The 57671-nt window shown below is 59.6% G+C and carries 49 protein-coding genes, 1 tRNA gene and 2 pseudogenes (1 of these 52 running past the window's edge); 22 read left to right on the top strand and 30 right to left on the bottom strand.

Features of this window, described 5'->3' with window-relative positions; translation table 11 throughout:
• Positions 1–104 precede the first annotated feature (104 nt).
• The 8 genes and pseudogenes from RS887_RS25850 to hutC form a co-directional block, all read right to left on the bottom strand.
• A complete protein-coding gene (locus RS887_RS25850) occupies positions 105–1628 on the bottom strand; it encodes a histidine ammonia-lyase (protein WP_322617617.1) in 1524 nt (507 codons plus the stop codon).
• A gap of 142 nt (positions 1629–1770) precedes the next feature.
• Complete coding sequence (locus tag RS887_RS25855; RefSeq protein ID WP_322617618.1) at positions 1771–2601, bottom strand: glycine betaine/L-proline ABC transporter ATP-binding protein; 831 nt, start codon at positions 2599–2601, stop codon at positions 1771–1773.
• On the bottom strand, positions 2598–3449 hold the full coding sequence (locus tag RS887_RS25860) for an ABC transporter permease (RefSeq protein WP_008018927.1): 852 nt from the start codon (positions 3447–3449) through the stop codon (positions 2598–2600). The genes RS887_RS25855 and RS887_RS25860 overlap by 4 nt, the downstream gene beginning before the upstream one ends.
• 192 nt (positions 3450–3641) lie before the next feature.
• Complete coding sequence (locus RS887_RS25865) at positions 3642–4610, bottom strand: ABC transporter substrate-binding protein (RefSeq protein ID WP_322617619.1); 969 nt, start codon at positions 4608–4610, stop codon at positions 3642–3644.
• A gap of 69 nt (positions 4611–4679) precedes the next feature.
• Complete coding sequence (locus tag RS887_RS25870; RefSeq protein ID WP_322617620.1) at positions 4680–6149, bottom strand: cytosine permease; 1470 nt, start codon at positions 6147–6149, stop codon at positions 4680–4682.
• Positions 6150–6302: 153 nt separating this feature from the next.
• Complete coding sequence (gene hutU, locus RS887_RS25875) at positions 6303–7985, bottom strand: urocanate hydratase (RefSeq protein ID WP_008018930.1); 1683 nt, start codon at positions 7983–7985, stop codon at positions 6303–6305.
• A gap of 472 nt (positions 7986–8457) precedes the next feature.
• A pseudogene (locus RS887_RS25880) lies at positions 8458–9026 on the bottom strand (HutD family protein).
• Positions 9027–9036: 10 nt separating this feature from the next.
• Complete coding sequence (gene hutC / locus RS887_RS25885) at positions 9037–9747, bottom strand: histidine utilization repressor (protein WP_162135916.1); 711 nt, start codon at positions 9745–9747, stop codon at positions 9037–9039.
• A gap of 146 nt (positions 9748–9893) precedes the next feature.
• Here hutC and RS887_RS25890 point away from each other — a divergent pair, with 146 nt between their 5' ends.
• Positions 9894–11258: a formimidoylglutamate deiminase gene (locus RS887_RS25890; protein WP_322617621.1), complete on the top strand. Its 1365-nt coding sequence runs from the start codon at positions 9894–9896 to the stop codon at positions 11256–11258.
• Between the two features lie 109 nt (positions 11259–11367).
• Here RS887_RS25890 and RS887_RS25895 read toward each other — a convergent pair whose 3' ends face one another.
• On the bottom strand, positions 11368–11937 hold the full coding sequence (locus tag RS887_RS25895) for a lipocalin family protein (protein WP_322617622.1): 570 nt from the start codon (positions 11935–11937) through the stop codon (positions 11368–11370).
• Between the two features lie 30 nt (positions 11938–11967).
• The gene (locus RS887_RS25900; protein ID WP_008018937.1) at positions 11968–12222 is read right to left on the bottom strand and encodes a hypothetical protein; all 255 of its coding nucleotides are present in this window, start codon (positions 12220–12222) and stop codon (positions 11968–11970) included.
• A 293-nt stretch (positions 12223–12515) separates the two neighbouring features.
• Here RS887_RS25900 and RS887_RS30665 point away from each other — a divergent pair.
• Positions 12516–13541: pseudogene (locus RS887_RS30665) on the top strand (cache domain-containing protein); the annotation flags it as partial.
• A gap of 90 nt (positions 13542–13631) precedes the next feature.
• Positions 13632–14396: a methyl-accepting chemotaxis protein gene (locus RS887_RS30670; protein WP_416340014.1), complete on the top strand. Its 765-nt coding sequence runs from the start codon at positions 13632–13634 to the stop codon at positions 14394–14396.
• Between the two features lie 133 nt (positions 14397–14529).
• Here the strand turns inward: RS887_RS30670 and RS887_RS25910 are convergent, their stop codons facing one another.
• The 6 genes from RS887_RS25910 to RS887_RS25935 all read right to left on the bottom strand — a co-directional run bounded on the left by RS887_RS25910 (position 14530) and on the right by RS887_RS25935 (position 24913).
• On the bottom strand, positions 14530–15132 hold the full coding sequence (locus tag RS887_RS25910; protein WP_322617624.1) for a DUF924 family protein: 603 nt from the start codon (positions 15130–15132) through the stop codon (positions 14530–14532).
• Between the two features lie 3 nt (positions 15133–15135).
• The gene (locus tag RS887_RS25915) at positions 15136–16146 is read right to left on the bottom strand and encodes a class 1 fructose-bisphosphatase (protein ID WP_008018940.1); all 1011 of its coding nucleotides are present in this window, start codon (positions 16144–16146) and stop codon (positions 15136–15138) included.
• Positions 16147–16408: 262 nt separating this feature from the next.
• Complete coding sequence (locus RS887_RS25920) at positions 16409–17356, bottom strand: transposase (RefSeq protein WP_322617625.1); 948 nt, start codon at positions 17354–17356, stop codon at positions 16409–16411.
• A gap of 242 nt (positions 17357–17598) precedes the next feature.
• Complete coding sequence (locus RS887_RS25925) at positions 17599–18972, bottom strand: DUF3999 domain-containing protein (protein ID WP_322617626.1); 1374 nt, start codon at positions 18970–18972, stop codon at positions 17599–17601.
• Complete coding sequence (locus RS887_RS25930; protein WP_322617627.1) at positions 18969–22172, bottom strand: DUF2339 domain-containing protein; 3204 nt, start codon at positions 22170–22172, stop codon at positions 18969–18971. The genes RS887_RS25925 and RS887_RS25930 overlap by 4 nt, the downstream gene beginning before the upstream one ends.
• 290 nt (positions 22173–22462) lie before the next feature.
• Complete coding sequence (locus RS887_RS25935; protein ID WP_322617628.1) at positions 22463–24913, bottom strand: glycogen/starch/alpha-glucan phosphorylase; 2451 nt, start codon at positions 24911–24913, stop codon at positions 22463–22465.
• A gap of 257 nt (positions 24914–25170) precedes the next feature.
• On the opposite strand from RS887_RS25935, the gene RS887_RS25940 reads away from it, so the two are divergent.
• Entirely contained in the window at positions 25171–25608 is a 438-nt protein-coding gene (locus RS887_RS25940; protein WP_008018944.1) for a YkgJ family cysteine cluster protein, read from the top strand.
• Between the two features lie 229 nt (positions 25609–25837).
• On the opposite strand, the gene typA is transcribed toward RS887_RS25940, so the two are convergent.
• Together typA and thiI are read right to left on the bottom strand one after the other, a co-directional pair.
• A complete protein-coding gene (gene typA, locus RS887_RS25945) occupies positions 25838–27658 on the bottom strand; it encodes a translational GTPase TypA (protein WP_322617629.1) in 1821 nt (606 codons plus the stop codon).
• A gap of 139 nt (positions 27659–27797) precedes the next feature.
• Complete coding sequence (gene thiI, locus RS887_RS25950) at positions 27798–29252, bottom strand: tRNA uracil 4-sulfurtransferase ThiI (protein ID WP_322617630.1); 1455 nt, start codon at positions 29250–29252, stop codon at positions 27798–27800.
• Between the two features lie 328 nt (positions 29253–29580).
• Between thiI and glnA the strand changes: the two genes are divergently transcribed.
• The 5 genes from glnA to ntrC all read left to right on the top strand — a co-directional run bounded on the left by glnA (position 29581) and on the right by ntrC (position 35179).
• A complete protein-coding gene (glnA, locus tag RS887_RS25955; protein ID WP_093227583.1) occupies positions 29581–30987 on the top strand; it encodes a glutamate--ammonia ligase in 1407 nt (468 codons plus the stop codon).
• A gap of 313 nt (positions 30988–31300) precedes the next feature.
• Entirely contained in the window at positions 31301–31813 is a 513-nt protein-coding gene (locus RS887_RS25960) for a DUF4124 domain-containing protein (RefSeq protein WP_322617631.1), read from the top strand.
• Positions 31810–32430 carry a DUF4124 domain-containing protein gene (locus tag RS887_RS25965; RefSeq protein WP_322617632.1) on the top strand — a complete coding sequence of 207 codons (621 nt, stop codon included), beginning with the start codon at positions 31810–31812 and terminating at the stop codon, positions 32428–32430. The genes RS887_RS25960 and RS887_RS25965 overlap by 4 nt, the downstream gene beginning before the upstream one ends.
• Before the next feature lie 230 nt (positions 32431–32660).
• On the top strand, positions 32661–33746 hold the full coding sequence (gene glnL / locus RS887_RS25970; protein ID WP_322617633.1) for a nitrogen regulation protein NR(II): 1086 nt from the start codon (positions 32661–32663) through the stop codon (positions 33744–33746).
• A complete protein-coding gene (gene ntrC, locus RS887_RS25975) occupies positions 33743–35179 on the top strand; it encodes a nitrogen regulation protein NR(I) (protein WP_008018952.1) in 1437 nt (478 codons plus the stop codon). Before glnL ends, ntrC begins: the two co-directional genes overlap by 4 nt.
• A gap of 547 nt (positions 35180–35726) precedes the next feature.
• Here the strand turns inward: ntrC and RS887_RS25980 are convergent.
• Positions 35727–36167 (bottom strand): hypothetical protein, encoded by a 441-nt coding sequence (locus RS887_RS25980; protein WP_322617634.1) that lies wholly within the window; start codon positions 36165–36167, stop codon positions 35727–35729.
• On the opposite strand from RS887_RS25980, the gene RS887_RS25985 reads away from it, so the two are divergent.
• Entirely contained in the window at positions 36166–36621 is a 456-nt protein-coding gene (locus tag RS887_RS25985; protein ID WP_322617635.1) for a tRNA (cytidine(34)-2'-O)-methyltransferase, read from the top strand. The two genes, RS887_RS25980 and RS887_RS25985, sit on opposite strands and share 2 nt — an antisense overlap.
• Before the next feature lie 132 nt (positions 36622–36753).
• On the opposite strand, the gene secB is transcribed toward RS887_RS25985, so the two are convergent.
• Genes secB through RS887_RS26000 form a run of 3 tightly spaced genes read right to left on the bottom strand, consistent with a single transcriptional unit; the run spans position 36754 to position 37961 of the window.
• A complete protein-coding gene (secB, locus tag RS887_RS25990) occupies positions 36754–37239 on the bottom strand; it encodes a protein-export chaperone SecB (protein WP_057397192.1) in 486 nt (161 codons plus the stop codon).
• A 52-nt stretch (positions 37240–37291) separates the two neighbouring features.
• Positions 37292–37546, bottom strand: coding sequence for a glutaredoxin 3 (gene grxC / locus RS887_RS25995; protein ID WP_008018956.1), 255 nt, complete (start codon positions 37544–37546; stop codon positions 37292–37294).
• Position 37547: 1 nt separating this feature from the next.
• Positions 37548–37961: a rhodanese-like domain-containing protein gene (locus RS887_RS26000; RefSeq protein ID WP_007989216.1), complete on the bottom strand. Its 414-nt coding sequence runs from the start codon at positions 37959–37961 to the stop codon at positions 37548–37550.
• 152 nt (positions 37962–38113) lie between these two features.
• On the opposite strand from RS887_RS26000, the gene gpmI reads away from it, so the two are divergent.
• The 4 genes from gpmI to RS887_RS26025 all read left to right on the top strand — a co-directional run bounded on the left by gpmI (position 38114) and on the right by RS887_RS26025 (position 43302).
• Complete coding sequence (gene gpmI / locus RS887_RS26005; protein ID WP_322617636.1) at positions 38114–39643, top strand: 2,3-bisphosphoglycerate-independent phosphoglycerate mutase; 1530 nt, start codon at positions 38114–38116, stop codon at positions 39641–39643.
• A gap of 231 nt (positions 39644–39874) precedes the next feature.
• Entirely contained in the window at positions 39875–41170 is a 1296-nt protein-coding gene (locus RS887_RS26015; protein ID WP_322617637.1) for a murein hydrolase activator EnvC, read from the top strand.
• 34 nt (positions 41171–41204) lie between these two features.
• Positions 41205–42524, top strand: coding sequence for a S41 family peptidase (locus RS887_RS26020; RefSeq protein ID WP_008018959.1), 1320 nt, complete (start codon positions 41205–41207; stop codon positions 42522–42524).
• 1 nt (position 42525) lies between these two features.
• Positions 42526–43302, top strand: a complete 777-nt coding sequence (locus RS887_RS26025; protein ID WP_322617638.1) for a divergent polysaccharide deacetylase family protein — start codon at positions 42526–42528, stop codon at positions 43300–43302.
• Positions 43303–43446: 144 nt separating this feature from the next.
• Here the strand turns inward: RS887_RS26025 and RS887_RS26030 are convergent, their stop codons facing one another.
• From RS887_RS26030 to RS887_RS26060, 7 genes are all read right to left on the bottom strand, one after another.
• Positions 43447–44202 carry an ABC transporter substrate-binding protein gene (locus RS887_RS26030; protein WP_322617639.1) on the bottom strand — a complete coding sequence of 252 codons (756 nt, stop codon included), beginning with the start codon at positions 44200–44202 and terminating at the stop codon, positions 43447–43449.
• 235 nt (positions 44203–44437) lie between these two features.
• Positions 44438–45208, bottom strand: a complete 771-nt coding sequence (hisF, locus tag RS887_RS26035) for an imidazole glycerol phosphate synthase subunit HisF (protein ID WP_007897430.1) — start codon at positions 45206–45208, stop codon at positions 44438–44440.
• Positions 45209–45217: 9 nt separating this feature from the next.
• Positions 45218–45955 carry a 1-(5-phosphoribosyl)-5-[(5-phosphoribosylamino)methylideneamino]imidazole-4-carboxamide isomerase gene (gene hisA, locus RS887_RS26040; RefSeq protein ID WP_322617640.1) on the bottom strand — a complete coding sequence of 246 codons (738 nt, stop codon included), beginning with the start codon at positions 45953–45955 and terminating at the stop codon, positions 45218–45220.
• 42 nt (positions 45956–45997) lie between these two features.
• Positions 45998–46255: a DUF2164 domain-containing protein gene (locus tag RS887_RS26045; RefSeq protein ID WP_007989200.1), complete on the bottom strand. Its 258-nt coding sequence runs from the start codon at positions 46253–46255 to the stop codon at positions 45998–46000.
• The gene (gene hisH / locus RS887_RS26050; protein ID WP_007989198.1) at positions 46256–46894 is read right to left on the bottom strand and encodes an imidazole glycerol phosphate synthase subunit HisH; all 639 of its coding nucleotides are present in this window, start codon (positions 46892–46894) and stop codon (positions 46256–46258) included.
• The gene (hisB, locus tag RS887_RS26055) at positions 46894–47487 is read right to left on the bottom strand and encodes an imidazoleglycerol-phosphate dehydratase HisB (protein WP_003186751.1); all 594 of its coding nucleotides are present in this window, start codon (positions 47485–47487) and stop codon (positions 46894–46896) included. Before hisB ends, hisH begins: the two co-directional genes overlap by 1 nt.
• 268 nt (positions 47488–47755) lie before the next feature.
• Positions 47756–49420, bottom strand: a complete 1665-nt coding sequence (locus tag RS887_RS26060) for an OFA family MFS transporter (protein ID WP_322617641.1) — start codon at positions 49418–49420, stop codon at positions 47756–47758.
• 232 nt (positions 49421–49652) lie between these two features.
• Between RS887_RS26060 and RS887_RS26065 the strand changes: the two genes are divergently transcribed.
• The 7 genes from RS887_RS26065 to RS887_RS26095 all read left to right on the top strand — a co-directional run bounded on the left by RS887_RS26065 (position 49653) and on the right by RS887_RS26095 (position 56155).
• Positions 49653–50057: an acetyl-CoA sensor PanZ family protein gene (locus tag RS887_RS26065; RefSeq protein ID WP_322617642.1), complete on the top strand. Its 405-nt coding sequence runs from the start codon at positions 49653–49655 to the stop codon at positions 50055–50057.
• A 78-nt stretch (positions 50058–50135) separates the two neighbouring features.
• Positions 50136–52367 carry an AsmA family protein gene (locus RS887_RS26070; protein WP_322617643.1) on the top strand — a complete coding sequence of 744 codons (2232 nt, stop codon included), beginning with the start codon at positions 50136–50138 and terminating at the stop codon, positions 52365–52367.
• Positions 52364–53431, top strand: coding sequence for an A/G-specific adenine glycosylase (gene mutY, locus RS887_RS26075; protein ID WP_322617644.1), 1068 nt, complete (start codon positions 52364–52366; stop codon positions 53429–53431). Before RS887_RS26070 ends, mutY begins: the two co-directional genes overlap by 4 nt.
• Entirely contained in the window at positions 53428–53700 is a 273-nt protein-coding gene (locus RS887_RS26080) for an oxidative damage protection protein (RefSeq protein WP_007972770.1), read from the top strand. The genes mutY and RS887_RS26080 overlap by 4 nt, the downstream gene beginning before the upstream one ends.
• 103 nt (positions 53701–53803) lie before the next feature.
• Positions 53804–53879 (top strand) — tRNA-Phe (locus RS887_RS26085).
• A 318-nt stretch (positions 53880–54197) separates the two neighbouring features.
• Positions 54198–55277 carry a hypothetical protein gene (locus tag RS887_RS26090; protein WP_322617645.1) on the top strand — a complete coding sequence of 360 codons (1080 nt, stop codon included), beginning with the start codon at positions 54198–54200 and terminating at the stop codon, positions 55275–55277.
• 71 nt (positions 55278–55348) lie between these two features.
• On the top strand, positions 55349–56155 hold the full coding sequence (locus RS887_RS26095) for a TSUP family transporter (protein WP_322617646.1): 807 nt from the start codon (positions 55349–55351) through the stop codon (positions 56153–56155).
• Positions 56156–56185: 30 nt separating this feature from the next.
• Here the strand turns inward: RS887_RS26095 and RS887_RS26100 are convergent, their stop codons facing one another.
• Positions 56186–56635 (bottom strand): carboxypeptidase regulatory-like domain-containing protein, encoded by a 450-nt coding sequence (locus tag RS887_RS26100; protein WP_322617647.1) that lies wholly within the window; start codon positions 56633–56635, stop codon positions 56186–56188.
• Positions 56636–56889: 254 nt separating this feature from the next.
• On the opposite strand from RS887_RS26100, the gene RS887_RS26105 reads away from it, so the two are divergent.
• Positions 56890–57671, top strand: partial view of a PDDEXK nuclease domain-containing protein gene (locus RS887_RS26105; protein ID WP_322617648.1) — the 5' portion only. Its footprint extends 277 nt past the window's final position; the window shows 782 of its 1059 coding nt (coding positions 1–782); its start codon is at positions 56890–56892; its stop codon lies off the right edge, out of view.

Below are 57671 nucleotides of genomic sequence, written 5' to 3' on the forward strand. Positions count from 1 at the left end.
TTTGAGAGTTGTCATTAACTCACCAGACGCTCCGGAGATGTCCGTTGTCCGTCGCGTCTGCCTTTTGGGGAGCCGCGCCTTGGCACGTTGGTGTTGTGTGGAAATCAGTTCAAGTTCGGCAAAGCTTTCTGCAGCAAGGCCGGGTCTTTCAAAACGCCTGCAGCAGCAGCGATGTCCGGTGCCAGCCAGCGGTCCTGATCATAGGCAGGAACGCGCTCGCGCAGCAGCCGCCACGCCACATCGGTACCGGCGCCAAAACGTTGCTCCTTGAGGAATTCGAACGCCTGGGCCGCCAGCAGGTACTCGATGGCGAGGATCTGCGTGCAGTTTTCCAGGGCGCGGTGCAGCTTCAGCGCGGCGTTGGTGCCCAGGCTCAGGTGGTCTTCCTGCAAGCCCGAAGTCACGTAGTTATCCAGCACCGCCGGTTGCGCCAGTTGACGGTTCTCCGCGCACAGCGAAGCCGCCACGTATTGCACGATCATCATCCCCGAGTTTACTCCCGGGTTGGCCACCAGGAAGGCCGGCAGGCCGCTGACGTGCGGGTTGATCAAACGGTCCAGGCGACGCTCGGCGATGGAACCGATTTCCGCCATGGCAATCGCCAGCAGGTCCGCCGCCATTGCCACGGACTGGCCATGAGGGTTGGCCTGGGACACCACGCGGTAATTGTCCGCGGTGCCCAGCACCAGCGGGTTGTCGGTGGCACCGTTGAGTTCGGTTTCGATTTGCTTGATCGCATGTACCAACTGGTCGCGAGCGGCGCCGTGCACCTGCGGGATCGAGCGAATGCTCAGGGCATCCTGCGTGCGAATGCCTTTGCTCTGGGCGATCACTTCACTGCCGTCGAGCAAGGCCCGCAGATTGATCCCGACCTGCTGCATGCCCGGGTGCGGCTTGAGCGCAATGATCTCGGCGTCGAAGGCGTCAATCTGACCGCGTTGGGCTTCGAAGCTCATGGCGCCAATCACGTCGGCCCATTCCAGCAGACGCGTGGCATCGGCAATGGCCAGGCAACTCAGGCCGGTCATGCACGGCGTACCGTTGACCAGGCACAAACCATCCTTGGCGCCGAGGCGAACCGGTTGCAAGCCTTCTTCAGCGAGGGCCTGCTGCGCGGAAACGACCTGACCGCGATAGCTGACATTGCCAACACCCAGCAGCGCGATGCCAATGTGCGCCATGTGAGTCAGGTAGCCCACGGAACCCTGGGATGGCACTTGCGGGGTGATACCACGGTTGAGCAGTGCCAGCAGCGCTTCGACGACCTGACGGTGCAGGCCGGATTTACCATGGCTGTAGTTGACGATGGCCGCGCACATGATCGAACGGGTCTGCTCGTCGCTCAATGACGCGCCAACGCCACAGGCGTGGCTGAGCAAGGTATTGCGCGACAACTGGCTGAGCTGTTCGTCCTGCAGCGAAACGTTGCACAGTGCGCCCAGGCCGGTGTTGATGCCGTAGGCACGTTCGCCGCTGGTGACGATGCGCTGGACGATGGCCTGGGCGTTTTCGATACGCGCCCAGATCGGCGCCGACAGCTCAAGCTGCGCGCCATGACGAGCCACGGCGACCACATCCCGCCAAGTGACCTGCGCCTCGGTGATAACGATTTTTTCAGCCTGGGACATCATTAACCTCGTGCGTACAACCTGAATATTGATGCAGCTCTGCCGCCGCCTTCGCGAGCAAGCCCGCTCCCACATTGGAACGCGATCAACTGTGGGAGCGGGCTTGCTCGCGAAGAGGCCAGCTCAAACACTGCAAATCTCTTTAAACCACCGCCGCCCGACGCTGCACAAAGCGGTCGACATACTCATCCGCCGGCGAATGCAGGATCTCTCTCGGCGTGCCGACCTGGATCAGGCGGCCATCCTTGAGGATCGCGATGCGGTTGCCGATGCGCACGGCCTCGTCGAGATCGTGGGTGATGAAGACGATGGTCTTGTGCAGGGTCTTTTGCAGTTCCAGCAACTGATCCTGCATCTCCGCGCGGATCAGCGGGTCGAGGGCGCTGAACGCTTCGTCCATCAGGATGATGTCGGTGTCCGCCGCCAGGGCGCGGGCCAGGCCCACACGCTGACGCATACCACCGGAGAGCTGATGCGGGTATTTGTTTTCGTAGCCCTTGAGGCCCACGGTGTTGATCCAGTGCAACGCACGCTCAGCACACATGGCTTTGCTTTCGCCACGGATTTTCAGGCCGTAGGCGACGTTCTCCACCACAGTCTTGTGCGGCAACAGGCCAAAGCTCTGGAACACCATGCTGATCTTGCGCCGACGAAATTCGCGCAGGGCTTCCATGTCGTATTGCAGGATGTCCACGCCGTCCACCAGGAGCGCGCCACTCGTCGGGTCGATTAGGCGGTTGAAGTGGCGCACCAGGGTCGACTTGCCGGACCCCGACAGCCCCATGATCACGAAGATCTCGCCGCTGCCAATGCTCAGCGACAGGTCGTTCACGCCGACCACGCAGCCGGTTTCGGCCAGCACCTGGTCCTTGGTCTTGCCCTGGCCGACCATGGCCAGCGCATCCTTGGCGCGGTTGCCGAAAATCTTGAAGACGTTTTTGACTTCGATCTTGCTCACGGTTGCGTTGTTCATTTGCTCACCTCATGCCGTGCGCGACCGTACGCCTGTGTAATGCGGTCGATCACCACAGCCAGAATCACGATCGCCAGACCGGCTTCAAGACCACGTCCGACGTTGAGGGTCTGAATCCCCACCAGCACGTCCTCACCCAAACCACGGGCACCGATCATCGAGGCGATCACCACCATCGACAGGGCCATCATGGTGGTCTGGTTGATCCCGGCCATGATGCTCGGCAGGGCCAGCGGCAGTTGCACGCCGAACAGTTGCTGCCAGCGGTTGGCACCGAAGGCGTTGATCGCTTCCATCACTTCACCGTCGACCTGGCGAATGCCCAGATCGGTCAGGCGGATCAGCGGTGGCGCGGCGTAGATCACCGTGGCGAAAATCGCCGGGACCTTGCCCAGGCCAAACAGCATCAGCACCGGGATCAGGTACACGAAGCTCGGCATGGTCTGCATGATGTCCAGCAACGGCATCAGCACCGAACGCAGGCGATTGCTGCGTGCCGAGAGAATGCCCAGCGGAATGCCGATCAGCACCGAGATGATCGTCGCCACCATCATCAGCGCCAGGGTCTGCATCAGCTTGTCCCAGAGGCCGACCGCACCCACCAGGAACAGCAGGCCGACGATCACTGCCGTCGTCACGACCTTGCGGGTCGCGTGCCAGGCCACGCCCGCCACGATCGCCAGCATCAGCCACCAGGGCGCTGCGCGCAGCAGCCCTTCAAGATTGACGATGGCCCACAACAGGGTGTCGGAGATGTGCCGGAACACGTCGCCGTAGTTGGTAACCAGCGAATCGACCCAACTGTTGACCCAGTCGGCGATGGAAAAGGTAAAGCTTTCGGGAAACATAAGAGACTCTCAATCAAGGGCTTCGCAGCACCACAAAGCAGTGCTGTAAAGCTTGCCCTTATAAACAAGCTGTTTGAAAACGTAGCGAGCGAAGGCAAGACAAGGCGAAAGCAGGCGAGAAAGCGGAGTTGACTTTAGTCAATGAGCATTTCGAGTCTGCTTTCAACGCAGTATTGCCGAGCGCAGTAGTTTTCAAATCGCAGCGTCGATTTTCTTGGCTGCGTCTTCGCTCACCCATTGGTGCCAGACTTCAGGATGTTCCTTCAAGAAGATCTTGGCCAGTTTTGGCGACTCGATCCGCTCTTTGGTCATGCGTCCCAGGTTCTGGTTCAGCAGGTCGATTGGCACGTTGACCTTTTCCAGCACGGCCACCAGCTCCGGGGCTTCGTCGTGGAAAGTCTTGGACAGGCCGACCTTAATATCCACGGTCTTGTTCACGCCTGGCTTCTCTTCGAGTTTCACCACGTCGACCTGGCCCATCAGCGGGGTTGGCGACCAGTAGTAGAACAGGATCGGCTCGCCACGCTTGTAGCTCGACAGCACGGCGGCATCCAGCGCCGGGCCGGTGCCTGGGCGGAAGTTGGTGTAGGTGCTTTCCAGACCGTAGCTTTTCAGCATTTCGCTGTTGTCCAGCTCACAGGTCCAGCCAGCCGGGCAGTTGTAGAAACGGCCCTTGGAGGGCTCTTCGGCGTCCTTGAAAATCGCCGAGTACTTGCCCAGGTCAGCAATGTTCTTCAGGTCTGGCGCCTTGGCTTCCAGCTTGCGCTTGGCGTCGCCTTCGATCACGTAGCGCGGCACGTACCAGCCTTCGACGGCCCCCACCACTGGCGCGCCGACACCGACGACTTTGCCGGCCTTCTCAGCCTTGTTCCAGACTTCGCTGCGGCCGACCCACTCTTCGGCAAACACCTGGATGTCGTTGCTGCTCAGGGCGTTTTCCATGGTGATGGAGTTGCCCGGCAGGCTGTCGGTCTTGCAGTCGTAGCCTTTCTCCAGCACGACTTGCAGCACGTCGGTCAGGAGCATGGCGCTTTCCCAGTTCAGGCCGGCAAATTTCACCGGTTTGCCCGACTCGCACCAACCCGCCGCCTGAGTGGCGCCAGCGCTGGCCAGCAGGCCCATGGAAAGCAATGTGGTCAGCAGGGTCTTGTTCGATTTCATTGTAGTGACGCTCCTAATCATGAATTGGCTTACGGCAGTCAAGAGGCATCCAGCCCTGTCCACGTCCAATCAGGCCTGCGCCGCAGCGCGACCCACATTCAGCTTTTGTTCGGTGATCGCGCCCTGCTCGACCGGCAGGATCAAACGATCAGGCACTGTGCCGTGCCATTTTTTTGCGCATACGTAATACAGGACGGCGGGAAGCACCAGACCGATGACCCAGGAAATATCCACATCACCCAGGGCCGCCACCAGCGGACCGGTATAGAACTTGGTGGAGATGAACGGCAGCTGCACCAGCACACCGAACACATAGACGCTGATACCGAGAAGGTTCCAACGACCGTAGCGACCATTCGGATCGGCCAGAGCCGGTACGTCATAGCGCTCGCGAGTGATGCAGTAGTAGTCCACCAGGTTGATCGCGCTCCAGGGGGTAAAGAACGCTAGCAAGAACAGGATGAAAGACTTGAACGCGCCGAGGAACGAGTGCTGACCGAGCAACGCCATCAGGGTCGCGGCACCGACGATGACCAGCACGAAGACCAGACGCTGCAAGCGCGATACCTTCAGGTCACCACGGAAACCGCTGATGATGGTCGCAATGCACATGAAGCTGCCGTAGGAGTTCAGCGTGGAGATGGTGACCTTGCCGAACGCGATGCTGAAGTACAGCAGCGCAGCGGTGGCACCGGTACCACCCAGACCAACGATGTAGGCCACTTCGTGGCCGGCGTATTGCCCGTTGGCCGAAGCGGCAGCGAACACGCCGAGGACCATCGCCACCTGCGCACCAATGACCGAACCTGCGCCTGCGGCAAAAAAAGTTTTCACCGAGGAAATCTTGCTCGGCAGGTAGCGAGAATAGTCAGCCACATAAGGGCCGAAGGCGATCTGCCAGGACGCCGCGAGCGACACCGCCAGCAAGAAACTGCTCCAGCTGAAGTGGCGGATTTGCAACAGTGCGCCAACGTCAACCTGGCTCATCAGACGGCTGAACAGATAAACAAAGGCAATCACGCCAATGACACTGGCAACACGGCCGATCCAATGGATCACCCGATAACCGAGCACCGTGACCAGCACGATTACACTGGCGAAAAGGAGGATACCGACGGTGTCGCTGACGCCAAACAACTGGCCCAGCGCCTGGCCGGATAACACGGTTCCCGTTGCGGTGAAGCCCAGGTACATCAAGCAGACCAGCACGATCGGGATGGCCGCGCCGTACACGCCGAACTGTACCCGGCTGGAAATCATCTGCGGCAGGCCAAGCTTGGGGCCTTGCGCCGCATGTAGCGCCATCACGCCGCCACCCAGTAATTGACCGATCAACAGACCGATCAATGACCAGAACACATCACCGCCAAGCACCACCGCCAAGGCACCGGTAACAATCGCGGTGATTTGCAGGTTGGCACCCATCCACAGGGTGAACTGGCTAAACAGACGACCGTGTCTTTCCGCTTCCGGGATGTAGTCGATCGAGCGTTTCTCGATCAACGGTTTGTTGCCTGCACGCTCGCTGTTAACAGCCATGGTTCAACCTCTGTGGATTGTTCTAATGGTTCACTGAGAGTCTGTTGCTTCTTTGTGGGAGCGGGCTTGCCCGCGATGACGTCGGCACCTTCAACATCAATTTCAGCAGTGCCTCCGCTATCGCTGGCAAGCCAGCTCCCACAGGTTTTTGGGTTATTTGCCGGTAATCATCGGCAGGTTCAGCCCTTGTTCCTTGGCGCAGTCGATGGCGATCTGGTAACCGGCATCGGCGTGACGCATGACACCGGTGGCCGGGTCGTTGTGCAGCACGCGAGCGATACGCTCGGCCGCTTCGTCAGTACCGTCGCAGACAATCACCATGCCCGAGTGCTGGGAGAAGCCCATACCGACGCCGCCGCCGTGGTGCAGGGAAACCCAGGTCGCGCCGCTCGCGGTGTTGAGCAGTGCGTTGAGCAGTGGCCAGTCGGACACGGCGTCGGAACCGTCCTGCATCGATTCGGTTTCACGGTTCGGGCTCGATACCGAACCGGAGTCCAGGTGGTCGCGACCGATCACGATTGGCGCGGACAACTCGCCGCTGCGCACCATTTCGTTGAACGCCAGGCCCAGCTTGGCGCGCAAGCCCAGGCCAACCCAGCAGATACGTGCCGGCAGACCCTGGAAGCTGATGCGCTCGCGCGCCATGTCCAGCCAGTTGTGCAGGTGGGCGTCGTCCGGGATCAGTTCCTTGACCTTGGCGTCGGTCTTGTAGATGTCTTCAGCGTTGCCCGACAGTGCAGCCCAACGGAACGGGCCGATGCCACGGCAGAACAGCGGACGGATGTAAGCCGGTACGAAGCCCGGGAAGTCGAATGCGTTTTCCACGCCTTCTTCCTGAGCCATCTGACGGATGTTGTTGCCGTAGTCGAAGGTCGGGATGCCTTGCTTCTGGAATTCCAGCATCGCTTTAACGTGTACGGCCATCGATTGCTTGGCGGCTTTGATTACGGCAGCCGGCTCGGTCTTGGCACGAGCGCGGTACTCTTCCCAGGTCCAGCCAGCCGGCAGGTAGCCGTTGAGCGGGTCATGGGCGCTGGTCTGGTCGGTGACCATGTCCGGACGCACACCGCGACGGACCAGTTCCGGCAGGATTTCTGCCGCGTTGCCCAGCAGGGCGATAGAAATCGCTTTGCCTTCTTTGGTGTATTTGGCAATGCGGGCCAGCGCGTCGTCGAGGTCTTTGGCTTGCTCGTCGACATAACGGCTTTTCAGGCGGAAATCGATGCTCACTTGTTGGCATTCGATGTTCAGCGAGCATGCACCAGCCAGAGTTGCAGCCAGCGGCTGAGCGCCACCCATGCCGCCCAGGCCAGCGGTCAGTACCCACTTGCCGGTCAGGTTGTCGTTGTAGTGCTGGCGACCGGCTTCGACGAAGGTTTCGTAGGTGCCCTGGACGATGCCCTGGCTGCCGATGTAGATCCAGCTGCCAGCGGTCATCTGGCCGTACATGGCCAGGCCTTTGGCGTCCAGTTCGTTGAAGTGTTCCCAGCTCGCCCAGTGCGGCACCAGGTTGGAGTTGGCGATCAGCACGCGCGGGGCGTTGCTGTGGGTCTTGAACACGCCGACCGGCTTGCCGGATTGCACCAGCAGGGTCTCGTCGTCGTTCAGGTTGGTCAGGCTTTCGACGATCTTGTCGTAGCATTCCCAGTTACGTGCCGCACGACCGATACCACCGTAAACCACCAGTTCTTTAGGGTTCTCGGCAACTTCCGGATCGAGGTTGTTCATCAGCATGCGCAGCGGCGCTTCGGTCAGCCAGCTCTTGGCGGTCAGCTTGTTACCGCGGGCAGCACGGATTTCAACGTCACGAAACTTCGTAGGTTTATTGTCAGTCACGAAAAGAACTCCTCAGCAATCAATCCAAACCAACCCAGGCAGTGGGCGAGCAAGCCAATGGGCATCAGTGCACACCGGCGAATCAGTGGACGATGGTTGAGTCCTCGCGACTCATACACATACGTCTTTACTTGTACATACAAGCATATGCAATCAAGCGGCCAACTTGCCGGATGAGCATTCAAGAAAAATTCTGAAAGGGCTGCAGAGCGTCTGAATCAAGGGCTTTGGCGTAGATGAAATTTTTCGAGGGGATTTTTTGGAGGACAGCCGGGTTGTTACTTGAGCGTGGTTTTGCGCCACGCTGGGGCGTTCGGTAACAAATTGGTGCGCTGAGGGAAACGGGCTGGAGGGGATGGGAAACAATATCGCCTGTAGGAGCGAGCTTGCTCGCGATGGAGTGTCAGTCGACACCAATGCGCCTGATACACCATCGCGAGCGAGCTCGCTCCTACAAGGGGTTAGAAGAAAATCAGCGTGCAGTCAGTTCAATCACGCAGCAGGCGGCATTGCTGGTGACTTCCAGCAGGCCAGTGTTACCGACAAGTTGCAGGCAATCATGACGACCCAGCTGCGAAGCACTGCTACCGACCTTCACCTCAAGCGCATCGCTGACACTGAACACCAGCACAGCCCCGGCCTCGCTGAAAAACCGCTGCTCACCGTTCAGCCATTGCAACCGCGCGCTGTAACGCTGTGGTGCGTAAATCAGGTTGAAGTCGCGAATCGGACCGCCGAGCAACGTACAGGAAACCTTGCTTTCACCGCTGAAGGCAAACGGGTCCAGCGGTAACAGTGGGCGCGTCACCTGCCCATCAACCGACAAGGTCATGCCATCGCCCTGCAGCACGGTGATGATCCGCTCATAACCGGCGAAGGTGGAAAACCCGCCCGATTCTCCGATGTCGGCAATCGACAGGCGCCAGCCAAACCCGTCCAGGCCGGTGCCGGCATCGCGGGTGATTTCTTCAGTGCTGCCGCCGCCGTTTTCCACGGCATGCGCGGGTAATCTTTGGCACGTAAAACTTTCAATTCACTCATTTGTGGCTCTCTACTTATGGAACCGACCTTCCAGACGATGACGGGAACCGGGGTGGATCAAGCGGGCGGCGGTCACCGGCTGGCGGCCGGACCAGGTGCGGCGACGGATCAACAGGCACGGCTCGCCCTTTTCAATCTGCAACAACTTGCACTCGGATGGCTCGGCCAGGATTGCCTCGACCACGTGCTCGCCTTCGGTCAGCGGCGCGACCTGATTGAGATAGGCGTAGGGCGTTTGCAGGGTGAAGTCCTGCTTGAGGTAGTCCGGCGCCACCAGCGCATTGACGAAACGGTCTTCGATTTGCACCGGAATATCGTTTTCGAAATGCACGATCAGCGAGTGGAACACCTTCTGCCCTTCGCGCATGTCCAGGGCCAGGGCGCGCTCGGAGCCAGCGGCCTCTTCCTCAAGGGTGATGACCTTGCAGGTGTGGCGATGACCGCGAGAGGCAATTTCATCGGCGATGTTGTGCACTTCGAACAGTGCGGACTGGCTTTTCGGCTCGGCGACGAACGTACCGACGCCTTGCATGCGCACCAGCAGACCGTCGGCAGTCATCTCGCGCAGCGCGCGGTTGATGGTCATGCGACTGAAGCCCAACTGGCTGACCAGCTCGCTTTCCGACGGCACGCGGTAATGCGGCGGCCAGTTTCCACTGTCGATTTGCTGGGTGATCATCTGTTTGACGCGGGCGTACAAGGGCGCCGGACTGTCGCCCATGTTCGCGGCCAACGGAGAGACTGGAGGCGGAGTCGGCACGGTTAATCCTTGTTCGTTGAAAAGAGATTGCTAGCTTGCCGGAGTTTACCGGGCAGGCAAACGTCTGTATATGTATATACAAATAACACACGATGGGGTGCTGAACCATGTCCGCCTTCTTTGCCGAACGCGCGCTGCTGCCTAGTGGATGGGCCAACAATGTACGTCTTGAGGTCAACGCCGACGGCGTATTGACCCATATCCAGGCCGATTCCCATGCAGATGGCGCCGAGCGGTTGAGCGGCCCGCTGCTGCCGGGCATGCCGAATCTGCACTCTCACGCCTTCCAGCGGGCCATGGCCGGGCTGGCGGAAGTGGCGGGCAATCCGAACGACAGTTTCTGGACCTGGCGCGACCTGATGTATCGCCTCGTCGGAAAAATCAGCCCGGAGCAACTCGGCGTCATCGCCCGTCAGCTGTACATCGAAATGCTCAAGGCCGGTTACACCTCGGTGGCGGAATTTCACTATGTGCATCACGACAGCAATGGCCAGCCTTACGCGGATCCGGCCGAACTGGCCCTGCGTATCAGCCAGGCTGCCAGTTCCGCGGGTATCGGTTTGACCCTGCTGCCGGTGCTCTACAGCCACTCCGGTTTCGGTGGCCAGGCGCCGAACGACGGTCAGCGCCGTTTTATCAACAGCACTGAAAACTACCTGAAGCTGCAATCGCGCCTGCAACCGGTCCTGGCACAACAACCGGCGCAAGCCCTGGGTCTGTGCTTCCACTCGCTGCGCGCGGTCACGCCGCAGCAGATCAGCGAAGTGCTGGCCGCCAGCGACAAGCAATGCCCGGTGCACATCCACATCGCCGAGCAGCAGAAAGAAGTCGACGACTGCCTGACCTGGAGCGGTCGTCGTCCGCTGCAATGGCTGTACGAAAACGTCGATGTCGATCAGCGCTGGTGCCTGGTCCACGCGACCCACGCCAACCCGGAAGAAGTCACGTCGATGGCCAAGAGCCGTGCCATCGCCGGCCTGTGCCTGACCACCGAAGCCAACCTGGGGGACGGGATTTTCCCGGCGGTGGATTTCCTCGCCCAGGGCGGGCGCATGGGCATCGGTTCCGACAGCCATGTGTCATTGAGCGTGGTGGAAGAACTGCGTTGGCTGGAATACGGCCAGCGCCTGCGCGACCAGCGGCGTAACCGCTTGTATGGCGCAGATCAACCAATGGTCGGCCGCACGTTGTTCGATGCGGCGCTGGATGGCGGTGCTCAGGCGCTGGGGCAGCCGATTGGCGCACTGGAAGTCGGCAAGCGCGCCGACTGGCTGGTGCTGGACGGTAACGATCCGTATCTGGCGACAGCCAATGGCGACAGGATTCTCAACCGCTGGCTGTTTGCCGGTGGCGATCGCCAGGTACGAGATGTACTGGTCAATGGCCAGTGGGTTGTGCGTGATGGGCGGCATGCCGGGGAAGAAGAAAGCAGCCGTGCCTTCACCCAGGTACTGCGTGACCTTCTAGGCTGACACGGAACAATACTGCAGGAGCGAGCTTGCTCGCGATGGAGTGTCAGGCGACACCAATGCGCCTGATACACCATCGCGAGCAAGCTCGCTCCTACAGGGATTTGTGCAGTTAGTTCGAAGTCTCGGCCATCTGCTGTTCCGACGCCCGCCAGATCAGCCGCGTGGTGTCGTAACCCTGCTGACGCGCCTTGCTCAGCAGCTCCTCACGCACCACACCGTTCACGGTCGGCGTGCGCGACAACAGCCACAAATACTTCCGGCTTGGATCACCGACAATGGCGGTCTTGTAGTCATCGCTGACGTACAGCACCCAGTATTCGCCCTTTGCCGTACCCGGGATCAGCCTGGAGAACCAGGTATCGAACTCGATCCACAGTTTGTCGGCTTTACCCGCTACCTGTGGATAAGCCGTGCCTTTGACCTCTTCCCATTGCCACTGTGCCGTCAGGCAACGGTTCAACACGGCAACGTTGCCGTCTGGCTTGAGCGTGTAATGGGCTTCGGACTGCTCGCAGTCGCGCTGGAAGTACATCGGCATGCGGGCCAGCTCGTACCAGGTGCCCTGGTAGCGCTTGAGGTTAACGCTTTTGACAGTCTTGGGGGCCAATGGGTCCTGGCCAGGCGAGGCACAGCCGGCCAACACCAGGCCGGCAAAAAGGATGATCAATAACCGCTTCATTATTTTTCTCCCGTGGGCAAACGCCCCGGTTTACTTCAGGCCTTGGCCGGAAAACATCAACACTTTGTCACCGGCGAACTGCACGCTGATAAAGCTGTTCTTGTCGCCCCAGGTGCAACTGGACATGCCGAGCGCGCCTGAACAATCGGCGGGTTTGCCCAACAGGGTTTCCACATCGGCCTTGGCCATGCCGGACGAGAGCTTCGAGTAGTTTTCCTGATTGACCTTGCTGCAGGCAGCCAGCAACACGCAGAACGAAAGCAGGGCGATGGAACGCAACGACATGGTGAAACTCCGGGGGCGTAGGGGATTGGCATGGCTGCCAAGCTGAAGCTTAGAAGAGAAAACCCCTGTGAGGTTCCGTGCCTGGCAGGCTATTTGTCGGGCCACTCGTCTACCTTTTGCCGAAAATCAACCAATTTCCCTGTTCATCGAGCATTTCGTCGTTTTTCAGCAAATCCGCCTAATCTTTGGCGCCGCTCAGTCGACATACAGGCAACGCAAAGCCACGTCGCTGGCATTTGCCCCCCCCTTTTGTAGACCAGACCCTCTGCGGTAGCTCATCCATGACCAGAAACATGAAGTTCAGCCACAAGATTTTGCTGGCTGCCGCCCTCGTGGTGGCCGTCGCATTCGCTTGTTTCATCCTGTTCAACGACTATCGCCAGCGCGAAACCTTGCGCAACAGCACCGAAGCCTCGATGCAGGAGCTCGGCAGCCTGACCACCAGCAACATCCAGACCTGGCTGGAAAGCCGCATGCAATTGCTGCAGTCGATGGCCCAACAGATCAGCGCCGATGGCAATGCTCCCGCTGGCCTGAAACGGATCATCGACCTGCCCGCCTACACCGGCAATTTTCAGCTGAGCTACTTCGGTGGCACCGACGGCGTGATGTTCTCGGTCCCGGCGGGCAACCGCGCGGCGGACTACGACCCACGCGCCCGTGGCTGGTACAAGGCGGCCAATAGCGCCCAACAGACCATTGTCACCGAACCGTACATTGCCGCGTCTTCCGGCAAGCTGGTCATCACCGTGGCCACCCCGGTACAGCACCAGGGCCAGATGATCGGCGTCGCCGGTGCCGACATCGACCTGTCCAGTGTCAGCGCGATCATCAATTCGCTGAACTTCGGCGGCCACGGTCATGCGTTCATCGTCGGTGCCGATGGCAAGATCCTGATTCACCCGGACAGCAAGCTGGTGCTCAAGAGCCTGGCCGAGGCCTATCCGAGCGACACCCCCAAAGTCAGCCCGGGCATGAAAGAAGTCGAGATCGATGGCAAGCGCCAGTTCATCTCGTTCACCCACGTCAACGGCGTGCCATCGGCGGACTGGTATGTGGCGCTGGTGCTCGACCAGGCAACGGCGTTCTCGATGCTCAGCGAATTCCGCACCTCGGCGATCATCGCCATGGTGATTGCCGTGGTGATCATCATCGCCCTGCTGGGCATGCTGATCAGCCTGCTGATGCAGCCGCTGCTGACCATGGGCCGCGCCATGCACGATATCGCCGAAGGCGAAGGTGACCTGACCAAGCGCCTGACCATTCACGGCCACGACGAATTCGGCGCGCTGGGACTGTCGTTCAACCGCTTCGTCGAGCGCATTCATGCCTCGATCATCGAAGTGTCCTCGGCCACCGGCCAGGTCAACGAGGTGGCGTTGCGAGTGGTGGCCGCGTCGAATTCATCGATGTTCAACTCCGACCAGCAAGCCTCGCGCACCAGCAGTGTGGCAGCGGCCATCAACCAGCTTGGTGCCGCCGCCCAGGAAATCGCCCAGAACGCCGCCCTGGCCTCGCAACATTCCAGCGATGCCCGTAGCCTGGCCGAAGACGGCCAACAGGTGGTGGATAAAACCATCGCGGCGATGCAACAACTGTCGGCCAAGATCAGCGATTCGTGCGGCAACATCGAAACCCTCAACAGCAACACGGTCAACATCGGGCAGATTCTGGAAGTGATTACCAGCATCTCCCAGCAAACCAACCTGCTCGCACTGAACGCCGCGATTGAAGCGGCGCGCGCCGGTGAAGCCGGTCGTGGTTTTGCCGTGGTGGCCGATGAGGTACGCAACCTCGCTCACCGCACCCAGGACTCGGCGCAGCAAGTGCGGACGATGATCGAAGAGCTGCAAGTCGGCGCCCGGGCAGCGGTGGGCATCATGACCGACAGCCAACGTCAGAGCGAAAGCAGCGTCGGCATCGCCAACCAGGCTGGCGAACGCCTGGGCAGCGTGACCCAGCGCATCGGTGAGATCGATGGCATGAACCAGTCGGTCGCCACCGCGACCGAAGAACAGACGGCCGTGGTGGAGTCGATCAACGTCGACATCACCGAGATCAACACGCTGAACCAGGAAGGTGTGGAGAACCTGCAGTCGACCTTGCGTGCGTGTGCCGATCTTGAGCAGCAGGCGGCGCGGTTGAAGCAGTTGGTGGGTAGTTTCAGAATTTAGAGCGCTCTTGCGGGCCCCTTCGCGGGCAATCCCGCTCCCACAGGAGTCAAGGTGAAGCACAAATTGTGTGAACACCCAAAATACCTGTGGGAGCGGGCTTGCCCGCGAAGGCGGCATCAGCAACAGCGAAAAACTAGAACCGTGAACCCGGCCTCGACAGAAACGCCAATTCCTCAGCCGTAGACTCCCGCCCCAACACCCCATTGCGATGCGGAAACCGTCCAAACTGCGCAATCACTTTCTGATGCCGCTCGGCATAGTCCAGATAATCGCTGAAAAGTGCCCGATCAGACTCCGGCTGCTGCGCCACCAGTTCGAGGTAGCGCGAGACACCTTCGTTCTGCACCGCGAGGTTTTCGCTGTGCTCGAACACCAGGTAGATGAATACCCGCTGAATCGGCTGCAATTGCCGGTCGAAATCCGCGGCAATGCCTTGGGCTACCAGTTTCTGCGCCCGGAGATCGCCTGCAAAGGCTTTGGGAGTATCGCGAAAGATCATTCGCGGGATTTGATCGAGCAACAGCACCAGGGCCAGCCAACCTTCGGGACGTTGCATCCACTCGGTCAATCCGCCGGCCAGTGCCTGCTCGGTCCAGTCCCCGAAACGCTCGCGCGCTTCGAGGTCCTGGCTGTCGCGCTTGCCAAACCATAACCTGCCCTTCTGCGCCGCCACTTCGCTCGCCGATCCGGAGCTTCCGAACCACCAATCAAGCAACGGCTGCCAGGGCGCGGTCATGGTTTATTCCTTGTGGTAAGCCGTGACGCGGGCAACTTCTTCTTTCGAACCGAGGAACACCGCAACACGCTGGTGCAGGCCTTCCGGCTGAATGTCGAGGATACGCTGGTGACCGTCGGTGGATGCGCCGCCCGCTTGTTCCACCAGGAACGACATCGGGTTGGCTTCGTACATCAGGCGCAGTTTGCCCGGCTTGGATGGCTCGCGGCTGTCGCGTGGGTACATGAACAGACCGCCGCGGGTCAGGATGCGGTGCACGTCGGCGACCATCGCAGCGACCCAGCGCATGTTGTAGTTCTTTTTCAGCGGGCCTTCATCGCCTGCCAGCAATTCGCCGACGTAGCGCTGTACCGGTGCTTCCCAGTGACGCTGGTTGGACGCGTTGATGGCAAATTCCTGGGTAGATTCAGGAATGGTGATGTTTTCGTGGGTCAACACGAAGCTGCCCATTTCACGGTCCAGGGTGAAACCTTTCACGCCGTGGCCCAGAGTCAGGATCAGCATGGTCTGCGGACCGTAGATCGCGTAACCGGCAGCCACTTGCTGGGTACCTGGCTGCAGGAAGGCCTTTTCATTCAAGGGCTCGTTCTGGCTCAGGTATTCGTTCGGGCAACGCAGCACAGAGAAGATGGTGCCGACCGGGGCGTTGATATCGATGTTCGACGAACCGTCCAGCGGGTCGAATACCAGCAGGTAGGCGCCTTTCGGGTATTTGCCCGGGATCTGGTAGGCGTTGTCCATTTCTTCGGACGCCATGCCGGCCAGGTGGCCGCCCCATTCGTTGGCTTCGAGCAGGATCTCGTTGGAGATCACGTCGAGCTTCTTCTGCACTTCGCCCTGGACGTTTTCAGTACCCATGCTGCCCAGAACGCCACCCAGGGCGCCTTTGGACACGGCGTGGTTGATCTCCTTGCAGGCACGCGCCACCACTTCGATCAGGAAGCGCAGATCGGCAGGAGTGTTGTTGCTGCGGGTCTGCTCAATCAAATAGCGACTCAAGGTAACGCGGGACATGGACGGCTCCGGTGGAATGGGGGGGGCTAAAAACCCGCGCAGTTTAACGCGAGTCGGGGCGCATTTCCTCTTATCAGACGTGATCGGCCGAAGAGAGTTCATGTGCGGGGTTGAGCGTAGATGGAAATGGGCTGGATGTGAGCTTGCGAACAGAGGTCATTTCGGCATTTTTACTGACTCGGCGAACGCTTTCGCGAGCAAGCCCGCTCCCACAGGGATACGCGTTCCAACTGTGGGAGATTCTATGGTTGAGGTAAAGGCCTCAACTGACTTTTGCTTGGTATTCGCTCTGCCCCTTGAGCAGGGCGAATACGACCCGAGCAAGCTTGCGGGCCAGCATGACCAGTGCCTGAGTGGTGCTGAAGCCTCGAGCTCTTTGTTCTTCGTAAAAACCTTTCCAGGCTGCCGTACGGCTGGCCGACATGGCCGCGTTGTGCAGAAGCCGGCGGGCCTCTGGATCACCACGTTTAGTCAAACTCCGGCGGCCGTCTTTTTGCCCTGATTTCAACACCCGCAAATCCATTCCCAGAAAGGCGACGAAGGCATCCGCGTTTCGGAAGTCACCGCGCTGAAATGCCGTGATCAAGCGGGCTCCGGTCAAAAAACCAATGCCTTCAACTTTCAGGCAGCGCTTCAACTGAGCGAGTAAACCGGCTTCTTTGAGCTGATCGTTGATCGTCTTCTCGATCAGCGTCTCAAGCTGCTGCATGGACTTCACCTGTTCGGCAAAAGCGGTCTTGAGCAGCGGCTCATTGGCCCAGCTTTGCACCAGACCGACCCGTGCCTGGACCAGAGCCGCGCGGCGGCGGAAAAGGCTCAAGAGCTGGCGGTACAGCGGTGACGGCGGGGTCCACGGGTGAAGCTCTTCGTGCTCGTTCTTCAGATAGCGAGCAAGCAGCTTGGCATCCAGTGCATCGGTTTTGGCACGGATCTTCACGCCTTCGCGGTAATGTTTGAGCTCGTAGCCTCCCACCATGTAAATCATGCAGCCAGCTTCGTAGGCCAGATCCGCAAACTCCAAGTGGTAGATATTGGTGGCTTCAATGGCAATGGCCACCGTGCTCGGCAAGGCCTTCAACCACTTATTGATGGCGGTTTTGTTGTTGGGAATTGGTTCGAGCAGGTCCAGTTCGGCGTGATAGATCACCAGCTCATGCTTGGCGACATCCACGCCCACGATCGGTTTTGAGACAGGGACCGGCATTGCCATAGGATTTCCTCCGGGATATGGTTTTAAGCACTTGAAGGGCTCACCCAGGGGCGCAGGCTTGTTCCTATCGTCGGTCTAGGCCAGATGCATTCTTTATCGGCGCTTGGGTGAAAGGAGGAGGGGCGAACTCTCCCACAGTCTGTACTGCGTCAACAGTCAGAATCGAGCCTTGTCCCTCCTCCCCCCTTCAAGTCCTACCATACAAGCGAGCCTGCTCGCGATTGGGTGCGCAGCACCCACTGTCAGGATTTGGCAGTAGGCTTGCGCAGCAAGCTGAACGCCATCGCCACCAGGAACACTACGCAAAGCAACAACACCGCCCACAACCCGAACTTCTTCCAGTGGGTGTCGATCGGCGCAGTCGTGATGCCTGTCGACGGCTTCGCAGCCACCGCCCCGACATCCACCATGGCCCGGCCCAGGGTCGCGAGCTTCGCCGGACTGTAATCCGGAATCAGCGTCGACAGCGGCAAGTTCGCCGCCTTCGCCGTCGCACTCCCCACGACCAGTGTGTAAGGCCCCGGCCCACGCGCCAGAAACACCAGTTGCGTGGCGCGCACGGCAAACTTCAGCGTCGGCGCCTGATCACCCAGGCCGCCACCGCGTTCGTCCACGGTCAGTTTCAATTGCTGCACGATTTGCCCTGACAACTGCAATTCGTTTTGCACCACATCCTGACCGTTCTGGGTCAGGCGATAGAGCAAACCGCTGCCCAACGGCTGCCATGGCAGGCTGCTGTCGCGCCGACCGGCCAGGCTCACCGGCGCCAGGCTGTTGGGCTGGCTCAACTCGACCTGCACTCGCTCGACATTCAGCCCCATCGGCAACTGCCAGGTGTACTCACCCGCCTTCACGCTGCTGCCGGCCAACGCCTGGGACCAGACCAACGGCAGCGGCAGGCTGCGGGTACTGGTGCTTTGCAGTTGCGCCGAGGTCAGTGTCGGTGCCGAATGTGGTGTGATCCAGAGCAATCGCAAGTAGCGCGCCGACTGGCCCGGCAGGCCGACTTCATGCTGTTCGACCCGCTCGTCGGAAAAGCTCAGGCGCGCCACCTGCCCTTCGCCCCAGGACTGCCAATGCTGCAAATCGTCGCTGGCTTCGAGGGTGAAACGCTGGAAGCCGTCGCGCTCGCTGGTCCAGTCAAGAATCAATTGCTGCAACGGCGCCTTGATAGCGGACGCGTCGAGCAACCAGCCGCGTAACTCCTCCTCACCCGCCTCCAGCGGACTGGAGGGCTGCACTTCGATCAGGGTGCCATTGGTGTTCGATTGCACCCGCACGCTCGGCGCGGTTTCAGTGGCATCCACCGAGCTGTACAACGGAAACCATTTCACCTCGTTCAAGGTGCGGGTTTCTCTGCTCTGCGCCGACTCCCGGGCCAAGGCATAAGCCTGAACATCGCCCACGGCATTGAACACACGCACATCGCTCAGGTCAGCCTGCCGTGCATTCAGTTGTACGCTCAGGGGCAGTTCGAGACGATACCAAGGGCCTTCGCCCGCCACCGCCAAGGGCACTTGGGTGGTGAAGTCCGCCGGTTTTTCCTGAGCAACCGCCGACAACACCACACCCATTGCAACAACGCCCAGCCAACCCAGCTTCAGCTTCTGACTCAAGACGACACTCCTTCGGATTCCGGGTCCGGTTTCTCGGTATCCAGCACAGCCTCGGCGCGTTTGGGCGGCAGCGGGGCGAAATAGCCCACCACCAGCAGCAACACGCCGACACCGATAAACGACACGATTCGCGCCAGCCCGCCGCGATTACTCAATTCAACAAAGAACAGCTTGGCCACGACCACGCCGATCAAGGCAGCACCGATCAACCAGACTTCACGGCGGCGAAGCAAATGGCCGCCGATCATCAGGCTCAGGGCCATCAAGGTCCAGACGATGGACAGGCCGGCCTGTACACGCATCGACTCCAGCAACGGACCCAGCTCGAACGGCACCCCACTCCAATGGTGCGCCGTACGCATGACCAAGGCAGTGAAGAACACGAACAGCGAGGCACCTGCGACACCTTGCGTGATTTTAGTGGCGTAATCCTTGCGGGCCTCCAGTAGCGTCATGGCGCTGCGGGACCAGACATAGACGCCGAACAACGCAAACAACAGGCCCAGCTCCAGCGGGTTGATCAATGGCATGTAGGGCAGTGGCTCGGCGTTACCGTCACTGGCGACATTCGCCAGCCAGAACCAACCGAGCATCAGTAAAGCCAGCGGCGCAGCAGCGTATACACGGTATTCCCTCGAATACGTCGACACTGGCCACGGCCACGTACGAGGTGCCACCGCCAACACCAGATACAGACTTGGCAGAATCGCCCACCCCAACCAGCGCCAGGCGTTGTATTGCTCGGACAACACCAGCAAGCCGTAACGCAATTCCAGCGCCAGCACCCCCATCAACAGCCAGCAGCCGAGCACATGGGCAACGCTTGGCACCAGCGTCGGCAGCATGGGCGCCAGGCGTCGCAAGGACATGAAATGCACGACGAACACGGCGGCCCACGCCAGCCAGCCGAAGTTGGCCGCTGGGTGATAACGCGGGTGCCAGGCCGCGAGCAGTACCAGCGCCGCCGCGGGAATCAACACAGTGCAGAGTACCCCCAGTGACGGCCAATTCAGGCGCAGCGCCAATACCGTCCACAGCGCAACACTCGCGGCAGCGATGCTCAACAACAAGGTCGCCTGCATGGGCAACAGCGCAAAATGCAGCACGTCGATGACCCAGGCCAATGCCCACCAACCTGCGCCCCACACCAGCAACGCCTGGGACAACCGCGACAGACTCGGCCCTGCCAGCGCTCCACGCGCATGACCCATCTGTAAACGCCAGGCCCCGACCATCGCGGCCAGCCCCAGCATCAGCGGCGCCCAGAACCCGCCATGGGCCAGGGGGCGCAGGTCCTCACTGAACAGCGGCCCTGTCATCAGGAACAGCACACCACCCAACAATTGCACAGCGAGCGCGGTGTACACGAACGTGCGCGATGCCAGGCGCAAGCCAGCAAACAATGTCAACGCCCCGACCAAGGCCCAACTGATCACCGTACCGTGACTGAAGAAAAACAATGGTGCCAGCAAATAGAGAAACGCCAGCCCGAGGCAAGCCAGGACTGGCAGGCCTTTCAGCTCCCAAGGCCTGATCTGTTCCGGCAAGGCCTTACGCAACTGGTAGAAACTGAACAGCAACGCGACGCCCAGCAACAGCGCGCCTAACGGAACACCGCCGAGCAGGCTGCTCTCGCTGCTGTGCAACTCGCCGAGAAACGCCAGCGCCGCCGCCAATTGCAGCAACAAGGCAAAGGCACGGGCCAAGGGCCTTTGCTGGCGCAGACCGAGCCAGAAGATCCCCGCGCCTTCCACCGCCCACGCCGCCGTCGTCCAGCGTGCATCGAGCCCCAGCGGAATCGCCAGACTGGCGAAGATCACGCCCAAGGCCAGACAGGTTTCCCCCAACAACAGGGTGCGCCCGGCCATCAGCCAACGGGCGAGCCCCATGTAGATCATGCCCAGCGCCAAGGCACTGAACGCCGCCGCGAATTCCGGATGCTGCACCAGAGCGAACTGCAAGCCGAAGCCCACCAGCGGCGGGCCGAACAGCAGCGTGCCGTCAACGTAGTCACCCTTGCGCGCCGACCACTGCAGCAGCGCTTCGCGACTGCCCTCTGCCGGTGCATCGCCCGTCTCCATCAGCTTGCGCCGGGCGAACAGCAAACCAATGGCCAGGTACATCAGGAAAAATACAATCAGGAACGGCTCGGTGCTCCACAGCAACTCCGGCGAGTAGGAGCGCAGGCCCCAGGCGAAACCGATGCCGAAGGTGCCGGTGAACCCGATGACATTCAGCAGCCGCCAGGCCTTGAACCAGGCGATGACGAGGATGCCGGCGTTGAGCAGGACAAAGTAGCTGAACAGCGCGATGTGGCTGCCGGCGCCGGTGGAGGCCAGGATGGGCGCGGCGAATCCGCCCAGTGCGGCAGCGGCGGCCAGCCCCAGGGAGTCCTGGGTAATGGCGAGAATCGCCGAACAGACGGTCACCGCCACCAGCAGGCCGAACGCCGCCGAGGGATCGAGCAGCGGATGCAGGCGCATAGCGGCAAACACCGTCAGGTACAACACGGCAATCCCGGCGCCTTGCAGGATCAACGCGTAACTGCCGTTGCGGGCTCTCAACCACCAACCCAATCCGAGCAAGCCCAATGCTGTGGCCGCCACGCCGGCGTAGCGCAACTCAAGCGGCACCACCATGCCTTCGGTGGCGTAGCGCAGCAGAAAGGCCAGGCCGAGGAACAGCAGCACCACGCCGACCCGCAACACGGTATTGCCGCCGAACAACCAGGCACGGGCGCGGCTGATGGCGCGATCGATGAGACTCGGGCCACGCGGGGTGACAGGCGGTTGTGCCTGGCGAGCGGTCGCCTCGGGTTTCCAGGCGTCGACGGTAGGGCGACCAGTTTCACTGGCCGCTGCGGGGATCGGCTCGAGTTCGGGTGGCAGCTCCCAGATCAATTCCGGGGTTGCGGCAGGGGCTTCATCAAGGAGGGTTTCAGGTGATACAAGCGGTTCGCCGGTTTCCGGCGCCTTGACGCCCGATGCTTCGAGCACTGCCAGCCGTTGCTCGACCGCCTGAAGCGCAACCTGCGCCTGATCCAGCAAGCGCTGCTGCTCGACTGCCCGAATGTCCATACGAGCAATTCGAACGGCCTGGCCGATACCCAATCCGAGTAATGCACCCAGCAGCGCCTCACTGAATGACTCGTCGAGCATCCAGCCGAGCACCAGCCCGATCAGCATGAAAATCCATTGCATGGTCGATATCCCTAAGCCGCCTCGTCATGAGGCAAGTCCAAGCGGTACAGCGTCTGATCAGTCTAGTGTGAAAACACCACAACCCCTGTGGGAGCGAGCTTGCTCGCGATGAGTCCATAACATTCAGCATTGATGTTGAATGTCAGTGCGCTATCGCGAGCAAGCTCGCTCCCACAAAGGGTTGTGGCGTGCTCCAAATCAGGCTGATCCCTACCGCTCGACAGTCCGGCGCCCAGTATATCGATCCGGCCCGGCAACAACCGGGCCTTGCTCGCAGTTCTGGCTGAAAATTACTCCAGTGCCTTCCAGATTTCCGTGGCGTACTCGCGAATGGTCCGGTCCGACGAGAACCAGCCCATCCGCGCCGTGCTCAACACCGCTGAACGCCACCATTCCTTGGAGTCGTGCCAATGGGCTTCGACGCGCATCTGCGCGCTCCAGTAGGAGTCGAAATCGGCGCAGACCAGGAAGCGGTCGTAATCCACCAGCGAGTCGATCAACCCGGTGTAACGGGACGGATCATCCGGGGAGAACACCCCGCCACGTATCGCTTGCAGCACATCGTTCAGACGATGGGACGCAGCGATGTCCGGTACGGCACTGAATTCATGGTTCTGCTTGCGCGCTTCCACCTGCTGCGCGCTGAGACCGAAGATGAACATGTGCTCGGCGCCAATGCGGTCACACATTTCCACGTTGGCCCCGTCCAGGGTGCCGATGGTCAGCGCGCCGTTCAAGCCGAATTTCATGTTGCTGGTGCCTGATGCTTCGAAACCGGCGGTGGAGATCTGCTCGGACAAATCCGCTGCCGGAATGATGCTCTCCGCCAGGCTGACGTTGTAGTTGGGCAGGAACACCACTTTGAGCAAGCCGCGCACGGTCGGGTCGTTGTTCACCACACGGGCGATGTCGTTGGTCAGCTTGATGATCAGTTTGGCCTGGTGATAACTCGCGGCAGCCTTGCCGGCGAAGATTTTCACCCGTGGCACCCAGTCGATTTCCGGTTCCGCGCGGATCGCCTGGTACAACGCCACGGTGTGCATCAGATTGAGCAACTGGCGTTTGTATTCGTGGATTCGCTTGACCTGCACGTCGAACATCGCCGCCGGGTTGACCGCGACACCCAACCGCTCATGGATCAGGTACGCCAGGGCTTTCTTGCTGTGCAGGCGTTGCTCGGCAAACGCCTTGCGGAACGCGTTTTTCTCGGCGAACGGCTCAAGGGCGAGCAATCGCTCTTCCGGGTTATCCAGTACCGCAGGGCCCAGGGCATCGACCAGCATCGAAGTCAGCTCGGGGTTGGCCTGGTACAGCCAGCGGCGAAAGGTAATGCCGTTGGTCTTGTTGTTGATTCGCGCCGGGTACAGCTTGTGCAATTCGGAGAACACCGTCTTGCGCATCAGTTGGGTGTGCAAACCGGACACACCGTTGACGCTGTGGGAGCCGAGAAACGCCAGGTTGCCCATGCGCACCCGACGACCGTTGTCTTCCTCGATCAGCGACACCGCGCGCAGTACGTCAAAGTCGTGAATGCCTTTGGCCCGCAGGGAGTCGATGTGGTGGGCGTTGATCAGGTAAATGATCTGCATGTGCCGCGGCAACATGCGTTCCATCAAGCCCACCGGCCAGGTTTCCAGCGCTTCGGGCAGCAAGGTGTGGTTGGTGTAGGACAGCGTATCGACGGTGACCTGCCACGCCGCATCCCATGCCACGTCATAGACGTCGACCAGTTGCCGCATCAGTTCAGCCACGGCTATCGAGGGGTGAGTGTCGTTGAGCTGGATCGAAGCGTGATCGCCCAGGGTCAGCACCGAGGTGTGCATGTTGCGATGGCGGCGCAGCAGATCCTGCAATGAGGCGGCGACGAAGAAATACTCCTGACGCAGGCGCAGCTCCTGGCCGGCCTCGGTGCTGTCCGCCGGGTACAGCACTCGGGAGATACTTTCGGCCCGGGCCACTTCAGCCACGGCGCCCAGGTGGTCACCGGCGTTGAAACGCTCCAGATGCAGATCTTCCATGGCCCGGGCACGCCACAGGCGCAGCGTATTGACGCTCGCCCCGCGCCAGCCGACCACCGGCGTGTCATAGGCAATGGCCCGTACGGTTTCCGCCGGATGCCAGACTTGTCGGGACTTGCCGGTGTCGTCGGTGAGGGTCTCGACACCGCCACCGAAACCGATGCTGTAAGCCACTTCCGGCCGCTCGAACTCCCACGGGTTGCCGAAATCCAGCCAGTGTTCGGTCTGCTCCTGCTGCCAGCCATCGACAATCGCCTGGCGGAACAACCCGTGCTCATAGCGGATGCCGTAGCCATGACCGGCGATGCCGAGGGTGGACATGCTTTCCAGGAAACACGCCGCCAGACGCCCCAAGCCGCCGTTGCCCAGGGCCGCATCGGGCTCCAGCAAGCGGATGCGCTCAAGGTCGACGCCGAGTTCGGTCAGGGCTTCGCGGGCCACGTCGAGCAAGCCGAGGTTGCTCAGGCTGTCGAACAGCAGCCGACCGATGAGAAATTCCAGGGAAAGGTAATAAACGCGCTTCTGACCTTTGCGGTAGATCTGCCGCGTGTGGTCCATCCAGTGCTCGACCATGTGGTCCCGCGCGGCCAGGGCAATGGCTTCGAACCAGTCATGGTCGAAGGCGTGATCCGGGTCTTTACCCACTGCATAAGTGAGTTTGGTCAAGACGGCGTCGCGGAATGCGGCCACCTCTGCTTCGCGAACAAGTGGTTCTTGAGTCATCGATAGGACCTCGAGCGAGCTTGGAGTTGTCTGAGCCTAGACGGTCTGACAGGCGGTAGAGGCTCTGGTTCGGCAGTTTTTCCCTTGAATACGAGCTGGATCGACAATGCGTTGTCATGTGTCTGAATGAATGCAGGGCCCGTGCCGTTTTTTCCGGTTGTTTGCACCGCTTGCGAAAAAAACTGGCGAAAGGTTGTTCAAAAATCCACCAGTCCCGGTATGATCGCGCGCCCTGATGCACACGCTGGTAACAAACGATGATGAAGCCGAACCTGATCGCTGCCGCAGAGATCGACCGCCTCGATACCTGGGCCAAGTACTCTGCCCCGATGTGCGGCTCGTGCATGTCCAGCTGCTGCACCCTGCCCGTCGAAGTCAAGATCAAGGACCTGATCCGCATCGGCGTGGTCGATGAGTTCGAGCTGGGTGATCCGCCGAAGAACATCGCCAAACGTCTGCAAAAGGAAGGTCTGGTCGAGCGTTTCAACCAGAAGTCAGGAATCTTTACCCTCCAGCGCATGAGCAACAACGATTGCCTGTACCTGGATCGTAAGAGCCGTCTGTGCACTATTTATGAAAAGCGCCCGGATACTTGCCGCAACCACCCGAAAATCGGCCCGCGGCCGGGGTATTGCGCGTACAAGCCAAAAGAAGTGGAGCGCGAGCGCAATTCGCGGAGTATCGAGCGGTTCTGATACCTCCTGAAATTTTCGGCGGCTGATCGGCCGCCTTCGTCGGATCGCAGCCCGGACCAAGCCCGCTCCCACAGGTATTTCGGTGTTCACACAATTTGTGCCTCACCTTGAACCCTGTGGGAGCGGGCTTGCCCGCGAAGAGGCCCGAAGAAACACCACACAAACCCCAGACAAACAAAAACGCCCCCGGTCTCTCGACCGGGGGCGTTTTTTTAAGCCTGGCTAAATGTTACGCCTTGGCTTTCTTGGCAGCGCGGGTACGCTCGCTTTCGTCCAGGATCTTCTTGCGAAGACGGATGGACTTAGGAGTCACTTCACACAGCTCGTCGTCCTGGATGAATTCCAGCGCCTGTTCCAAGGTGAAGCGAACAGGTGGAACCAGGGCGATGGTTTCGTCTTTACCCGAAGCACGCATGTTGTCGAGCTTCTTGCCCTTGGTAGGGTTGACGCCCAGGTCGTTGTCACGGCTGTTCAGACCAACGATCTGACCGTTGTAGATTTCCTGACCGTGTTCAACGAACAGCTTGCCACGCGCCTGCAGGGTTTCCAGGGAGTAGGTCAGTGCCTTGCCGGTTTCAACCGAAACCAGAACGCCGTTCTGACGGCCGGACATGTCGCCGGACTTCATCACGTCGTAACGGTCGAAGATCGAGGTCAGGATGCCAGCACCGTTGGTCAGGGTCAGGAACTGGTTACGGAAACCGATCAGACCACGAGCAGGGATGTTGTATTCCAGACGTACACGGCCCTTGCCATCCGGCACCATGTTGGTCAGGTCGCCCTTACGCAGGCCCATCTCTTCCATCACCTTGCCCTGGGATTCTTCCGGCAGGTCGATGGTGACGTTTTCGTACGGTTCGTGCTTCACGCCGTCAACCAGACGGATGATCACTTCCGGACGGCCTACAGCCATTTCGAAGCCTTCGCGACGCATGGTTTCGATCAGTACCGAGAGGTGCAGCTCACCACGGCCGGAAACCTTGAACTTGTCAGCCGAGTCGCCTTCTTCAACGCGCAGTGCAACGTTGTACAGCAGCTCTTTGTCCAGACGTTCCTTGATGTTACGGGAAGTCACGAACTTGCCTTCTTTACCGCAGAATGGCGAGTCGTTTACCTGGAAGGTCATGGAAACGGTTGGCTCGTCGACGGTCAGCGGCTTCATCGCTTCGACCGTGTCCGGGTGGCACAGGGTGTCGGAAATGAACAGCGAGTCCATACCGCTGATGCAAACGATGTCGCCTGCAGCAGCATCTTCAACGTCTACACGGTGCAGACCGTGGTGACCCATCAGCTTCAGGATACGACCGTTACGCTTCTTGCCGTCGGCGCCGATAGCCACGACCGGAGTGTTCGGCTTGACGGTACCACGAGCGATACGGCCAACGCCGATAACACCCAGGAAACTGTTGTAGTCCAGAGCAGAGATTTGCATCTGGAACGGACCGTCACGGTCAACAGCCGGTGCCGGTACGTTGTCGACGATCGACTGGTACAGCGGGGTCATGTCTTCAGCCATTTCGGTGTGGTCCAGACCGGCAATACCGTTCAGGGCCGAGGCGTAGACGACTTTGAAGTCCAGCTGTTCTTCGGTGGCACCCAGGTTGTCGAACAGGTCGAAGATCTGATCCAGAACCCAGTCCGGACGCGCGCCTGGACGGTCAACCTTGTTGATGCACACGATTGGACGCAGGCCGGCTTCGAAAGCCTTCTTGGTCACGAAACGGGTTTGCGGCATAGGGCCGTCTTGAGCGTCAACCAGCAGCAGAACGGAGTCGACCATCGACATTACGCGTTCAACTTCGCCGCCGAAGTCGGCGTGGCCCGGGGTGTCCACGATGTTGATGTGGTAGCCGTTCCAGTTGATGGCGGTGTTTTTCGCCAGAATGGTAATACCGCGCTCTTTTTCCTGGTCGTTGGAGTCCATCACGCGCTCGTCGTTGAGCTCGTTGCGCTCCAGGGTGCCGGATTGACGCAGGAGTTTGTCTACCAGGGTGGTTTTACCATGGTCAACGTGGGCAATGATGGCGATGTTGCGTAGATTTTCGATCACTTGTGTATCTCGATCAGAGGATTCGGTGTGCTGACAAGTCTTGGCAGCGATTAACAGTAGCGTCCGTGAAAGCCGTTACAGCTTGACGGCGGCATCGGGGGGCCGGTGACGCAAGCCACAGGCAAACAGCCCCGGGCACTTAGCTCGGTCGATAAACGCGCACATTGGCATGCCCCTCACTGAGCAAATGGTGGGCATGCAGGCGACTCATCACGCCTTTGTCGCAATACAGCAGGTACTGGCGAGTAGGGTCCAGTTCCTTGAAACGAGCGTTCAGTGCATAAAACGGCATCGTTTGTACCTCGATACCAGCAAGGTCCAGCGGGTCGTCTTCAGCGGCATCCGGGTGACGGATATCGATGACGATCTGACCGGCCAGCGCTTCGCTGACTTCTTCAATCTGCAAGTCCTGGCCCAATTCGTCGATCACGCGATCGATCGGCACCAGCTTGGCGTTTTCGAGCGCACGCTCTAGCACCGCCATATCGAATTCTTTCTCTTCGTGCTCGACACGGTAGCGTTTGGCGGCCGTCTTCGGATTGACCGAGATGACGCCGCAGTATTCCGGCATGTGTCGGGCGAAATCGGCGGTGCCGATCTCGTTGGCCGTGTCGATGATGTCCTGCTTGTGGCTGGCGATCAGCGGGCGCAAGACCAGTTTGTCGGTCACGCAATCGATCACCGACAGGTTCGGCAGCGTCTGGCTCGACACCTGGGAGATCGCCTCACCGGTGACCAGGGCCTCGATGTGCAGTCGATCGGCAATTCGGGAGGAAGCGCGCAACATCATACGCTTCAATACTACGCCCATATGACTGTTATCGACTTTGCCGAGAATTTCGCCCAGCACTTCCTCGAAAGGCACACTGACAAATAACACGCGTTGGGAGCTGCCGTACTTCTTCCAGATGAAATGCGCGACTTCCATCACGCCCAGTTCATGGGCTCGTCCGCCCAGATTGAAGAAGCAGAAATGCGCCATCAGTCCGCGGCGCATGATCTGGTAAGCCGCAACGGTGGAATCGAAACCACCGGACATCAGCACCAGCGTCTGTTCCAGGGCGCCCAGCGGATATCCGCCGATGCCATTGTGCTGGCTGTGGATCACGAACAACCGTTGGTCGCGAACTTCAATCCGGACTTCGATTTCCGGCTTTTTCAGGTCGATCCCGGCGGCACCGCACTGGCGGCGCAACTGGCTGCCGACATATTTCTCGATATCGATCGAGCTGAAAGGGTGCTTGCCGGCGCGCTTGCAACGCACCGAGAAGATCTTGCCGGCCAGTGCATCACCGTAGTGCTGCTTGCACTTTTCCACGATGTCGTCGAAATCACCCAGCGGGTATTCATCGATCTGCAGGAAGTGCGCGATGCCCGGCATGCAGCTCAGGCGCTCGCCCATCTCTTTCAGGGCCTTGGGGTCGCTGACGCGGGTTTCCAGCTCGAGGTTGTCCCACACGCCGTTCACCACCACGGCCGGGTCCAGATCGCGGAGCACGGCGCGGATGTTCTTGGCCAATTGGCGGATGAAACGCATCCGTACCGGGCGGCTCTTGATGGTGATCTCGGGAAAGACTTTTACGATTAGTTTCATGAAAACAGCGCGCGCTGGGCCAGCCGAAAAAGGGGGGCGCGGATTATAGCGGAAATTGCTCAAGGTTTAACCAGTTAATGTGCAGAAGGTTTTGCACGCACCAAAACAGGTCATTTATTCAAATGAACGCCACATTGCAGGGCGGGATTTTCCGCTTTAAGGTGCTTTACCGCCTTATAAGCGTGAATTTGGAGCAAAAAACCCATGCTGGGGCACTGGCATGCAATTTGCTCCCTTGTGAGGCAGGTTGCCTTGGCAGAGTATTCGCGCCGGCATCACAAACATTTAAGGGCATCCACTACCAGCCCTAATCCACCCGGAGGACACTATGTCGAAGTCGGTTCAACTCATCAAAGATCATGACGTCAAGTGGATTGATCTGCGCTTCACGGACACCAAAGGCACTCAGCACCACGTGACCATGCCGGCTCGCGATGCGCTGGATGAAGACTTCTTCGAAGTCGGCAAAATGTTCGACGGTTCCTCCATCGCTGGCTGGAAAGGCATCGAAGCCTCCGACATGATCCTGATGCCGGACGATTCCACTGCCGTACTGGACCCGTTCACCGAAGAGCCGACCCTGATCCTGGTCTGCGACATCATCGAACCTTCGAGCATGCAAGGTTACGACCGCGACCCGCGTGCGATCGCCAAGCGTGCCGAAGAGCACCTGAAGGCCACCGGTATCGGTGACACCGTATTCGCCGGTCCGGAGCCAGAGTTCTTCATCTTCGACCAGGTGAAATTCAAGTCCGACATCTCCGGTTCCATGTTCAAGATCTACTCCGAACAAGGTTCGTGGATGTCCGACCAGGACATCGAAGGCGGTAACAAGGGCCACCGTCCAGGCGTCAAAGGCGGCTACTTCCCGGTTCCACCGTTCGACCACGACCACGAAATCCGTACCTCCATGTGCAACGCACTGGAAGAAATGGGCCTGACCGTTGAAGTTCACCACCACGAAGTGGCAACTGCCGGCCAGAACGAAATCGGCGTCAAGTTCAACACACTGGTGAAGAAAGCCGACGAAACCCAGACCCTGAAGTACGTCGTACACAACGTTGCCGATGCCTACGGCCGTACCGCTACCTTCATGCCTAAGCCTCTGTACGGCGACAACGGCTCGGGTATGCACGTACACATGTCCATCTGGAAAGATGGCAAGAACACCTTCGCAGGCGAAGGCTATGCCGGCCTGTCCGATACCGCCCTGTACTTCATCGGCGGCATCATCAAGCACGGTAAGGCCCTGAACGGCTTCACCAACCCGGCGACCAACTCCTACAAGCGTCTGGTTCCAGGCTTCGAAGCTCCAGTGATGCTGGCCTACTCGGCCCGTAACCGCTCCGCTTCGATCCGCATTCCTTACGTGTCGAGCCCGAAAGCCCGCCGTATCGAAGCTCGCTTCCCGGATCCGGCTGCCAACCCGTACCTGTGCTTCGCTGCACTGCTGATGGCTGGCCTGGACGGCATCCAGAACAAGATCCACCCTGGCGACGCAGCTGACAAAAACCTGTACGACCTGCCGCCTGAAGAGGCCAAAGAGATCCCACAAGTTTGCGGCAGCCTGAAAGAGGCCCTGGAAGAGCTGGACAAAGGTCGTGCGTTCCTGACCAAAGGCGGCGTTTTCAGCGACGACTTCATCGACGCTTACATCGCTCTGAAAAGCGAAGAAGAAATCAAGGTACGTACCTTCGTACACCCACTGGAATACGAGCTGTACTACAGCTGCTGATCCGGTAGCGCTGCGGCACGCGGCGTGACAAAAAGAGGCCTCCTTCGGGAGGCCTCTTTTTGTCACGCGATTTAACAATCGCTGAAAATCCCTGTGGGAGCGGGCTTGCCCGCGAAGGCGCCCGCACATCCAACATCCATGTGTCAGACAGACCGCTTTCGCGAGCAAGTCGAATCGTCGCACCGCCGCTCCCACAAGGGGTTTTCTGTGTTCAGAAGATTTCGGCAAATCATGCCCAAATGTTTGGCAGCTTGGGACAAACGCCATCACTGGCCTATGCTGCAACCCACCGCTTTCGTTTCCGGTCGATTTTATGGGTCGTGGTTTTCTCTTCATCCTGCTACTGATCGCCCTGCCCGCCGCAGCGCAGATATACAAGTATACCGACACCTACGGCAACATCGCTTACAGCAATCAACCGCCTGATGGCGTGAAAGCCCAACCGGTCGAGCTGCCGCCGCTCAACAGCGTCGAGCCCCAATTGCCGGGCAACCCTGCTCAAGCTGCCGCAGACAACCGCGAACAGTCCAGCAGCGCCTACGAGCTACTCGAACTCACCGGTCTGCCCACCACCGAAGCCCTGCGCGCCAACAACGGCACATTCACCGTTAACGTACAGATCAAACCACGCCTGCAAGCCCCCCATCTGCTAAGGCTGCTGCTGGACGGCCAGCCCTATGGCCAGCCAGGCAACGTGCCGATCCTGCAACTGGTGAACATCGACCGCGGCGAACACCGCCTCGCCGTGCAAGTGATCGATGGCGAAAAAATAGTGCAGCAAAGCCCCACCACGACCTTCTCCGTGCAACGGGTACACGCGCCTTGAAGACCTGGCTGCTGATTGCCTGCTTCATCGCGCTACCAGCATCGGCGGAAGTCTTTACTTACGTTGACTCCCAAGGCAATCGGGTTTTCACCGACCAACCCAAACCCGGCAATGCCAGGCGTGTACCGCTGACAAAGAGCAATCGAATGGCAGCCAACCCCACCCGTGCAGCGCCGCTGATCGCCCAGAGCAACCCCGAAGCACAGGCGCCGTTCCATTATGACGTGCTGCGCATCCTGGTTCCGGAACCCGACGCGACCATCCGCAGCAACGCCGGCGAAGTCATCGTCAGCGCCACCAACGAGCCCGGACTGCAACCCGGTCACCGCTACCGACTGCTGCTCGACGGCCAGCCCACTGCCGAACCCGGCATTAGCCCGGTGTTCCCGTTGAGCAACATCGATCGCGGCAGCCATACCCTGTCCGTGGAAATTCTTGATGAGCAGGGACGCATCGTCGAACGCACCGCCAGCCAACCCTTCCATATGCAGCGCACGTCGCTCGCCCAGAAGCGCAAGATCAAACCCTGCATCCTCGATGACTACGGTCAACGACCGGAATGCCCCCTCAGCGACAAGCCTACCGAAGAAAAAAATCCTTTCTTGCGACTTTTTTAACCTCGTTCAGGTTTGCGCACTATATTGGTGCAATAGCTTGCACCGTACTCACATTCCAACCCATTTTGGTTCGAAACTACCCGCGAAAGCTGGCAAAGCGCCACGCAAACGAGCGTCAAACACCCGTTTCAGGCGCTGAACGCTTCTTTTCGGAGCCTTGGTTTGGTTTTTGCATTTTGCCCGTATCAGCGCTGTTTTCTTGCGCATGTTCTGCCCTAAAAGAGGTCCCGATGACCATTAGCGACGCACTCCACCGTTTGCTACTCGATAACCTCACCACCGCCACCATCCTGCTCGACGCCGAACTGCGCCTCGAGTACATGAACCCGGCGGCGGAGATGCTGCTGGCCATCAGCGGCCAGCGCAGCCATGGGCAGTTCATCAGTGAATTGTTTACCGAATCGGCCGAAGCGCTGAATTCGTTGCGCCAAGCCGTCAAACAAGCGCACCCGTTCACCAAGCGCGAAGCCATGCTCACCGCCCTCACCGGCCAGACCCTGACCGTTGACTACGCAGTAACGCCGATCCTGAGCAATGGCGACACGATGCTGCTGCTCGAAGTCCACCCTCGTGACCGCTTGTTGCGGATCACCAAGGAAGAAGCGCAGCTGTCCAAGCAGGAAACCAGCAAGATGCTGGTGCGTGGCCTGGCCCATGAAATCAAGAACCCCTTGGGCGGGATTCGCGGCGCTGCGCAATTGCTGGCCCGGGAACTGCCGGAAGAAAGCCTGCGCGACTACACCAACGTCATCATTGAAGAAGCCGACCGTCTGCGTAATCTGGTGGATCGCATGCTCGGCTCCAACAAATTGCCGTCACTGGCCCTGTGCAATGTCCACGAAGTGCTGGAGCGTGTCTGCCATCTGGTGGAGGCCGAAAGCCAGGGCTGCATCACTTTGGTGCGCGACTACGACCCAAGTATCCCCGACGTGTTGATCGATCGCGAGCAGATGATTCAGGCCGTCCTGAACATCGTGCGCAACGCGATGCAGGCCATCAGCAGCCAGAACGAACTGCGTCTGGGCCGCATCAGCCTGCGCACCCGGGCCATGCGCCAGTTCACCATCGGCCACGTGCGCCATCGCCTGGTAACCAAGATCGAGATCATCGACAACGGTCCGGGCATCCCTGCGGAACTTCAGGAAACCATTTTCTTCCCCATGGTCAGCGGCCGTCCGGACGGTACCGGGCTTGGCCTGGCCATTACCCAGAACATCATCAGCCAGCACCAGGGCCTGATCGAGTGTGACAGCCACCCCGGCCACACCACTTTCTCGATCTTTCTGCCACTGGAACAAGGAGCCACATCGACATGAGCCGTAGTGAAACCGTGTGGATCGTCGATGACGACCGTTCTATCCGTTGGGTCCTGGAAAAAGCCTTGCAACAGGAAGGCATGACCACACAAAGCTTCGACAGCGCCGATGGCGTGATGAGCCGCCTGGCGCGCCAGCAACCGGACGTGATCATTTCCGACATCCGCATGCCCGGCACCAGCGGCCTGGACCTTCTGGCGCGGATTCGCGAACAACACCCACGGCTGCCAGTGATCATCATGACCGCGCACTCCGATCTGGACAGCGCTGTCGCGTCCTATCAGGGCGGCGCCTTCGAGTACCTGCCCAAGCCGTTCGACGTCGATGAAGCGGTGTCCCTGGTCAAGCGCGCCAACCAGCACGCCCAGGAACAACAAGGCCTGGAAGTCGCCCCGACCCTGACCCGTACCCCGGAAATCATCGGTGAAGCACCCGCGATGCAGGAGGTGTTCCGCGCCATCGGCCGCCTGAGCCACTCCAACATCACCGTGCTGATCAACGGCGAATCCGGTACCGGTAAAGAACTGGTGGCCCACGCCCTGCACCGTCACAGCCCAAGAGCGGCATCGCCATTCATCGCGCTGAACATGGCGGCGATTCCCAAAGACCTGATGGAATCCGAACTGTTCGGCCATGAAAAAGGTGCGTTCACCGGCGCGGCCAACCTGCGTCGCGGGCGCTTCGAACAGGCGGACGGCGGCACGCTGTTCCTCGATGAAATCGGCGACATGCCGGCCGACACCCAGACCCGCTTGCTTCGTGTACTGGCTGATGGCGAGTTTTACCGCGTCGGCGGTCATGTGCCGGTGAAGGTCGATGTGCGCATCATCGCTGCGACTCACCAGAATCTGGAAACCCTGGTGCACGCCGGGAAATTCCGTGAGGACTTGTTCCATCGCCTCAACGTGATCCGCATCCATATCCCGCGCCTGTCGGACCGTCGCGAAGACATCCCGACCCTGGCCAGGCACTTCCTCAGCCGCGCAGCTCAGGAGCTGGCCGTCGAGCCGAAGCTGCTGAAAAGCGAAACCGAGGAATACCTGAAGAACCTGCCGTGGCCCGGCAACGTGCGGCAGCTGGAGAACACCTGCCGCTGGATCACGGTGATGGCTTCGGGTCGCGAAGTGCACATCGGCGACCTGCCGCCGGAGCTGCTGAGCCTGCCGCAGGATTCGGCCCCCGTGACCAACTGGGAACAGGCCCTGCGCCAGTGGGCGGACCAGGCGCTGGCCCGCGGTCAGTCGAGCCTGCTCGACAGTGCCGTGCCGGCCTTCGAACGGATCATGATCGAGACCGCGCTCAAACACACCGCCGGCCGCCGCCGCGATGCCGCCGTTTTGCTGGGCTGGGGGCGCAACACCCTGACCCGCAAGATCAAGGAACTGGGGATGAAGGTGGATGGCGGGGATGATGATGAGGGGGATGAGGGCTGAGCAATCACTGATTACTCAATGAGCACACGATCCTGTGGGAGCGGGCTTGCTCGCGAAAGCGGTGTGTCAGTCGACTTCAATTTTGACTGATACACCGCTTTCGCGAGCAAGCCCGCTCCCACATTCAGAGCTGCGTGCACCGCCTGAAGGCACTGTGAACCGCAATCGCGCACGACAACCGACCCGAAACCCCGCCTACATTCGCTATCGAACCCCTATCGAAAAAACACGAAAGCCCCGGATTACGGGGCTTTCGACGTTTATACGCGGGTTTCTGTTTCAACTTGTGAAAACCTGGCACGCCCCCTGCAATAACCCTTTCAAGTGAATCAGTTCACCTACCCGGTTTCGGGGACCTTGGTACAGGCAGGCCGGGGATTCCCCTCTTTACATCGGGCTCATACCGCTCAAAGCGACGAGCCCAGCAGTTTTGGGGCCCTTGATACAGGCAGGTCAGGGGTTCCTTCTTTACACCGGACTCACGACGCGATGCGCGAGCCCTCCCGTTTTGGGGACCTTGGTACAGGCAGGCCGGGGATTCCCTCTTTTATTGCTCCCGGAGATGGATCTCCAGCCGCCAGCGGTCATCGACCTCGCTACCGGCCCACTCGCCCTGCAGGGGCCGGGCCGCCACCAGCGTCAGCAACAACCCCTCATCACTCAAACGTACCCGCCAGGTCACATCCTTGCCGCCGAGCTTGAGCTGACCTTTCTGCGCCTTGCCCTCAGCGCCAAACAGCAGCGCGACACTGCCGTCCACAATTTCGCCGCGGGTCTTGGGTTCGTTGTTGAACCACACCACCAGCCCGTCGTTCGTCACCTCAACCTGCTGCAACTGACTGGGGTCTGGTGTGGTCAGGCGACCGATCATCATCCCGACCATCACCCCGACAATCGCCAGCGAGCCCATCACCTGCAGGAATAGTTTCGAACGCACGCCTTCTGGCGGCGTAGAATGCGCGTCATCTTTACCTTCGGAGCCGTGCATGTTTCACGTCATCCTTTTCCAACCAGAAATTCCGCCGAACACCGGCAACGTTATCAGGCTGTGCGCCAACAGTGGCTGCCACCTGCATTTGATCGAACCACTGGGCTTCGAGATGGACGACAAGCGCCTGCGCCGCGCCGGTCTCGACTACCACGAGTATGCCACCCTGCAACGCCATGCGGACCTGGCCAGCTGCCTGGAAAGCCTGGGCAACCCGCGGGTGTTCGCCTTCACCACCAAAGGCTCGCGGCCGTTCCACGACGCCAGTTTCGTCCCCGGCGATGCATTCCTGTTCGGCCCGGAAAGCCGTGGACTGCCCGCCGAAGTGCTGGAGGCCCTGCCAGCCGAACAACGCCTGCGCCTGCCGATGCGAGAGGGCTGCCGTAGCCTGAACCTGTCCAATACCGTGGCGGTGGCCGTTTACGAAGCGTGGCGGCAAAACGACTTCAAGTAACAGCGCATAACAAATGTGGGAGCGGGCTTGCTCGCGAAGGAGTCATCAGCTTCAACATGAATGTTGACTGAAAAACCGCTTTCGCGAGCAAGCCCGCTCCCACATTGGACTTGCTTCGACGCTCAGAAATGCTTACTGAACGGTCGGCGTCTCGCCAGCAGCCTGCATGCGTTGCAGCTCTTGTGCGTACAGCGCATCGAAGTTCACCGGAGCCAGCATCAGTGCCGGGAACGAACCACGGGTCACCAGGCTGTCCAGGGTTTCGCGAGCATACGGGAACAGGATGTTCGGGCAGAACGCACCCAGGGTGTGGCTCATGGAAGCGTCGTCCAGGTTCTTGATCAGGAAGATCCCGGCCTGTTGCACTTCGGCGATGAACGCCACTTCGTCACCGTTTTTCACGGTAACCGACAAGGTCAGCACGACTTCGTGGAAGTCGGCTTCCAGTGTCTTTTGACGGGTGTTCAGATCCAGAGCGACGCTCGGCTCCCACTGCTGGCGGAAGATCGCCGGGCTTTTCGGAGCTTCGAAGGACAGGTCACGCACATAAATGCGCTGCAAGGAGAATTGCGGTGCAGTTTCTTCTTCGTTCGCAGCAGTGTTCTGTTGGTCAGTCATCGCAGATCCTTCTTGATCCAGGGTTCTTTTAGGTTTGCTTGGGGTATTGCCGTCAGGCCTTGAGCAACGCGTCGAGCTTACCGGCACGCTCCAAGGCGAACAAATCATCACAACCGCCCACGTGGGTGCTGCCGATCCAGATTTGCGGCACGGACGTACGCCCGGCCTTCTGGGCCATCGCAGCGCGCACCTGCGGTTTGCCATCGACCTTGATCTCTTCGAAGGCCACGCCTTTGTTCTCGAGCAGGTACTTGGCTCGCGAGCAGTAAGGGCAGTAATCGCTGGAATAGACGACGACGCTACTCATATCACTTCACCAGCGGCAGATTGTCGGCTTTCCAGCTGGAAATACCGCCGGACAGCTTGGCGGCGGTGAAGCCGGATTTCATCAGTTCGCGGGCGTGGGTGCCAGCGGTCTGGCCCATGGCGTCGACCAGGATGATGGTCTTGGCCTTGTGCTTTTCCAGTTCGCCAACGCGGGCGGCCAGTTTGTCCTGGGGAATGTTCACCGCACCGACAATGTGACCGGCGGCGAAATCCTTGCTCGGACGAATGTCGACCACGACGCCCGCGTCCTTGTTGACCAGGCCGGTCAGTTCGCCGGTGCTCAGGCTGCGGCCGCCGCCCTGCATTTGGTAGGCAATCAGCAACGCCAGCAGTACGACGAAGATACCGACGAGAATGTAGTGGTTAGTGGCGAATTCAATCAGGTGAGCAACCATCGAAGGAGGTTCCAGGGCGTTAAAATGTCGGCCAGTATACACAGCCACTATGGTGGGCCAAACCCCGTCCGGCGGTGACGTGGCCGGAACTTCGCTTTAAACTGCGACTCCTTTTTCCATTACCCCTTTTACCTCAGCCACGAGTGGATTCCATGACTACCACGCCTAAACCTTTGGTCCTGATGATTCTCGACGGCTTCGGTCACAGCGACAGCCCCGAATCAAACGCCATTTTCGCGGCGAAGAAGCCTGTACTGGATCGTCTGTGGGCCACGGTGCCAAACGGCCTGATCTCGGGCAGCGGCATGGACGTCGGCCTGCCGGATGGCCAGATGGGCAACTCCGAAGTCGGCCACATGAACCTGGGTGCCGGCCGCGTGGTGTATCAGGACTTCACTCGCGTCACCAAATCGATCCGCGACGGCGAGTTCTTCGAGAACCCGACCATCTGCGCTGCCGTGGACAAGGCCGTCGCCGCTGGCAAAGCCGTGCATTTCATGGGCCTGCTGTCCGATGGCGGCGTGCATAGCCACCAGGATCACCTGGTCGCCATGGCCGAGCTGGCCTTCAAGCGCGGCGCTCAAAACATCTACCTGCACGCCTTCCTCGATGGCCGCGACACTCCGCCGAAAAGCGCGCAATCGTCGATCGAACTGCTCGACGCGACCTTCCAGGCCTTGGGCAAAGGCCGGATCGCCAGCCTGATCGGCCGTTACTACGCCATGGACCGCGACAACCGTTGGGACCGCGTGTCCCAGGCCTACAGCCTGATTGTCGACGGCCAGGGCGAATTCAACGCCGCTACCGCTCAGGAAGGCCTGCAAGCGGCCTACGAGCGCGGCGAGAGCGACGAGTTCGTCAAAGCCACCTCCATCGGTGAGCCGGTAAAAGTCGAAGACGGCGATGCCGTGGTGTTCATGAACTTCCGCGCCGACCGCGCCCGCGAGCTGACCCGCGTGTTCGTCGAAGACAACTTCAGTGAGTTCGAGCGTGCCCGCCAGCCGAAACTGGCCGGCTTCGTCATGCTGACCCAATACGCCGCCAGCATCCCTGCGCCATCGGCTTTCGCCGCCGGCAGCCTGGAAAACGTGCTGGGCGACTACCTGGCGCAAAACGGCAAGACCCAGCTGCGCATCGCCGAAACCGAAAAATACGCCCACGTGACCTTCTTCTTCTCAGGCGGGCGCGAAGAACCGTTCCCGGGCGAAGAACGCATCCTGATTCCGTCGCCGAAAGTCGCTACCTATGACTTGCAGCCGGAAATGAGCGCACCGGAAGTCACCGATCGCATCGTCGACGCCATCGAAAACCAGCGTTACGACGTGATCGTGGTCAACTACGCCAACGGCGACATGGTCGGCCACAGTGGCGTGTTCGAAGCGGCGGTCAAGGCCGTTGAATGCCTGGACCTGTGCGTGGGCCGCATCGTCGACGCCCTGGAAAAAGTCGGCGGCGAAGCCTTGATCACCGCTGACCACGGTAACGTCGAGCAAATGTCCGATGAAACCACTGGCCAGGCGCACACCGCACACACATCCGAACCGGTACCGTTCATTTATGTCGGCAAGCGCGACCTGAAGGTCCGCGAAGGCGGTGTGCTGGCGGACGTGGCGCCAACCATGCTGAAATTGCTGGGCCTGGAACAACCGGCGGAAATGACCGGGACTTCGATTCTGGTGTAACTCGGTTATTCAAATCACTACAAAACCCTGTGGGAGCGGGCTTGCTCGCGAAAGCATTGTGCCAGTCGACATCAACGTTGCCTGACACACCGCATTCGCGAGCAAGCCCGCTCCCACATTGGTTTTGCGGTGTTTTTCCATCCAGTTATCACACAGTCAGAAATGGGCATTTTTTTTGCCGCCCATGGCGGGCATACTAGGCCGTCCCTTTCCCTGGTGCCGCCCGCCCCTATGCTTCGCGTCCTGATAGCCCTAGCTCTGACATGCCTGCTCCAACCGGCCTTTGCTGACGAGCGCGCAGAAACCCAACAACAGTTGGACGCCACGCGTCAGGACATTGCCGAGCTGAAGAAACTGCTGGGCAAGCTGCAGGAAGAGAAGTCCGGTGTGCAGAAAGAGCTCAAGGGCACCGAAACTGAAATGGGCAAGCTCGAGAAGCAGGTCGAAGCCCTGCAAAAAGAGCTGAAGAAAAGCGAAGCCGAGCTACAGCGCCTCGACGCAGAGAAAAAAAAACTCCAGAGCGCGCGCACTGAACAGCAACGACTGATCGCCATGCAGGCCCGGGCGGCCTACCAGAACGGTCGCCAGGAATACCTCAAGCTGCTGCTCAACCAGCAGAACCCCGAGAAGTTCGCCCGAACCCTCACCTATTACGACTACCTGAGCCAGGCTCGCCTGGAGCAGTTGAAAAGCTTCAACGAAACCCTGCGCCAACTGACCAATGTCGAAAAAGACATCGCCATGCAGCAGGCGCAATTGCTGGTGCAGCAAAGCAGCCTCGACACCCAGCGTGGCGAACTCGAGAAAGTCCGCCAGGAGCGCCAGCAAGTCCTGGCCAAGCTCAATGACGACGTAAAAGCTCGCGATCAGAAACTGGCGGCGCGCGAGCAGGATCAGGCAGACCTGTCTAAAGTCCTTAAAACCATTGAAGAAACCCTGGCCCGCCAGGCCCGTGAGGCAGAAGAAGCGCGGCAAAAAGCGCTGATTGCCCAGCAGGAAGCCGAAAAAAAGCGTTTACGTGAGGCCCAGGCGCTGGCAGATGCCAACGACGACGCCCCACGCAAACCGGTCAGATCGACTCCCGGCGCACTGGTTTCCAGTTCCGGCGAGACCTTTGGTGGCCCGTTTGCATCAACCCGCGGCAAACTTCCCTGGCCTGTCGATGGTCGACTGTTGGCGCGCTTCGGTGAAAACCGTGGCGATGATGCCCGGACCAAGTGGGATGGCGTGATGATCGGCGCGTCCGCCGGCAGTGCGGTGCATGCCGTACACGGTGGTCGCGTGGTGTTCGCCGACTGGTTGCGCGGCGCCGGGCTGCTGGTGATTCTCGACCACGGCAACGGTTATTTGAGCCTGTACGGTCACAACCAGACGCTGCTCAAGTCTGCGGGTGACGTTGTAAAAGCCGGTGAGCCTATTTCCACTGTCGGCAACAGTGGCGGGCAGGACACACCAGCGCTGTATTTCGCAATTCGTCAGCAGGGTCACCCGAGTGACCCGGCGCAATGGTGCCACGCGCAAGGATAGGCGTTGAGTCACCTACATTAGGAGTTCGTTCGACATGCTGCATTTGTCCCGCCTTACCTCGCTGGCCCTGACGATCGCCCTGGTGATCGGCGCGCCTTTGGCGTTTGCCGCTCAACCAGCGCCGGCGGTTGCGCCTGCGGGCACTGCTGCGACCACCAAGGCGCCACTGCCGCTGGACGAGTTGCGCACCTTCGCCGAGGTGATGGACCGGATCAAGGCCGCCTATGTCGAACCGGTAGACGACAAGACCCTGCTGGAAAACGCCATCAAGGGCATGCTCAGCAACCTCGATCCGCACTCTGCCTACCTCGGCCCTGAAGATTTCGCCGAGTTGCAGGAAAGTACCAGCGGGGAATTCGGTGGCCTGGGTATCGAAGTCGGTGCCGAAGACGGCTTCATCAAAGTGGTGTCGCCCATTGACGACACTCCAGCTTCCAAGGCTGGCATTCAGGCCGGCGACTTCATCGTCAAGATCAACGGCCAGCCCACCCGGGGCCAGAGCATGACCGAAGCCGTCGACAAGATGCGCGGCAAGATCGGCCAGAAAATCACCCTGACCCTGGTGCGCGACGGCGGCACGCCGTTCGACGTGACCCTGGCCCGCGCCGTCATCCAGGTGAAGAGTGTGAAGAGCCAGTTGCTGGAATCGGGCTACGGCTACATCCGCATCACCCAGTTCCAGGTCAAGACCGGTGAAGAGGTTTCCAAGGCCCTGGCCAAGCTGCGCAAAGACAATGGCAAGAAGCTCAAGGGCATCATTCTCGACCTGCGCAACAACCCGGGCGGCGTGTTGCAGGCGGCGGTGGAGGTGGTCGACCACTTCATCACCAAGGGCCTGATCGTTTACACCAAGGGCCGCATCGCCAACTCCGAGCTGCGTTTCTCTGCCACCGGCAAGGACGAAAGCGAAGCCGTGCCAATGGTCGTGTTGATCAACGGCGGCAGCGCCTCGGCTTCGGAAATTGTCGCCGGCGCCCTGCAGGACCAGAAACGCGCCGTGCTGATGGGCACCACCAGTTTCGGCAAAGGCTCGGTGCAAACCGTGCTGCCGCTGAACAATGAACGCGCATTGAAAATCACCACGGCGTTGTATTACACGCCGAACGGCCGCTCCATCCAGGCCCAGGGCATCGTCCCGGACATCGAAGTGCGCAAGGCCAAGATCACCAGCGAGCAGGACGGCGACTACTTCAAGGAAGCTGACTTGCAGGGTCACCTGGGCAACGGCAACGGCGGCGCCGACAAACCGACCGGCTCCAGCGGCAAAGCCAAGCCAATGCCACAGGATGATGACTACCAACTGGCCCAGGCCCTGAGCCTGCTCAAAGGACTGAGCATCACGTCCGGCCGTTGAGATGTTTCTGCGGTTGCTGATTGCTCTGTTGTGCTGTCTGGCGGGTGTTGCCCACGCAGAACCCGCCGGATCGACGCCCCACAAAGCCTACCTGAGTCTGATCATCGACGACCTGGGGCAGAACCTGCCTCGGGATCGTCGCGTGCTGGCCCTGCCCGGCCCGGTCACCACGGCGATCATGCCCGACACGCCCCACGCCACCGAATTCGCCCGCGAAGCCCATCGTGCCGGCAAGATCGTCATCCTGCACATGCCCATGGATCCGGCCACCGGACCGTTCGCCTGGCATCCCGAGTTGCCCATCGACGAGCTGGAAAAACGCCTGAACGCCGCGTTCAAAATGGTCCCGTACACCAGCGGCATCAACAATCACATGGGCAGCCGCATGACCGCACAACCAGCCGCCATGACCTGGCTGATGGCGGACCTGCAACGACGGTACAAGTTCTTCGTCGACAGTCGCACCAGCGCGCAGACCGTGGCCGCGGCCGAAGCGCAGAAGATCGGTCTGGCGAGCGTGTCGCGGGATGTGTTTCTCGACGATGAGCGTACTGAAGCGGCGATCTTCACCCAGTTGCAGACAGCAATCAGCCTCGCGCGCAAGCAGGGTTCGGCAGTGATGATCGGGCACCCGTATCCACAGACGCTGGCTGTTTTGGAGCGAGAACTGCCGAAGCTGAAGACTCAGGGGATCGAGTGGATTGATATCAAGCAGATGATCAGTGTGCGCGGCAATCGGGCGACGGCTGCGCATGGGAAGGATGGGGTGTACCGCTAGATCTACACCGCAGAACCCTGTGGGAGCGAGCTTGCTCGCGATAGCGCCATCACATTCAACATCTCTATCGACTGGCAGACCGACATCGCGAGCAAGCTCGCTCCCACAGGGGGCCGGGCATGACTAAAGGGTTGGTGTTGAATCCTACAGATACTGCGCCATGATCTCGTCCACCTTGCCTTCCTTGCGCATCTGATCCAGCGCCGCCTGGAGCTTGGCCACCGTCTCGTCCGTCACGTCCTTGTTCAGTGCCAGGTACAGTTCGGCACTGTTGAAACGCAGTACGGTTTTCAACCCGTTAACCCCTTCCTGGCGCGCCAGATAGCGCCCCGCCGGGTCACCCGTGGCCCACAGGTCGATCTGACCGTTGACCAGCTTCTTCGCATTGTCCTGATCGCGCAGCACGACGATCGGATTGAGTCCCTGCTTGGCCAGCGTCTCGGCGATCGCATCGCCCTTGTAGGCGCCAATCCTGTATTTACGTGCGTCGTTCAGGGTTTCGAGGGTGATCTTGCTGTCAGCCTTGGCCAGCATGATCCAGTCGTCCGGGCCGATGGGACCGACCCACTTGAAGAGTTTTTCGCGATCCGGCAAACGCGCCATGACAAATACGCCGTAGCCGGGTTTCTCGAGGGTGAGTTTGTAGATTCGCTCCCAAGGGAACCGCAGTGTCAGGCTGTAGTTAATGTCGGCACGCTTGAAAATCTCGCGGACGATATCGGTGGCGATGCCATTGATGTTCTCGTCCTGAGCGAAGTTCTTGCCGTTCTTCGCCATGTTGTACGGCGGGAAGTTTTCCGTCAGCAGCACCATGCCGGTATCGGGACTGTCTTTAGCGTGCGCCCCGATGACCAACAATAGCGAAGCACTGGCGAGGGCTAGAAGGAGACGTTTAAGCATGTCTGGCTACCGAAATCCATGGCGTACCCAAGAGTGCCTTGAGCCCGCCATGATGTCCACTGGCCTGTATCGGTTTGTTCAAGGTCTGTGCGAAAAATCGCCGAGCGGCGATCAGGCAAGGCAAAAACAGGCGAGGAACGGCCGGGGTCGCGCCCGACTGTAGAGATCTACATGAGCATTCCGAGCCTGTTTTTAACGCAGCATGATTGTCGCGCAGGCAGTTTTCGCGCAGACCTTAGCGCATCACGATTCCGCGATGAGCCATATAGGCCTTGGCTTCCTGCACGGTGTATTCGCCGAAGTGGAAAATACTCGCCGCCAATACCGCGCTGGCATGGCCTTCAAGGATGCCGTCGGCCAGGTGCTGCAGGTTGCCAACACCGCCGGAGGCGATCACAGGAATGCCCAGCGCATCGCTGATGGCGCGGGTAACACCCAGGTCGAAACCGTTTTTCATGCCGTCCTGGTCCATGCTGGTCAGCAAGATTTCACCGGCGCCCAGGCCTTCCATCTTCTTCGCCCACTCAACGGCGTCGAGACCGGTTGGTTTGCGGCCGCCGTGGGTGAAGATTTCCCAGCGCGGGGTTTCGCCCGGCCCGGAAACCTTCTTCGCGTCGATGGCAACCACGATGCATTGCGAACCGAAATGCTGCGCGGCTTCGCCGACAAACTCCGGATTGAACACCGCTGCGGTGTTGATCGAAACCTTGTCCGCGCCGGCATTGAGCAAGTTGCGGATGTCCTGCACGGTGCGCACGCCGCCGCCGACGGTCAGCGGGATGAACACCTGGCTGGCCATGCGTTCTACCGTGTGCAGCGTGGTGTCGCGGCCGTCGACACTGGCAGTGATGTCGAGAAAGGTAATCTCGTCGGCACCCTGCTCGTCGTAGCGACGGGCGATTTCCACCGGGTCCCCGGCATCGCGGATGTTTTCGAATTTCACACCCTTGACCACCCGGCCGTTATCCACGTCCAGGCAAGGGATGATGCGTTTGGCCAGCGCCATGGTCAGTCCTCAGCCTTTGTACGAGTCGCAGAAAGCTTGCGCTTCAGCGACGTCGAGGGTGCCTTCGTAGATCGCCCGGCCAGTGATCGCACCGATGATGCCCGGCGCCTTGGCGTCGAGCAGCGACTTGATATCACCCAGGTTGTGAATGCCGCCCGAAGCGATCACTGGAATGCGCGTGGCAGCAGCCAGCGCGGCTGTGAACGGTACGTTGCAGCCCTGCATCATGCCGTCTTTGGCGATGTCGGTATAAATGATGGCGGACACGCCGTCGGCTTCGAACTGTTTAGCCAGGTCGATCACCTGCACGGTGCTGATTTCAGCCCAGCCGTCGGTGGCGACGAAACCGTCCTTGGCGTCCAGGCCGACAATTACCTTGCCCGGGAATGCGCGGCAGGCTTCCGCGACGAAGGCCGGATCTTTCACGGCCTTGGTGCCGATGATCACGTAGCTCACGCCCGCTTTCACGTAGTGCTCGATGGTTTCAAGGGAACGGATGCCGCCGCCGATCTGGATCGGCAGGTTCGGGTAGCGCTTGGCGATGGCGGTGACCACTTCGCCGTTGACCGGTTGGCCTTCGAAGGCGCCGTTCAGGTCGACCAGATGCAGACGACGGCAACCGCCCTCCACCCACTTGGCAGCCATGCTCACCGGGTCATCGGAGAACACTGTGGAATCTTCCATGCGGCCCTGGCGCAGACGAACACAGGCACCGTCTTTAAGATCGATAGCGGGAATAATCAGCATCTGGCAAACCTTCAAATTTGAATGTTCAGCTTGGCTCGGAAATCAGTTTTTCTCGAGCGCCCACAGGTCGCTTTCGATGCTTTCGAACCTCTCTTTGAGGTGCGCCTGCACATCGAAAATCGCCCTGTTGTAATAGTGCGGAGCAATTTCGCGGGTAAACAGCTCAAGAATTTCAGCCGCTTCGAACGAACCCAGGTCCAGTTCGAAGCGATCCTCCATGAACCGCTTGATCTTGCGATTGGCCTCGCTCTCCTGTTCAGGAGTGAGGGTCAGGATCGGCGGCTTTTTCTTGACGGCCATTTACCAGCGACCGTCCCACGCAGCGAAGTTCTGCAGCAGCTGCAGGCCATGGGTATGGCTTTTCTCCGGGTGGAACTGCACGGCGAAACGCGAGCCTTCGGCCAGCGCCGCGGCGAAATCGACACCGTAGTGACCGCCACCCACCACCTGCCGCGCGTTGGCGGCAGCGATGTAGTAGCTGTGCACGAAGTAGAACCGCGCCAGGTCCGGGATGTCATGCCACAGCGGGTGACTCACCTTCTGCTTCACTTCGTTCCAGCCCATGTGCGGGACTTTCAGGTGTTCGCCGTCCTCGACCAGATCCTTGCCGAAGAACTTCACCTGGCCCGGGAACAGACCGATGCAGTCGACGCCGTCGTTCTCTTCGCTGGTGTCGAGCAAGGCTTGCATGCCCACGCAGATACCAAGGAACGGACGGTCCTGGCTGACTTCACGTACCAGAGAATCGAAGCCGAGGCGACGGATCTCCGCCATGCAATCGCGAATGGCACCCACGCCGGGGAAAACCACCCGGTCGGCCTCGCGAATCACGTTCGCATCGCTGGTGATCAGGACCTTGCCGGCACCGACGTGCTCGAGGGCCTTGGCCACCGAGTGCAGGTTGCCCATGCCGTAATCGATAACCGCGACTGTCTGCATTACAACACGCCCTTGGTCGAAGGCATTTGCCCGGCCATGCGGTCATCGAGCTCGACGGCCATGCGCAGGGCGCGGCCGAAAGCCTTGAACACGGTTTCGATCTGGTGGTGGGTGTTGTGCCCACGCAGATTGTCGATGTGCAAGGTGACGTTGGCGTGGTTGACGAAGCCCTGGAAGAATTCCTGGAACAGGTCAACGTCGAAGCCGCCGACGGTGGCACGGGTGTACGGAACATGCATCTGCAGGCCTGGACGGCCGGAGAAGTCGATCACCACACGCGAGAGTGCTTCATCGAGCGGCACGTAGGCGTGACCGTAGCGACGGATGCCTTTCTTGTCGCCGATGGCTTTGGTGAAAGCCTGGCCGAGGGTGATACCGACGTCTTCCACAGTGTGGTGGTCATCGATATGCAGGTCGCCCTTGCTGACAATATCCAGGTCGATCAGCCCGTGACGGGCGATCTGGTCCAGCATGTGCTCAAGAAAAGGAACACCGATATCAAATCGGGCCTTTCCGGTGCCATCGAGGTTGATCGAGGCTTTGATCTGGGTTTCCAGAGTGTCGCGCTCGACAGACGCCTTACGTTCGGCCATCACCAGCTCCGCAAAATCATTGGGCGAAAAAGGCAACCATTATAGGGGCGCGGGCGCCAAACAGAAACACGAGAGCTGATATCGCTGACGGAATGAATCCGGGGGTCTCGGCGATGTACATGTCCATACAAGCGACCCGGAGGGAACACAAAACAAATGTGGGAGCGGGCTTGCTCGCGAAAGCGGTTTGTCAGACAACATATATGTCGACTGACACGACGCCTTCGCGAGCAAGCCCGCTCCCACAGGTTTTGCATTTACCTTGGTGTTAGTGGAACAGTACTGCGGTCTTCTGCAGGGTCACCCACACCCCCCACGCCAGTGGAATACCCACCACCAGCCACGCCGCAACCGCCAGCGGCTTGCTACCGGCAGCCGCTTTCCACTCCAGCACGGTGCTGCTGTCAGCGCCTTTGTCATGGCCCAGCGCCTGTTCGGCGGCCAGTTCGGCGTCGGTCATGAAATACTTGTCGGCCACCGGACGCACCAGCAGATTGCACAGGAAACCCAGCACCAGCAGGCCGGCGAGGATGTACAGGGTGATGTCGTACGCCGCTGCGCGCTCGACGCCGATGTTCAGTTGATATTCACGCAGGTAGTTCACCAGCACCGGCCCCAGCACGCCTGCGGCAGCCCAGGCGGTCAGCAGACGACCGTGGATCGCACCGACCATTTGCGTGCCGAACAGGTCCGCCAGATACGCCGGAACGGTCGCAAAGCCACCGCCATACATCGACAGGATGATGCAGAACGCCGCCACGAACAGCGCGACGCTGCCCAAATGACCAAGGTTCGGAATCAGTCCGTACAGGGCAAAGCCCAGGGCGAAGAACACGAAGTAGGTGTTTTTGCGGCCCAGGTAATCCGAGAACGAAGCCCAGAAAAAACGCCCGCCGATGTTGAACAGGCTCAGCAAACCGGTGAAACCGGCAGCGATGGCGGCGATCGAAGCCAGTTGCGAGGCGTCGAGCTGACCGAACGCCAGGTCATTGCCCAGCAACTTGCCAGCGAACACTTCCTGCAACAGCGGCGACGCCATGCCGAGGATGCCGATACCGGCGGATACGTTCAGGCACAGCACCAGCCACACCAGACGGAATTGCGGCGTCTTCCAGGCCACATTTACGTGAACATGACGATGAGTGATCATCGCGTTCGAGACTTTTTTCACCGGGGCGGTCCAGCCTTCGGGCTTCCAGCCGGTTGGCGGAACGCGGTAGGACAGCGCGCCACCGATCATGAACACGAAGTAGATCGCGGCCATCACCAGGAAGCTCTGCCACACGCCGACGCTGGTTGGCGAAGCAAAATGCCCCATCAGCGCCGCCGCCAGTGGAGCGCCGACCATTGCGCCGCCGCCGAAGCCCATGATCGCCATGCCGGTCGCCATGCCGCGCTTGTCCGGGAACCACTTGATCAGGGTCGACACCGGAGAAATGTAGCCCAGGCCCAGGCCGATACCGCCAATGACCCCGGAGCCGATCCACATCAGCCAGATCTGGTGGGTATACACACCCAAAGCGGAAATCAGCAGACCGCCGCACCAGCACAGAGCCGATACAACACCGGCCTTGCGCGGTCCGGCATGTTCCAGCCAGCCACCCCAGATGGCGGCCGAGCACCCCAGGAAGATGAAGAACAGGGTGTAGATCCAACCGAGCATCGAGATCGGCCAGTCACACTGAGACGAAAAGACTTGTGCGATAAAACTCATGTCTGCCGCGCAGGCGACCGGAGCGGTGATGCCCAGCGCCTTGGACAGCGGCAGCCAGAACACCGAAAAGCCGTAGGCCATGCCGATGCACAAGTGGATGGCCAACGCGGCCGGTGGTACCAGCCAGCGGTTGAAACCGGGCTTGGCGATGATCCGCTCCTTGGACAGGAACGCAGGCTGGCTGGCGCTGAAGCCGTCCGCCGTGATGCTCGTAGTCATTGTGTTTCCCCCAATTATCAGTAGGGTTCGCCAGCCACGGTCCACTCCCGGCCTTTATGCACGCAGGCATGACCGTTTTTTTTCGGGGAGCACCTTGTTGTGCGACAACAGGTCGCAGAAGGACGGACGAACAGGCAAAGGTTACCATCTGCAAGTGACATAAAAACCAAACTGACATCACCTTTTGTACGTCATCCGATCTCTCTCGCCTCATGACCTCACAGGAATCACCATGCCGATCATTGTCGAGTCGCTGAACCACGCCACGCCCCAGGATCGGCAGGATCTGCAGAAGATCTACCGCGACGCTCCAGGCTGGTTGTTCGCTCCGTTTTCCGGGGAAGCGCAGTTGATCGAAGACTGTTTGCGCGACGGCACACTGATCGCCGGGCGCTTCAATGATCGCCTGCTGGGGGCGGCCCGTTTGCAAAGGCACCAGGACGCCTGGTACTTGTCACAAATTTGTGTGCGGAAAATTACCCGTCGCCGCGGTGTTGCCGAGCGACTTGTGGCCGAAGCCCGGAAAATGGCCGAGCAATCGGGCATGACCCTGCGCTTGCTTGCGCCTGCCGGGCACCTGGAGGCACAGGCACTGGCCGCCAAGATGAAACTGTCGCTGGATGTGTTGCCGGAGTGATCGCTGACCGGTCGTCTATCCGGTGGCGCTATACTCCTCGGCTAAATTTTGATTTCGACTATCTACAAGGACTCGCCCATGAAAGCGTTCGGCAAAATCCTGGGTCTGGTACTTCTCGGGCTGTTGCTGATCATTGTGGCGCTGGGCTTTGCCCTGACCCACCTCTTCGATCCCAACGACTACAAAGACGAGATTCGCCAGATTGCCCGCGACAAGGCCCACATCGAGCTGACGCTCAATGGCGATATCGGCTGGAGCCTGTTCCCGTGGCTGGGCCTGGAACTGCACGACGCCAGTGTGGCGACCCTGGTCAAACCGACCGAACCGTACGCTGACTTGCAGATGCTCGGCCTGTCGGTGCGCGTACTGCCGCTGCTGCGCCGTGAAGTGCAGATGAGCGACGTGCGCATCGAAGGCCTGAACCTGCGCCTGAACCGCGACAAGGATGGTCACGGCAACTGGGAGGACATCGGCAAGGTGCCTGCAACGGCCAACACCGGCACGACCAATACCCCGCCAGCCACTACCGAATCTGCACCCGAAGCCCCCGTCGCGGCGGAAAAACCGCCTCAGCCGATCCGCCTGGACATCGACAGCCTGACCGTGAACAACGCACGGGTCGAATACACCGACGAACGAACCGGCAAGAGCTTCAGCGCCGAAAGTATTCAGTTGAGTACCGGTGCGGTTCACGACTCGGTCAATATTCCGCTCAAGCTCACGGCTTTTCTGTCAGCCAACCAGCCCGCATTGCGCGTGCGCACCGAACTCAATGGTGAGCTGCGTATCGCGCGTGCACTGCAGCGCTATCAGTTCGAAGACATGAGGCTGTCCGGTGAAGTGACCGGCGACCCGCTGCAAGGCAAGACCATGACATTCTCCGCCCAGGGCCAGCTGGTGCTGGACAAGGCTGCCAACGTTGCCGAGTGGACCGGGATCAAGATCTCCGCCAACCAACTGCGGGCACTGGGTGAACTGAAGGTCAACGACCTCGACAAGACCCCACAGGTCAGCGGCGGCATCTCGATTGCCCAGTTCGACCTGGCGAAATTCGTCGAAAGCATCGGCCAGAAACTCCCGGCAATGGCCGAAGGCAGCCTGAGCAAAGTCGAGCTGGTCAGCCGATTGGCAGCGACGCCGACCAGCCTCGCGCTCGACAACCTCAACCTGAAAGTCGACGACAGCACCTTCAGCGGCCGCATTGCCGTCGAAGACTTCGCCAAACAATCGCTGCGCGCTGTGCTCAAGGCCGACACCTTCAACGTCGACCGTTACCTGCCGCCGAAATCCGCCGAGGCCAATAGCGCCACGCAGGTACGCCAGGCGGAAGTCGCCAGCACCGAAGCCGATGCCATGGCTGGCGCGGGCAGCACACCACTGCCACCTGCGCCGACCAAGGACGCGTGGAGCAGCGAACGTCTGTTGCCAGTGGAACGCTTGAGCAAGCTCGATGTGGACGCCGACCTGACCTTCGGCCAGTTGACCCTGCAAAAACTGCCGATCCATAACGCTGCGCTCAAGGCCACTGGCCAGGGCGGCCTGCTGACGCTGGCCAACCTGCGCGGCGATCTGTTCGAGGGCAACTTCGAAACCGCTGGCACGCTCGATGTGCGCCAGCCAGTGCCGGCGCTGAATCTGCAGACGAAGATCAACCGGGTACCGGCAGAAAAAATCCTCGAAAGCCAGGGCAAGAATCCGCCTGTCAAAGGCCTGGTCACGCTCAACAGCAGCCTGACCGGCAACGGCAACAGCCAGAAAGCATTGATCGAAACCCTCAATGGCAACACCAGTATCGTCATTACCAATGGCGTGCTGCTCAATGCCAACATTGAGCAACAGTTGTGCAAAGGCATCGCCACGCTCAACCGCAAAACCCTCAGCGGCGAGCCGCGTGGCAAGGACACACCGTTCCAGGAGCTCAAGGGCAACCTGACCTTCCATAACGGCGTAGCCAGCAACCCGGACCTGAAAGTGCGCATCCCGGGCATGACCGTCAACGGTGACGGTGACATCGATCTGCGAGTGCTGGGCATGGACTATCGCGTCGGCATCATCGTCGAAGGCGATACGAGCGCCATGCCGGACCCGGCCTGTCAGGTCGGCGACAAGTTTGTCGGTATCGAGTGGCCACTGCGCTGTCGCGGCCCGCTGGAGCTGGGCGCCAAGGCTTGCCGCGTGGATAACGAACGCATGAGCCAGGTCGCGACCAAGGTGGCCGGCGACAGGATCAGCGAAAAAATCGAGGAAAAATGGGGTGACAAAGTCAACCCGAAACTGAAAGACGCGCTCAAGGAGCTGTTCAAGCGATGAGAGCCGAGCAGTTTTCAACGGCGGTGCTGGACTGGTTCGACCGTCACGGCCGTCACGATCTGCCCTGGCAGCAGGGCATCAACCCGTATCGGGTATGGGTTTCGGAAATCATGTTGCAGCAGACCCAGGTCAGCACCGTGCTGAACTACTTCGACCGCTTCATGGCCTCGTTGCCAACGGTCCAGGCCCTGGCGGCGGCACCGGAAGACGAAGTGCTGCACCTGTGGACAGGCCTGGGTTACTACACCCGTGCGCGCAATCTGCAGAAAACCGCGAAAATCGTCGTCGAGCAGTATGGCGGCGAATTTCCCCGGGACGTGGAAAAACTCACTGATCTGCCGGGCATCGGCCTGTCCACCGCTGGCGCGATTGCCAGCATCAGCATGGGCCTGCGCGCGCCGATCCTCGACGGCAACGTCAAACGGGTGCTGGCGCGCTTTACCGCACAAGAGGGCTACCCCGGCGAGCCGAAGGTCGCGAAACAGCTCTGGGCCAACGCTGAGCGCTTCACGCCGCACGACCGGGTCAACGCCTACACCCAGGCGATGATGGACCTCGGTGCCACGCTCTGCACCCGCAGCAAACCGAGCTGCCTGCTGTGTCCGCTGGAAAAGGGCTGTGAGGCGCACATGCTTGGCCTGGAAACCCGTTACCCGATCCCCAAGCCGCGCAAGGCCATCCCGCAGAAGCGCACGCTGATGCCAATGCTCGCCAACGCCGAGGGCGCCATTCTGCTTTACCGTCGCCCCTCCACGGGCCTGTGGGGCGGCTTGTGGAGCCTGCCGGAACTCGACGACCTCGACGACCTGCCGCACCTGGCATCGCAGCATTCGCTGGAACTGGGCACACAACAGGCATTGCCGAGCCTGGTGCACACCTTCAGCCATTTTCAGTTATCCATCGAACCCTGGCTGGTTCAGGTCCAGGAGACCGGCCATCACGTGGCCGAGGCTGACTGGCTCTGGTATAACCTCGCCACCCCGCCGCGCCTGGGCCTTGCCGCCCCGGTCAAGACCTTGCTCGAACGCGCGGCCGCCGTATTGAACGCAGGAGAGTCGTCATGACCCGCACCATTATGTGCCGCAAGTACAAAGAAGAATTGCCAGGCCTGGAGCGCGCACCGTTCCCGGGTGCCAAAGGCCAGGACATTTTTGACCACGTCTCGGCCAAGGCCTGGGCCGACTGGCAAAAGCACCAAACCCTGCTGATCAACGAAAAACGCCTGAACATGATGAACGCCGAAGATCGCAAATATCTGCAGGGCGAGATGGACAAGTACTTCTCCGGCGAGGATTACGCCAAGGCCGAAGGCTACGTGCCGCCGTCGGAATAACCCCGATTTTTCGGGGGTCGGAACGTAAGCGACGGTAATAATTAAATTTTTTTTGAAAACTTGCTTGACGACCCCCTGAAAAACCCGTTTAATGCGCCCCGTTGCCCAGATAGCTCAGTCGGTAGAGCAGGGGATTGAAAATCCCCGTGTCGGCGGTTCGATTCCGTCTCTGGGCACCAAATACCGAAAACCCTGAATCGCGAGATTCAGGGTTTTTTTTATGCCTGCGATTTGATCAGGCACCGGTCCAGTCATCTTCGAAGCGAGAATTCCCCACCTCCTATCGCCGCACCACAGGCATCCGCAACGGTTGCCGGGGCCGAGTCCTGAAAAGTTTCCGACATTGGAGATCCCCCCTTCCTGGCAGTATCTGGCCTGTAAGAACGCTCCGTATGCTTTAACGGAAACGGATGACATACGCTGATCTTCAGTTTGTGCAGAATCGAAAGAGGAGCTGCCGCATAACCGGGAGCAGATACGCAACAGAGATATAGGCAATGACTGACGCCATCAAACCAGACGTCGAAACCGCTGAGATTTTTACTGAACAGGAAGTCAGAACTTTCAGCTTTGATATTCAGCAGTCAACACTGCTTCACAAGCTCGCCAAAAAACTGGCCGCTATCGGCGGACCACAGGCACCAGGAGCCAAGTCCAAAGCGTCTCTGGCAGCGACCGAATTAAAGTTCTCGTTTTCGAAAAACCAATGTGAACTGCTGGGCGCCTATTCCGATGGCCTTGTTTCCGTGTTGATTTTTGAGGGGCTGCAAAAAGTCACCGATGTCAGCCCTCCAACCGAAATGCCAGATCTGGCATCCCTGGAAAATCGTTACGACGTACTTTGTCTGGCCGCCCGTAATCAGATCTTGTTGAAACTGGTGGATAACCGTGCCTTTGCCTATGACATGGACAACGACGGAAAACTGGTTCGACTGGTGGCCAACTTCAAGGGAGGCGGACTGACCAGAATCCCCGCCGAGCCGGACATCAAAGAACTGAGTTCCCATTCCGGCCTCGCGCTTGGCCCTCATACAGAGGCGCCTTACTGGTGCGCCGTGAACGCTAAGGACGGGCACTCGCCCTCTCCTTCGTCGCTCATACTTTCCGCCTTGTGGAACCCAAGCCTGGAGCCTACACGAGTCATTCCACTACCTCCCATACTCGAAAAAATTGGCGTCACCAACTGCCTCGCACTCACCACGGATAACTTCCAGTTCACTCGTAGTGACTCCTTTGTCTATGGCAAAGGGGAAGATGGCCGCAACGTTTCGATTCTGGAGTTCGACGACAAGACAGGGTTCGCAGCCCGCTTTAACTCGTATCGCTTTTCGGTCAATGACAACGTCTCGACCTTTGTGAAAACGGCTTACACCGCTCTTTGCCAAGGTGTGGGTGAAGCAACTCCGGTCGAATACACGCTGACCCAGGAATCGGCCATGGTCATCAACAACATCCGGGCTCTACACTGCCGCGATGTCATCAAAGACAACAGACGGGTCTTGGTTCGTATTTTCGGACTTTCAAAATTTTCTTCCCCCATCGTTGTATCAGAGGACCCGCTAGTGCTGCAGGGCTGATTTTCATGTGTCCAGGCTGTTGAACGACCAGTCATGTGATTACTGGCCAATAACTATAGAGAGAGAATGCAATGTCCTGGGATGTAATTGGCATGTTGGCGCTCGTCGCTTTTTGCGCCGGCTTTTTTGATGCGATTGCCGGTGGTGGCGGCTTGATCACCTTGCCTGCATTGTTCCTGGCAGGCGTAGATCCGATCAGTGCAATTGCCACCAACAAATTCCAGGCGGCTTCGGCAACTGTTTCGGCAACTGCAACCTTCGCTCGCAAAGGAATGATCGAGTGGCGCGAAGGCCGTTTCCTGATTATCTGCGGATTTATTGGCGGTGCCAGTGGTGCTTTGCTGGTCAGTTCTATTGATAAGCGCTATCTGGAAGTCTGCGTGCCTATCATGCTGATTCTGGTAGCCATCTATTTTGCATTCTCTCCAAAGCTGGCCAATGAAGATCGACGCAAAAGAATCGGTGTTCTGCTCTTTTCGTTTACCGTAGCGCCGATCCTGGGCTTTTACGACGGCATATTTGGCCCCGGTGTGGGCTCATTCTTTATTGTCGGATTTGTCCTGCTCTGCGGCTTGGGCATGATGCGGGCCATGAGTTTTACCAAACTTGCCAACGCCTCATGCAATCTCGGTTCTCTGTCGGTCTTCATTACCAAAGGCGTGATTATCTGGCCGATAGCCATAGCCATGGCTTTGGCGGCCTTCGTCGGCGCTCAATTGGGTGCACGGGCCGCTGTCCGGGTCGGACCACGGTTGATCAAACCCATGTTGATCGTGGTTTGCTGCGCCTTGGCCATCAAGCTGCTGAGCGTAGAAACCAACCCTTTACGCGTTGTACTCATCCAGGCGTACGCGGATGTTAATAACGAACAACCCTGAGTCGCACGACTCAGGGTTCAGAGCCTCTCGTTAACTCGCATCATTCCAGTGGAAAACCAGGCTACGGGCTGCACCACTGCCAACATTGGCAACGTCATGCCGTGTTTCGCCCTTGCGCGTCGCAATGACCGTGTATTTACCGGCCGGCAGTTTCACGTAAACCAGCGGACCGGCGTCATTGAGCGTCAGCACGGTTTGCCCCGGGTCGTTCTGAATAACGACGCTCACGTCGGAAGTGTATTCATTTCCCGTCCCGACAGAGAACGTCATGTGCAGGTTATAGCCGGTGGTCTGCTGAATAGCCTTCGACTCATCCTCGCCGATACCGCCGGACAGGTAGGCGACGCCGTTTTGTTCCTGGCCCTGCACCTGTACGCCAGCGCTGTCGACTGGATCAAGGCTGGCGGCAGGCGACATCGATGGAAACATCAACACGCCGACGGCGGTGAGAGGTAACAGAAGTGAATGGAGGGGTTTCATGATGACGCCTCCCGGGTTCTGCAGAACCCAATGGTTACAACCTTTGGATTTCCGGGTGGAGGGAGGGGTTTTAGATTGATTTGGCCTGAGTACGAAACGTACTACACCATCTGTTCCTCAGCCCTCGCCCGGATTTAGACCCGTCCTGCCGAAGAGCCCGGTATTTCCTGCCTGTTTTTCAGTAACTCCCGGCATCTTCGAAAGGTGCTCACTTGTCATGCTCTTTCGCTGCTCAATCTGCCGCGGAAGACTTCATGACGACTCTCACATCCAATGACACTCAAGACCCACAACTCGCATCACTACTTGGCAACCTTGGCGAATTGATCCGTCAGGCTCGTCAGAAGGTGCTTCGGACGGTCGATTCCGTTCAAGTGCAAACCTGTTGGCAGATCGGGCGGCACATCGTTGAGTTCGAACAGAATGGCGCGCGACGGGCGAGGTATGGCAAAGAGTTACTGTCGACCTTGGCAAAAGTGCTGACTGAAGAATTCGGAAAAGGATTTGACGCCTCCAACCTTCGTTACATGCGCCTGTTCTATCAAGCCTTTCCAATTCGTGACGCACTGCGTCACGAATTGAGCTGGACCCACTACCGCCGCCTGCTTCGGGTCGACAACGACAGCGCTCGTCTCTGGTACATGAACGAATCAGCCACACAAAACTGGTCAAGCCGCGCTCTGGAACGCCAGATCAACACACTGTATTACGAACGCCTGCTGGCAAGCCGCGATCGCGGCAGCGTCAAGCAGGAGGCCGCTGCCAACATTCAGAACATGAAAGCCAGCCCTCGGGATTTCATCCGTGATCCGGTAGTGCTGGAGTTTCTTGGTTTACCCAATGCCGGAAAGCTTCAGGAAAGCGAGATCGAACAAGCGTTGATCGAACAACTGCAAGGTTTCCTGCTGGAGCTGGGCAAGGGCTTCGCGTTCATTGCCCGTCAGCAACGCATCAGTACGGACAGCAAAGACTTCTACATCGATCTGGTGTTCTACAACTACCTGCTCAAGTGCTTCGTCATTTTCGATATCAAGCG

It is taken from the genome of Pseudomonas sp. BIC9C (assembly GCF_034541995.1).
In the GTDB taxonomy this organism is placed as follows: domain Bacteria; phylum Pseudomonadota; class Gammaproteobacteria; order Pseudomonadales; family Pseudomonadaceae; genus Aquipseudomonas; species Aquipseudomonas fluorescens_CC.

Bases quoted from the DNA above. Each gene is read 5' to 3' on its own strand.
- hisH (WP_007989198.1), bottom strand. From the start codon at position 46,894: ATGCAGACAGTCGCGGTTATCGATTACGGCATGGGCAACCTGCACTCG.
- RS887_RS26025 (WP_322617638.1), top strand. From the start codon at position 42,526: ATGTTTCTGCGGTTGCTGATTGCTCTGTTGTGCTGTCTGGCGGGTGTT.
- RS887_RS30670 (WP_416340014.1), top strand. From the start codon at position 13,632: ATGTTCAACTCCGACCAGCAAGCCTCGCGCACCAGCAGTGTGGCAGCG.
- RS887_RS26065 (WP_322617642.1), top strand. From the start codon at position 49,653: ATGCCGATCATTGTCGAGTCGCTGAACCACGCCACGCCCCAGGATCGG.
- thiI (WP_322617630.1), bottom strand. From the start codon at position 29,252: ATGAAACTAATCGTAAAAGTCTTTCCCGAGATCACCATCAAGAGCCGC.
- RS887_RS25890 (WP_322617621.1), top strand. From the start codon at position 9,894: ATGTCCGCCTTCTTTGCCGAACGCGCGCTGCTGCCTAGTGGATGGGCC.
- RS887_RS25855 (WP_322617618.1), bottom strand. From the start codon at position 2,601: ATGAACAACGCAACCGTGAGCAAGATCGAAGTCAAAAACGTCTTCAAG.
- RS887_RS26095 (WP_322617646.1), top strand. From the start codon at position 55,349: ATGTCCTGGGATGTAATTGGCATGTTGGCGCTCGTCGCTTTTTGCGCC.
- RS887_RS26020 (WP_008018959.1), top strand. From the start codon at position 41,205: ATGCTGCATTTGTCCCGCCTTACCTCGCTGGCCCTGACGATCGCCCTG.
- RS887_RS25900 (WP_008018937.1), bottom strand. From the start codon at position 12,222: ATGTCGTTGCGTTCCATCGCCCTGCTTTCGTTCTGCGTGTTGCTGGCT.
- RS887_RS25865 (WP_322617619.1), bottom strand. From the start codon at position 4,610: ATGAAATCGAACAAGACCCTGCTGACCACATTGCTTTCCATGGGCCTG.
- RS887_RS26015 (WP_322617637.1), top strand. From the start codon at position 39,875: ATGCTTCGCGTCCTGATAGCCCTAGCTCTGACATGCCTGCTCCAACCG.
- ntrC (WP_008018952.1), top strand. From the start codon at position 33,743: ATGAGCCGTAGTGAAACCGTGTGGATCGTCGATGACGACCGTTCTATC.
- RS887_RS26100 (WP_322617647.1), bottom strand. From the start codon at position 56,635: ATGAAACCCCTCCATTCACTTCTGTTACCTCTCACCGCCGTCGGCGTG.
- RS887_RS25920 (WP_322617625.1), bottom strand. From the start codon at position 17,356: ATGGCAATGCCGGTCCCTGTCTCAAAACCGATCGTGGGCGTGGATGTC.
- RS887_RS25985 (WP_322617635.1), top strand. From the start codon at position 36,166: ATGTTTCACGTCATCCTTTTCCAACCAGAAATTCCGCCGAACACCGGC.
- mutY (WP_322617644.1), top strand. From the start codon at position 52,364: ATGAGAGCCGAGCAGTTTTCAACGGCGGTGCTGGACTGGTTCGACCGT.
- hutC (WP_162135916.1), bottom strand. From the start codon at position 9,747: ATGGGCGACAGTCCGGCGCCCTTGTACGCCCGCGTCAAACAGATGATC.
- RS887_RS26030 (WP_322617639.1), bottom strand. From the start codon at position 44,202: ATGCTTAAACGTCTCCTTCTAGCCCTCGCCAGTGCTTCGCTATTGTTG.
- hisF (WP_007897430.1), bottom strand. From the start codon at position 45,208: ATGGCGCTGGCCAAACGCATCATCCCTTGCCTGGACGTGGATAACGGC.
- RS887_RS25850 (WP_322617617.1), bottom strand. From the start codon at position 1,628: ATGTCCCAGGCTGAAAAAATCGTTATCACCGAGGCGCAGGTCACTTGG.
- RS887_RS25895 (WP_322617622.1), bottom strand. From the start codon at position 11,937: ATGAAGCGGTTATTGATCATCCTTTTTGCCGGCCTGGTGTTGGCCGGC.
- RS887_RS26070 (WP_322617643.1), top strand. From the start codon at position 50,136: ATGAAAGCGTTCGGCAAAATCCTGGGTCTGGTACTTCTCGGGCTGTTG.
- RS887_RS25935 (WP_322617628.1), bottom strand. From the start codon at position 24,913: ATGACTCAAGAACCACTTGTTCGCGAAGCAGAGGTGGCCGCATTCCGC.
- RS887_RS25940 (WP_008018944.1), top strand. From the start codon at position 25,171: ATGATGAAGCCGAACCTGATCGCTGCCGCAGAGATCGACCGCCTCGAT.
- hisA (WP_322617640.1), bottom strand. From the start codon at position 45,955: ATGCTGATTATTCCCGCTATCGATCTTAAAGACGGTGCCTGTGTTCGT.
- RS887_RS25915 (WP_008018940.1), bottom strand. From the start codon at position 16,146: ATGTCCCGCGTTACCTTGAGTCGCTATTTGATTGAGCAGACCCGCAGC.
- glnL (WP_322617633.1), top strand. From the start codon at position 32,661: ATGACCATTAGCGACGCACTCCACCGTTTGCTACTCGATAACCTCACC.
- grxC (WP_008018956.1), bottom strand. From the start codon at position 37,546: ATGAGTAGCGTCGTCGTCTATTCCAGCGATTACTGCCCTTACTGCTCG.
- RS887_RS25860 (WP_008018927.1), bottom strand. From the start codon at position 3,449: ATGTTTCCCGAAAGCTTTACCTTTTCCATCGCCGACTGGGTCAACAGT.
- RS887_RS26080 (WP_007972770.1), top strand. From the start codon at position 53,428: ATGACCCGCACCATTATGTGCCGCAAGTACAAAGAAGAATTGCCAGGC.
- RS887_RS25980 (WP_322617634.1), bottom strand. From the start codon at position 36,167: ATGCACGGCTCCGAAGGTAAAGATGACGCGCATTCTACGCCGCCAGAA.
- gpmI (WP_322617636.1), top strand. From the start codon at position 38,114: ATGACTACCACGCCTAAACCTTTGGTCCTGATGATTCTCGACGGCTTC.
- RS887_RS25870 (WP_322617620.1), bottom strand. From the start codon at position 6,149: ATGGCTGTTAACAGCGAGCGTGCAGGCAACAAACCGTTGATCGAGAAA.
- secB (WP_057397192.1), bottom strand. From the start codon at position 37,239: ATGACTGACCAACAGAACACTGCTGCGAACGAAGAAGAAACTGCACCG.
- RS887_RS26000 (WP_007989216.1), bottom strand. From the start codon at position 37,961: ATGGTTGCTCACCTGATTGAATTCGCCACTAACCACTACATTCTCGTC.
- glnA (WP_093227583.1), top strand. From the start codon at position 29,581: ATGTCGAAGTCGGTTCAACTCATCAAAGATCATGACGTCAAGTGGATT.
- RS887_RS25910 (WP_322617624.1), bottom strand. From the start codon at position 15,132: ATGACCGCGCCCTGGCAGCCGTTGCTTGATTGGTGGTTCGGAAGCTCC.
- RS887_RS26060 (WP_322617641.1), bottom strand. From the start codon at position 49,420: ATGACTACGAGCATCACGGCGGACGGCTTCAGCGCCAGCCAGCCTGCG.
- RS887_RS26090 (WP_322617645.1), top strand. From the start codon at position 54,198: ATGACTGACGCCATCAAACCAGACGTCGAAACCGCTGAGATTTTTACT.
- RS887_RS25960 (WP_322617631.1), top strand. From the start codon at position 31,301: ATGGGTCGTGGTTTTCTCTTCATCCTGCTACTGATCGCCCTGCCCGCC.
- hisB (WP_003186751.1), bottom strand. From the start codon at position 47,487: ATGGCCGAACGTAAGGCGTCTGTCGAGCGCGACACTCTGGAAACCCAG.
- RS887_RS25930 (WP_322617627.1), bottom strand. From the start codon at position 22,172: ATGCAATGGATTTTCATGCTGATCGGGCTGGTGCTCGGCTGGATGCTC.
- RS887_RS26045 (WP_007989200.1), bottom strand. From the start codon at position 46,255: ATGGCCGTCAAGAAAAAGCCGCCGATCCTGACCCTCACTCCTGAACAG.